The organism is Chitinophaga sp. RAB17, assembly GCF_052114225.1.
Lineage (GTDB): Bacteria > Bacteroidota > Bacteroidia > Chitinophagales > Chitinophagaceae > Chitinophaga.
Window position 1 is genome coordinate 1,268,497 of record NZ_JBFREI010000002.1, and the last position, 57,671, is coordinate 1,326,167.

48 protein-coding genes (2 of these 48 only partly in view) are annotated in these 57,671 nt (G+C 44.0%); 26 read left to right on the top strand and 22 right to left on the bottom strand.

Annotation, left to right across the window (positions count from 1 at the left end; all coding sequences use genetic code 11):
• The 3 genes from AB4Z08_RS11145 to AB4Z08_RS11155 all read left to right on the top strand — a co-directional run.
• Positions 1-394 carry the 3' portion of a hypothetical protein gene (locus tag AB4Z08_RS11145; protein ID WP_441573804.1) on the top strand. Its footprint begins 368 nt before the window's first position, so 394 of the gene's 762 nt are visible here — the last part of the coding sequence; the start codon falls outside the window, past its left edge; its stop codon occupies positions 392-394.
• Between the two features lie 94 nt (positions 395-488).
• The gene (locus tag AB4Z08_RS11150; protein ID WP_441573805.1) at positions 489-1,772 is read left to right on the top strand and encodes an HAD-IB family phosphatase; all 1,284 of its coding nucleotides are present in this window, start codon (positions 489-491) and stop codon (positions 1,770-1,772) included.
• A 200-nt stretch (positions 1,773-1,972) separates the two neighbouring features.
• A complete protein-coding gene (locus AB4Z08_RS11155; protein ID WP_441573806.1) occupies positions 1,973-2,932 on the top strand; it encodes a quinone oxidoreductase family protein in 960 nt (319 codons plus the stop codon).
• Positions 2,933-3,055: 123 nt separating this feature from the next.
• On the opposite strand, the gene AB4Z08_RS11160 is transcribed toward AB4Z08_RS11155, so the two are convergent.
• The 4 genes from AB4Z08_RS11160 to AB4Z08_RS11175 all read right to left on the bottom strand — a co-directional run bounded on the left by AB4Z08_RS11160 (position 3,056) and on the right by AB4Z08_RS11175 (position 7,937).
• Complete coding sequence (locus tag AB4Z08_RS11160) at positions 3,056-3,604, bottom strand: carboxymuconolactone decarboxylase family protein (protein ID WP_441573807.1); 549 nt, start codon at positions 3,602-3,604, stop codon at positions 3,056-3,058.
• A 111-nt stretch (positions 3,605-3,715) separates the two neighbouring features.
• A complete protein-coding gene (locus AB4Z08_RS11165) occupies positions 3,716-6,280 on the bottom strand; it encodes a TonB-dependent receptor domain-containing protein (protein WP_441573808.1) in 2,565 nt (854 codons plus the stop codon).
• 131 nt (positions 6,281-6,411) lie between these two features.
• Positions 6,412-6,801: an HYC_CC_PP family protein gene (locus AB4Z08_RS11170; protein ID WP_441573809.1), complete on the bottom strand. Its 390-nt coding sequence runs from the start codon at positions 6,799-6,801 to the stop codon at positions 6,412-6,414.
• A 74-nt stretch (positions 6,802-6,875) separates the two neighbouring features.
• The gene (locus tag AB4Z08_RS11175; protein WP_441573810.1) at positions 6,876-7,937 is read right to left on the bottom strand and encodes an ArsO family NAD(P)H-dependent flavin-containing monooxygenase; all 1,062 of its coding nucleotides are present in this window, start codon (positions 7,935-7,937) and stop codon (positions 6,876-6,878) included.
• 119 nt (positions 7,938-8,056) lie between these two features.
• On the opposite strand from AB4Z08_RS11175, the gene AB4Z08_RS11180 reads away from it, so the two are divergent.
• Together AB4Z08_RS11180 and AB4Z08_RS11185 are read left to right on the top strand one after the other, a co-directional pair.
• The gene (locus tag AB4Z08_RS11180; RefSeq protein ID WP_441573811.1) at positions 8,057-8,224 is read left to right on the top strand and encodes a hypothetical protein; all 168 of its coding nucleotides are present in this window, start codon (positions 8,057-8,059) and stop codon (positions 8,222-8,224) included.
• A 152-nt stretch (positions 8,225-8,376) separates the two neighbouring features.
• Entirely contained in the window at positions 8,377-8,919 is a 543-nt protein-coding gene (locus tag AB4Z08_RS11185) for a hypothetical protein (protein ID WP_441573812.1), read from the top strand.
• 25 nt (positions 8,920-8,944) lie between these two features.
• Here the strand turns inward: AB4Z08_RS11185 and AB4Z08_RS11190 are convergent, their stop codons facing one another.
• Positions 8,945-9,391 carry a DUF1569 domain-containing protein gene (locus tag AB4Z08_RS11190; protein ID WP_441573813.1) on the bottom strand — a complete coding sequence of 149 codons (447 nt, stop codon included), beginning with the start codon at positions 9,389-9,391 and terminating at the stop codon, positions 8,945-8,947.
• 249 nt (positions 9,392-9,640) lie between these two features.
• Between AB4Z08_RS11190 and AB4Z08_RS11195 the strand changes: the two genes are divergently transcribed.
• The 5 genes from AB4Z08_RS11195 (at position 9,641) to AB4Z08_RS11215 (ending at position 17,145) form a co-directional block, all read left to right on the top strand.
• On the top strand, positions 9,641-10,552 hold the full coding sequence (locus tag AB4Z08_RS11195) for a FecR family protein (RefSeq protein WP_441573814.1): 912 nt from the start codon (positions 9,641-9,643) through the stop codon (positions 10,550-10,552).
• Between the two features lie 78 nt (positions 10,553-10,630).
• Positions 10,631-13,858: a TonB-dependent receptor domain-containing protein gene (locus AB4Z08_RS11200; protein WP_441573815.1), complete on the top strand. Its 3,228-nt coding sequence runs from the start codon at positions 10,631-10,633 to the stop codon at positions 13,856-13,858.
• A 123-nt stretch (positions 13,859-13,981) separates the two neighbouring features.
• Positions 13,982-15,382: a hypothetical protein gene (locus AB4Z08_RS11205; protein WP_441573816.1), complete on the top strand. Its 1,401-nt coding sequence runs from the start codon at positions 13,982-13,984 to the stop codon at positions 15,380-15,382.
• Positions 15,383-15,675: 293 nt separating this feature from the next.
• Positions 15,676-16,434 (top strand): hypothetical protein, encoded by a 759-nt coding sequence (locus AB4Z08_RS11210; RefSeq protein WP_441573817.1) that lies wholly within the window; start codon positions 15,676-15,678, stop codon positions 16,432-16,434.
• A 6-nt stretch (positions 16,435-16,440) separates the two neighbouring features.
• On the top strand, positions 16,441-17,145 hold the full coding sequence (locus AB4Z08_RS11215; protein ID WP_441573818.1) for a hypothetical protein: 705 nt from the start codon (positions 16,441-16,443) through the stop codon (positions 17,143-17,145).
• A gap of 76 nt (positions 17,146-17,221) precedes the next feature.
• On the opposite strand, the gene AB4Z08_RS11220 is transcribed toward AB4Z08_RS11215, so the two are convergent.
• Together AB4Z08_RS11220 and AB4Z08_RS11225 are read right to left on the bottom strand one after the other, a co-directional pair.
• Entirely contained in the window at positions 17,222-18,601 is a 1,380-nt protein-coding gene (locus tag AB4Z08_RS11220) for a S41 family peptidase (protein WP_441573819.1), read from the bottom strand.
• Positions 18,602-18,646: 45 nt separating this feature from the next.
• Positions 18,647-19,183, bottom strand: coding sequence for an RNA polymerase sigma factor (locus AB4Z08_RS11225; RefSeq protein WP_441573820.1), 537 nt, complete (start codon positions 19,181-19,183; stop codon positions 18,647-18,649).
• Between the two features lie 682 nt (positions 19,184-19,865).
• Here AB4Z08_RS11225 and AB4Z08_RS11230 point away from each other — a divergent pair.
• The 4 genes from AB4Z08_RS11230 (at position 19,866) to AB4Z08_RS11245 (ending at position 27,617) form a co-directional block, all read left to right on the top strand.
• Positions 19,866-23,087, top strand: coding sequence for a SusC/RagA family TonB-linked outer membrane protein (locus tag AB4Z08_RS11230; protein ID WP_441573821.1), 3,222 nt, complete (start codon positions 19,866-19,868; stop codon positions 23,085-23,087).
• 18 nt (positions 23,088-23,105) lie between these two features.
• Positions 23,106-25,016, top strand: a complete 1,911-nt coding sequence (locus AB4Z08_RS11235; RefSeq protein WP_441573822.1) for a RagB/SusD family nutrient uptake outer membrane protein — start codon at positions 23,106-23,108, stop codon at positions 25,014-25,016.
• A gap of 50 nt (positions 25,017-25,066) precedes the next feature.
• Positions 25,067-26,320: a DUF4959 domain-containing protein gene (locus AB4Z08_RS11240; protein ID WP_441573823.1), complete on the top strand. Its 1,254-nt coding sequence runs from the start codon at positions 25,067-25,069 to the stop codon at positions 26,318-26,320.
• Positions 26,321-26,387: 67 nt separating this feature from the next.
• Positions 26,388-27,617 carry a DUF4998 domain-containing protein gene (locus AB4Z08_RS11245; protein WP_441573824.1) on the top strand — a complete coding sequence of 410 codons (1,230 nt, stop codon included), beginning with the start codon at positions 26,388-26,390 and terminating at the stop codon, positions 27,615-27,617.
• A gap of 37 nt (positions 27,618-27,654) precedes the next feature.
• Here the strand turns inward: AB4Z08_RS11245 and AB4Z08_RS11250 are convergent, their stop codons facing one another.
• From AB4Z08_RS11250 to AB4Z08_RS11265, 4 genes are read right to left on the bottom strand one after another with little or no spacing between them, the layout of a single operon-like run.
• Positions 27,655-28,626, bottom strand: a complete 972-nt coding sequence (locus AB4Z08_RS11250; protein ID WP_441573825.1) for a hypothetical protein — start codon at positions 28,624-28,626, stop codon at positions 27,655-27,657.
• A gap of 36 nt (positions 28,627-28,662) precedes the next feature.
• Positions 28,663-29,316 carry a hypothetical protein gene (locus tag AB4Z08_RS11255; RefSeq protein WP_441573826.1) on the bottom strand — a complete coding sequence of 218 codons (654 nt, stop codon included), beginning with the start codon at positions 29,314-29,316 and terminating at the stop codon, positions 28,663-28,665.
• Positions 29,317-29,352: 36 nt separating this feature from the next.
• A complete protein-coding gene (locus AB4Z08_RS11260) occupies positions 29,353-30,876 on the bottom strand; it encodes a RagB/SusD family nutrient uptake outer membrane protein (protein ID WP_441573827.1) in 1,524 nt (507 codons plus the stop codon).
• Positions 30,877-30,921: 45 nt separating this feature from the next.
• Positions 30,922-34,116: a SusC/RagA family TonB-linked outer membrane protein gene (locus AB4Z08_RS11265; protein ID WP_441573828.1), complete on the bottom strand. Its 3,195-nt coding sequence runs from the start codon at positions 34,114-34,116 to the stop codon at positions 30,922-30,924.
• A gap of 326 nt (positions 34,117-34,442) precedes the next feature.
• On the opposite strand from AB4Z08_RS11265, the gene AB4Z08_RS11270 reads away from it, so the two are divergent.
• Positions 34,443-34,895 carry a hypothetical protein gene (locus AB4Z08_RS11270; RefSeq protein WP_441573829.1) on the top strand — a complete coding sequence of 151 codons (453 nt, stop codon included), beginning with the start codon at positions 34,443-34,445 and terminating at the stop codon, positions 34,893-34,895.
• 59 nt (positions 34,896-34,954) lie between these two features.
• Positions 34,955-35,614, top strand: a complete 660-nt coding sequence (locus AB4Z08_RS11275) for a suppressor of fused domain protein (RefSeq protein ID WP_441573830.1) — start codon at positions 34,955-34,957, stop codon at positions 35,612-35,614.
• On the opposite strand, the gene AB4Z08_RS11280 is transcribed toward AB4Z08_RS11275, so the two are convergent.
• On the bottom strand, positions 35,611-36,555 hold the full coding sequence (locus AB4Z08_RS11280; RefSeq protein ID WP_441573831.1) for a zinc-dependent alcohol dehydrogenase family protein: 945 nt from the start codon (positions 36,553-36,555) through the stop codon (positions 35,611-35,613). The two genes, AB4Z08_RS11275 and AB4Z08_RS11280, sit on opposite strands and share 4 nt — an antisense overlap.
• A 96-nt stretch (positions 36,556-36,651) precedes the next feature.
• Positions 36,652-37,068 (bottom strand): carboxymuconolactone decarboxylase family protein, encoded by a 417-nt coding sequence (locus tag AB4Z08_RS11285; RefSeq protein ID WP_441573832.1) that lies wholly within the window; start codon positions 37,066-37,068, stop codon positions 36,652-36,654.
• Positions 37,069-37,192: 124 nt separating this feature from the next.
• Between AB4Z08_RS11285 and AB4Z08_RS11290 the strand changes: the two genes are divergently transcribed.
• Positions 37,193-38,029 (top strand): AraC family transcriptional regulator, encoded by an 837-nt coding sequence (locus tag AB4Z08_RS11290; RefSeq protein WP_441573833.1) that lies wholly within the window; start codon positions 37,193-37,195, stop codon positions 38,027-38,029.
• On the opposite strand, the gene AB4Z08_RS11295 is transcribed toward AB4Z08_RS11290, so the two are convergent.
• Positions 38,024-38,701, bottom strand: coding sequence for a LytR/AlgR family response regulator transcription factor (locus AB4Z08_RS11295; RefSeq protein ID WP_441573834.1), 678 nt, complete (start codon positions 38,699-38,701; stop codon positions 38,024-38,026). The two genes, AB4Z08_RS11290 and AB4Z08_RS11295, sit on opposite strands and share 6 nt — an antisense overlap.
• Positions 38,694-39,731 (bottom strand): sensor histidine kinase, encoded by a 1,038-nt coding sequence (locus tag AB4Z08_RS11300; RefSeq protein ID WP_441573835.1) that lies wholly within the window; start codon positions 39,729-39,731, stop codon positions 38,694-38,696. Before AB4Z08_RS11300 ends, AB4Z08_RS11295 begins: the two co-directional genes overlap by 8 nt.
• Before the next feature lie 196 nt (positions 39,732-39,927).
• Between AB4Z08_RS11300 and AB4Z08_RS11305 the strand changes: the two genes are divergently transcribed.
• The 9 genes from AB4Z08_RS11305 to AB4Z08_RS11345 all read left to right on the top strand — a co-directional run bounded on the left by AB4Z08_RS11305 (position 39,928) and on the right by AB4Z08_RS11345 (position 47,144).
• Entirely contained in the window at positions 39,928-40,590 is a 663-nt protein-coding gene (locus AB4Z08_RS11305) for a DUF4395 domain-containing protein (protein WP_441573836.1), read from the top strand.
• A gap of 2 nt (positions 40,591-40,592) precedes the next feature.
• On the top strand, positions 40,593-42,110 hold the full coding sequence (locus AB4Z08_RS11310) for an aminotransferase class V-fold PLP-dependent enzyme (RefSeq protein WP_441573837.1): 1,518 nt from the start codon (positions 40,593-40,595) through the stop codon (positions 42,108-42,110).
• 150 nt (positions 42,111-42,260) lie between these two features.
• Positions 42,261-43,280 carry a retroviral-like aspartic protease family protein gene (locus AB4Z08_RS11315; protein ID WP_441573838.1) on the top strand — a complete coding sequence of 340 codons (1,020 nt, stop codon included), beginning with the start codon at positions 42,261-42,263 and terminating at the stop codon, positions 43,278-43,280.
• A gap of 100 nt (positions 43,281-43,380) precedes the next feature.
• The gene (locus AB4Z08_RS11320) at positions 43,381-43,977 is read left to right on the top strand and encodes a Crp/Fnr family transcriptional regulator (protein ID WP_441573839.1); all 597 of its coding nucleotides are present in this window, start codon (positions 43,381-43,383) and stop codon (positions 43,975-43,977) included.
• A 55-nt stretch (positions 43,978-44,032) separates the two neighbouring features.
• Positions 44,033-44,482: a DMT family transporter gene (locus AB4Z08_RS11325; protein WP_441573840.1), complete on the top strand. Its 450-nt coding sequence runs from the start codon at positions 44,033-44,035 to the stop codon at positions 44,480-44,482.
• Between the two features lie 29 nt (positions 44,483-44,511).
• Positions 44,512-45,141 (top strand): NAD(P)H-dependent oxidoreductase, encoded by a 630-nt coding sequence (locus AB4Z08_RS11330; protein WP_441573841.1) that lies wholly within the window; start codon positions 44,512-44,514, stop codon positions 45,139-45,141.
• Positions 45,142-45,163: 22 nt separating this feature from the next.
• Complete coding sequence (locus AB4Z08_RS11335) at positions 45,164-46,051, top strand: dienelactone hydrolase family protein (RefSeq protein ID WP_441573842.1); 888 nt, start codon at positions 45,164-45,166, stop codon at positions 46,049-46,051.
• Positions 46,052-46,482: 431 nt separating this feature from the next.
• Complete coding sequence (locus tag AB4Z08_RS11340; protein ID WP_441573843.1) at positions 46,483-46,725, top strand: hypothetical protein; 243 nt, start codon at positions 46,483-46,485, stop codon at positions 46,723-46,725.
• Positions 46,726-46,733: 8 nt separating this feature from the next.
• A complete protein-coding gene (locus AB4Z08_RS11345) occupies positions 46,734-47,144 on the top strand; it encodes a hypothetical protein (RefSeq protein ID WP_441573844.1) in 411 nt (136 codons plus the stop codon).
• 122 nt (positions 47,145-47,266) lie between these two features.
• Here the strand turns inward: AB4Z08_RS11345 and AB4Z08_RS11350 are convergent, their stop codons facing one another.
• From AB4Z08_RS11350 to AB4Z08_RS11380, 7 genes are all read right to left on the bottom strand, one after another.
• On the bottom strand, positions 47,267-47,620 hold the full coding sequence (locus AB4Z08_RS11350; protein ID WP_441573845.1) for a cupin domain-containing protein: 354 nt from the start codon (positions 47,618-47,620) through the stop codon (positions 47,267-47,269).
• Positions 47,621-47,638: 18 nt separating this feature from the next.
• On the bottom strand, positions 47,639-48,055 hold the full coding sequence (locus AB4Z08_RS11355) for a TQO small subunit DoxD (RefSeq protein ID WP_441573846.1): 417 nt from the start codon (positions 48,053-48,055) through the stop codon (positions 47,639-47,641).
• A gap of 98 nt (positions 48,056-48,153) precedes the next feature.
• On the bottom strand, positions 48,154-48,942 hold the full coding sequence (locus AB4Z08_RS11360; RefSeq protein WP_441573847.1) for a helix-turn-helix domain-containing protein: 789 nt from the start codon (positions 48,940-48,942) through the stop codon (positions 48,154-48,156).
• Positions 48,943-49,200: 258 nt separating this feature from the next.
• The gene (locus AB4Z08_RS11365) at positions 49,201-51,945 is read right to left on the bottom strand and encodes a T9SS type A sorting domain-containing protein (protein WP_441573848.1); all 2,745 of its coding nucleotides are present in this window, start codon (positions 51,943-51,945) and stop codon (positions 49,201-49,203) included.
• A gap of 364 nt (positions 51,946-52,309) precedes the next feature.
• A complete protein-coding gene (locus AB4Z08_RS11370; RefSeq protein ID WP_441573849.1) occupies positions 52,310-53,503 on the bottom strand; it encodes a Ca2+-dependent phosphoinositide-specific phospholipase C in 1,194 nt (397 codons plus the stop codon).
• A gap of 16 nt (positions 53,504-53,519) precedes the next feature.
• Positions 53,520-56,318 (bottom strand): TonB-dependent receptor, encoded by a 2,799-nt coding sequence (locus AB4Z08_RS11375; protein ID WP_441573850.1) that lies wholly within the window; start codon positions 56,316-56,318, stop codon positions 53,520-53,522.
• Positions 56,319-56,473: 155 nt separating this feature from the next.
• Positions 56,474-57,671: the 3' portion of a helix-turn-helix domain-containing protein gene (locus tag AB4Z08_RS11380; RefSeq protein ID WP_441573851.1), read on the bottom strand. 11 nt of this gene lie beyond the right edge of the window; 1,198 of the gene's 1,209 nt are visible here — the last part of the coding sequence; its start codon lies off the right edge, out of view — the gene reads right to left on this strand; the stop codon is at positions 56,474-56,476.

The following is a 57,671-nucleotide window of genomic DNA, read 5'->3' on the forward strand; positions in this document are numbered from 1 at the left end:
TCGTATTTTAATCAACTACAAAGAAGTTAAATATCTTCCGAAAACAGCCTCCTATATATTTAAAACCTGGGAAGTGTACCTTCTGCAATCCTTTGGGGTAAAGCGTCTGGTGAATCCAAAAGGAGATAATATTAGTGTGCAACCGCTGAAAACAGCGCCGGACGAGGCCGCAGATACTTTGTCTGTACCAGCCGGACAGGAGCTGTTTTGTCCGGTACAATTGCAGGGAGACTGGCTACAGGTAAAGTACGACTGCTTTTACAATGAAGCCGACAACCCGCATGAAGGCATGCCTTGTCAGGAGTACATTTCCCAATGTAAAACGCCGCTTACTGGCTGGCTGAGATGGCGTAAAGAACAGCACCTGCTCATTGATATTTTCCTGATGCCATAAGTCGGGAAAAAGAAAGATTGTCTTTTAAATCCTATTTAAACTTATATTTTTGTGCTCCAATTAGCGCAACAGCAGGCTATTTAAAAACAAATCCGTGAGTAAAAAATATTATATTATTGATTTCGACAGCACCTTTACGCAGGTGGAAGCATTAGATGAACTGGCGCGCATTTCATTGCAGGAGCACCCTGACAGGGAGCAGATCTATAAAAAAATAGAAGACCTGACCAATCAGGCGATGGATGGTAAATTGTCTTTCAGGGAAAGTCTGGCGGCAAGAGTGCAGTTACTGGAAGCCAACAAAGATCACCTGAAGCAACTGGTGAAACATTTAAAGAAGCAGGTATCTACGTCTTTTTCAAGAAATAAGAACTTTTTCAAACATCATGCAGATGATGTGTTGATTGTGTCTGGTGGATTCAAAGAGTTTATTACACCGGTGGTGTTGCCCTTTCATATTAAAAAGGAAAATATCTACGCCAATACTTTTGTGTTTAATGCCGAAGGGAAAATAGTAGGGTATGATGAAAGCAATCCACTGTCGAATGAAGGCGGCAAAGTGAAACTGCTGAAGGAGCTGCAATTACAGGGCGAAATACATGGTATCGGTGATGGATATTCCGATTTCCAGCTGAAGGAATTTGGAATGATCAAGAAATTTTATGCCTTTACAGAGAATATAGAACGCAAATCGGTTACCGAAAAGGCAGATCATATTACGCCCAGTCTGGATGAATTCCTGTATGTGAATAACCTCCCTTCGGCTATTTCCTACCCGAAAAACCGTATTCATTGCCTCGTGATTGGTGACGTGCCGGATATTGCCGTGAAGTACCTGAAGAAAGATGGCTTTGCCGTGAAGCATGCTACCACGCTGGAAGATAAGCAACTGAAAGATGCCGGGATTATTTTGCTGGGTAATAAAGAATCTGTTTCAGCGGAAAAACTCAGCAAGGCTACCAAGTTAAAAGTCATTGGCTACCTGGGTAACAGTAAAAAACATATTCCGCAGGATGCCTGTACGGATATGGGCGTTGTGATTTTCGACAATATCAAAAAGCCTGAATCTGTTGCCAAAAGAATCGCTAAGTTTATTAACAGCGGAGATGCCTTCAGGAGCAGCAATTTCCCCAATATTCAGTTACCTGAAGTAAAGAACGGACATCGCTTTGTTCATATCCACCGCAATGTGCCGGGGATTATGGCAAGGGTAAACCACGTGCTGGCAGATCGTGAAATTAATATAGTATCACAATTCCTGATGACGAATGAGCGGATTGGCTATGTGATTACCGACATTAGCGTGGATTACGATAAAAAGGTGTTAAAGGACCTGAAACATATTAAGGACACGATTAGTTTCCGCGTGTTGTATTGAGGATATTTTTGATTTATCATAAAAAGGCTTGCTCGCAGAGCAGGCCTTTTTTATGATAAATTATTTTGGATAGTTAGTTCATCTATCTAAGGCTGTTATTTATTGCCAGATTTAGGCGTAAATCTGTTACTGCCTTCCGGTAGTTGACATTGTTTGGATATATTTGACTATCGCATTCGCCGGATAAAAATAATAAGCATATGAAAGCATTAACCTTTTCGAGCTTTGGCACTTCAGACGTATTGGAATATAAAGAAGTGGCTGACCCGGTTTTACGGCCGGGAGAGTTGCTCGTAGAAATGAAAGCTATCGGGCTGAATTTTGCGGATATCTACCGTAGAAAAGGAACTTATCATTTAAAAGGCGAACCGCCATATATTGCCGGTTATGAAGGAGCAGGTATCGTAGCTGACAACAACGATTTACCAGGCTTTAAGAAGGGCGACCGGGTGGCTTTTGCCGATGTTCCTTTTGCCAATGCCACATTGGTGGCAGTGCCGGTTACACATGCCATTCCATTACCGGAAGATATTAGCTTTGATACCGCCGCGGCGGTATTATTACAAGGTTTAACTGCGCATTACCTGGCGACAGACAGTCATAAAACACAACCAGGAGAAACTGTGTTGATACATGCCGCTGCCGGCGGGGTGGGGCAGTTATTGACACAAATATGTAAACTGCTCGGGGCGTATGTGATTGGGTTAACTTCTTCCGCCATCAAAAAAGAGATCGCGCTTTTACAAGGTGCTGATATTGTACTTTTATATGGAGAAGACTGGAAACAGGCCGTTATGGACCGCTGCCCTGCGGGGGTAGATGTGGTATATGATAGTGTAGGCAGCACGCTGGAAGAGAGTTTTAGTGTAACAAAAATTTGCGGACAGGTGGTGTTTTTTGGAATGTCTGGTGGTAATCCACCACTGGTGGATCCGGCGATGCTGATGGATACCTCTAAAACGATTACTGGTGGCGATTTGTGGAACTATTTAATTTCCGGTGAAGAAAGAATAAAGAGGGCACATCAACTGTTTGAATGGATCCGGACAAAGCAGTTACAGGTGGCTACGCCTGCCACGTTTAAATTATCGGATGGAAAAGCCGCGCATGATTTTTTAGAAAGCCGGAAGAGTACCGGCAAAATATTATTGATTCCCTAGTTTATTTTTTTATCACCGGTCGCGGCAGGCGCTTCAGGGTTTGTTTTGCAGCATAGCAGGGCATTTTCCAGCTAATGGAAAAGCCCCCACGGTTTCCGTGAGGGCTGAAAACAAATGGGACAACTATCTTTTGCTGATATCACATAGCATATCAGAATGGATGTTTAATCCAATGTTGGTTAAATTATAGAGGTGCTCACTGCCCACCAGGAATATGATCTCACAGATTTCCCGCTCAGAAAAATAACGGGCCATCCGGGCAAATGTATCGGGGTCTGCTTTTTTTTCTTTTGTCAGCACCGTCACATAGTCCAGTACTGCCCGTTCTGCCTCTGTGAAAAGGGGGCTGCTGTTATAGTGCTGTAGTGCATCAAATTTGGCTTCATTCATAGATGCTTTGATCGCAGTCAAACGGGCAGCATCTATGCAGAAAAGACAAATGTTTAAGCGGGCTACCTGTTCGCGTATCAGCATAGCGGTTTCCTTGGGCAGCATCAGCTTCTTATCCAGCTGGGAAACCTTCCCGTAGAACATCCCAAAGGCGGCAGGCAGCCGGGCGGAATGCACTTTCAGTGGCATCAGCACTTTACCAAACTGTTTGCGGGTAAAGAAATATGCAATTTTCATCATCAGCCCTGCGGGCTTTTCTATGGGAGAAAGAAAAGTATCCATTGTATGGTGTTTTAAGTTGTTATACACCCTTATAAGGACTGACCTGTTAAAAATAGGACAGGTCCCGGAAAAAAAATTTCGGGACCTGGGTCATTACCTTTTATATCTGTATTATTTAATCTTATACCGCCATCCTGCATAGAACATCCGCCCAGTAACCGGCCCCCATACCAGTGAGGCATCGAAATAAGGACTGAAAGGCTGGTTAGCTGCGATGATGGCGTCCGGTTGTATGAAGTTGGAGAGATTCTCACCCCCAACATAAAAATCCATCGGATGTTTCCTGCCAACCGTTTTCGTGATCTGTGCATTCATCAGTACATAATCGCTGGAATAGGATGGTCTTTGATAGGCCACCGGATTTTCGCCGGTACCAGGGAGCCTTTTTCTGCCATTGTAGTTAACGGTATAGTCAAACTTCCAGCCACTGATGGCATAGGCTACATTGGCAAAAGCGCGGTGACTGCTGGTAAACGGCTTTTCCATCAGTTGCCCGCTATAGGTGGTTTTTACATCAAAGTAACGGTAGGCCAATCGGACGTCTAATTTTTTGAACGGCTCCATGGTTACTTCTGCCTGTAAACTGTTGGAATAAGATTTTCCATCCAGGTTGTAGAACTTTACCTGTCTGGGGTTTTCCAGGTCTACTACTACCTGGTTACTGAAGTCGTTCCGGAAAAAGTCAACGCTCAGGAGGGCATCGCGTTGGAATAATTTAAATTTCTGGTCTACACTTATACCTTTATTCCAGGCTACTTCCGGATTAAGTCCATATGCTTTGCCAGCTGCGGCGCCTATAATATTTACTTGCCTGGCGCTGACAAATACGCTGGTATTTTCTGCAAAAATATTGGCGGTTCGTTGTCCTCTGCCGGCACTCAGGCGGATGGTAGTTCCGGTAACCGGCTCATAACGTACATTCAGACGGGGTGTTACAAAAAATCCGAATAAATTATTATGATCACCGCGGATACCCGCCACAATGCCTATTTTCCCGGAAGGACTGTAAGTATATTCGAAGAACGCTCCCGGTACAATTTCTGTTCTTTTGTAAATATCCAGTTTAAAATCTTCTTTATAATTATCATACAAAAAGCTAAACCCAGTTCTGAACTGATGGGTAGTGTTGTTGATTATAGACTGGTAAATCAGGTTACCGTAGAAGTTCTGTTGTTTTGCATGATAGGTAGTGGTGCCGAAGTAAGCATCCTGTGAATGACTGATACCGGATAATTGCAGGCCAATGCTTTTATATTTCTTTTGAGGAAACACATACCCGATTTTTCCGAAGGCCTCATATCTTTCTGTGTTCATGCCCAATCCATAGTAGGAGGTTCCGTATTTATCTGTAGATGGATTGAAATCTGTTTGTCCGCCGGTACGTTTATCAATTAATGCTTTTACACCAAATTGTGCGAGGAAGCCTTTTGAATCATCGTATTTCCAGCGGTTGATGGCGCTGAACTGATTGCCGGTAGGGATATCCCGGAAACCATCTTTATTGGCATCCAGTTTTTTATTATTGATAAAATCATCATGCAGCAGTAAACCGGTGGACCATTTCTTCCCGATTTTTTGTGAAAGGTTCAGGTTGAGGTCTGTCTTACCAAAATCATTTACATACACATTGGCAAAGAGCTGTTCACTATTTTCCGGCTTTTTCAATTCTACATTGATCTGTCCGGCAATGCTCTCATAGCCATTTGCAACAGATCCCATGCCTTTGGTCAATTGAATGGATTCTATCCAGGGGCCGGCAATAGCGTTTAAGCCCAGTGGGGTAGCGAGGCCCCTGGGACCCGGAAGATTTTCTACCGTTAGCTGGGTATAAGTACCCGATAATCCCAGTAACTGAATTTGTTTGGAACCGGTTAGTGCATCGTTGTAAGCTACATCTACGGAAGGATTGGTTTCAAAGCTTTCACTCAGATTACAACAGGCAGCTTTGAATAATTCTTTGTCTGTCATTACCTGTGTGCGGATAGGATTGAGAGACGAGATATAGGTAGAATACTGCCGGTCGGTGATTTTCACTTCTGCTAAACGAATCCCGGAGGCGAGTATGATTTTCAGTTCTTCTTTGTTGGTAACGGTAATGGTATCAGGGCGATAGCCGGTATAGGTAACAACCAGGCGGCTGCTGTTACCATCGTGTTTAATATGGAACACGCCAGTAGCATCGGTAACTGTGCCCCGGCTGGTGCCCTGCCAAACAACGCTTGCTCCGGGCAGTGGCGTAAAGCCACCTTTCCTGTCTTCTTCCATCACCACACCTTTGATGGTGACGTCTTTACTTAAAGTTTGGAGGGTATCCTGTCTGGCTTCGTGTATCATTTGTTCCATTTCACGATAGTGGCAGCAGGCGGGCAATTCATTATACACATCTGTTTTTGCCTGTTGGTGATCCAGGTCGTGGCCTACCCCGAGGATGCGATGCTGAATTTTATCCAGGGATGTTTTGGCAGTATTGTAACGCAGCGTTAACAGCTTTGTGTCCACATCCCATACGGCATTGATGACACCTTTTCCCTGCACGGCGGTTTCTATGCGGTGTTTGCATTGTTCGCAGGCGCCAGCTACCTTGAAAGTAATGGTGGTATCTGCGTTTACCTGGGCATAGGAAGAAGCAGTAGTAAAAAGTAATAACAGGGAGATGATAAATCCGGATGCTTTCATGTCAGTTATATTAATGACGATCCTGATCCTGATGGGGATCGGCATTCATTTTTCGTAAATAATTTTATGAGAAGATTACCTGGAACAGGTAGGTGCTGATACGAGAGGAGTACCAGTTATGCAGAAAAGCATCAGATAAGGAAAATGCAATGACGGAGATAGAGCGGACACGGCGTAAGTATGGGCGGTGCATGCGTTTGCGGCTGCATGTTCACGATCATCTGTACCGGCTGCCGGTATCCGTTGCCTGACTGCGGAGGGAGCATTGCTAATACCGACAGGGTATGAAATATGCTATCGGAAGGTTGTTGGTCGTTGGTGATTTTAAATGTTTTGTGTTCGTCTTTACAGCATTTTTTTCCAGAAGACTTTTCAATGCCGCAGTTATCGCAATGCTTTTTATTCTCATGTCCCCATCCCCAGTTGCTAACTTTGCCCATGCAGTAATGGACATGCACTGTAGCCCCGGTAGATACACCAAGATAGAGGAATAGTAATATGAGCGTAACGAATTTTTTCATGTTGACAATGTAAAACTAGGCTGTTTTTTCAATTGCATTGTTACATAATTATGAGATCATTTATATAATTCCGGTTATTCGAAAAAGGTGGTTAATTCGGTTACGGTTTGTTTGGCTGTTCTGCCAACGCCAATGAGTGTAGCAGAAGCAAAGCCCGTCCATGAGCCATAACCCATGAGCCATAAGCCACTGATAGCTGTTGCCCGCGTACCCTGCGTGTTAATTCTGCCATCCGGCTGTATAATACCCAGTGGTTTCAAATGGTCAAGAGCGGGTTTATAGCCGGTACAGAAAATGACGGCATCGGCAGGCTCCTTCCAGCCACTGTTCCAGCCGAGCCCTTCCTCATAAAAATGATCGAATGGAGGGAGTGCATTTTCGTAAACACCTCTTTCGCGTGCTTCTTTTACAGCGGGGACTACTACTATCTTGCCAATGGAAAGCCTTTGATAATCTTTGCCTTGTTTCTGGGCTTCATACTGTTGTGTGGCAGCATCAAAGAGGTATTTACCATCTATGTCATYAGGCAGGAATTCCGGCGGTTTCCGGGTCACCCATACCGTGTCGGCAACTTTAGATACTTCAGCCAGAATCTGTGCCCCGGAGTTACCTTCTCCTACGATGGCTATGCGTTGGCCGGAGAAAGGCTCGGGTTCATTGTATTGTGCTGCATGTATCAGTGTACCGCGGAAGGTATCTCTGCCGGGAATATCCGGTGTAAAAGGATTTGTGTAAATGCCCGTAGCACTGATAACTGTTTTCGAAAAATAATCTCCGGCAGTAGTTGTCAGTACAAAGAGGTCTTCCTGTTTTGTTACTGCCAGTACTTTTACGGGTCTTACCACGGGGAATTTGTACCGGGCTTCATATTCCTGCAGGTAGCTAATCGTTTCCAAACGGGAGGGATAATAATGCTGACCACCGGGCATTAAAACGCCCGGCAGGGAACTCCATAGTGCAGGTGAGAATAGGGTGAGTGATTTCCAGGTGTGTTGCCAGGCGCCACCGGGATTGATTTCATTATCGAGGAGGAGGTAATTAAGGTGGGTTCTGCGAAGAAAGTAAGCTGCTGAAAGGGCTGCCTGTCCTCCGCCAATGATGATCACATCGTATATAGTGCTGTTTGCTGCTATCATATCGCTGATGTATTATATCTGCGATGAAGATATAAAGCTTTCTCGGAATGTGCTAAAATTGATCATCCTGAGTCTTGTTTTTTTTGAGTGAGTTGTACCTTTGTTGTAAATATATTTTTATGAGCGAAAAAGACTATAATGCTTTAATGGAGTTGGCCGAGCGAAAACTGAAAGAAAAGGTTTCTGTTGAAGAGGCCCTGCAGTCACTTGTTCGGGCAGGGATTCTTGATGAAAATGGTAATTACACCAAACCATATGAGTGCCTCAAAGTAACTTCTATCTCTTAAGTTAGCAATCAATTTTATGTATGATGTTAAGCCCAATTTAATCATTGGATTTCATGGTTGTGATGTGGCCGTGAGAGATGCGCTTTTGCAAAATCCGAATGATTATAAGATCAGTCAAAAGCCATTTGACTGGTTAGGACATGGTTTGTATTTTGGGAAATAACTACGACCGCGCATTGCAATGGGCTAATGACAAAAAGAGACGTGGTGATATTAAAAATCCCGCTGTTGTTGGTGCTGTTCTTTATTTAGGATATTGCTGCGATTTTCTTGATACCAGATACATAAATTTGCTTGCCAGTTATTTCAAGATGATGGAAGAAAGACATAAGATGTTGGGTAAGATATTACCACAAAATAAAGATCTTTCTTACGATCGTCATAAGGATAAAATCCTGAGACATCTGGATTGTGCTGTTATTGAATTTATGCATGCTGAAATATATGACCAGATTAAGGCTGATATGACTGCGGGAAGATTTTCACAGCTAAAAATATTCGATTCCACCCGCGGTGTGTTTACTGAAGGAGGACCTGCATTTGCGGGTGCCGGATTATTTGAAAAAAGTCATATCCAGATTTGCATCCGAAATCCTAATGTCATTCAGGGCTTTTTTATGCCGAGAAAGGAAGTGGATTTCGTGCGGAGGATGGAAGTACAGGAGCTGCCTAAAACAATGAAAACCACTTGGTGAAGCCGCTTAGTTCGTTTCACTTCCCCTAACTATTAAACTGCCTGAGATGGTGATCCGAATGTTTATACGCCAAATACCCAATCTGCTCTTTCGTCATCTTTCCAAAAAAAGGATGTATGAAACCCAGGTTTGAAAAGCGTGCATGTCCTTCCATCAGGGAGATCCATTTCTTCTTTTCTGTTGAGAAGTCTCCACTGGTTTCTGTTACAATCACTTCCGGGCTGGCTGGTGCCTTTTTCATCATAGGGTGGTCATCTTTCACTGAATTTTTCAGTGCCAGCCGGCCAAATATGCGACCAATGAAAGCGCGTTTACAGATGATGTCACCATTTATCATTTCTTCCCACATCCGGCAATGTTTTACCATCTGGTAAACATTCATTTTCCCCCATTGTGCTACATTGTTTTCATTCAGGGAGTTGATCCTGTTTATTAATTCATCCCTGGTAGCCTGTTCAAATATCGTTTTCATGTTGCGGATGTTTTGGTACAAAGAACCGCTATGAACAGGACTTTCATTTCTCCAAAATTGCTGTTTTACGGAAATAATGCAGGGAAATGCCGGATGAAGATCATATAACTGGCATTAACGGCCCCCAACAGCGCCTCATTTCCTCCCGTGGGGCCCATCTCATTATTACCAAATTGTTAACCCCGAAATCTGACTAGGAATATCTTCTTCCCGGAACGTACTCTCTCTGTAAACACCCAAAGCAGGGATATGGATAAACAACTACTTGAAAAGTATTTTAAAGGAGATTGCACAGAACAGGAAGTCGTAGCTGTTGAAGCATGGCTTTCCGGGGCTGACACTCCCCTGCTGGACGAGTTTATGATGGAGAAGTGGGCGGAGGCAAATGAACCAGTAGTGATGAAGCCTAAAGTGCATCGGCTCTGGTATGCGGCGGCAGCCGCTGTATTGGGTGCTATCGCTATGGTCACCTTTTTCTGGCAGCATCATCCTCCTCAACGCCCGGTGGCAGTGAAATGGGATACGCTCCGTAACAAAACCAATAATATACAATTGTTCACCATGGCAGATGGGAGTGAGGTATGGTTGAATACGCATTCTTCGCTCATTTGTCAGCAGGACTATAATAAAACCCGTCGGGAGCTGTGGCTGAACGGAGAAGCCTATTTCAAAGTAGCAAAAGATGATCAGCGTCCATTCCTGGTACATACCGGAAATCTTACTACTACCGTGTTGGGAACTGTTTTTAACATCGCTACCGCTAATAAGGCGGATGGCAGTATACAGGTAAGCTTATTGGAAGGAAAGGTGGCCGTTAGTACGCAAGACAATTTCAACAAAATATTGTTACCCGGACAGATGTTACAGTATGTAGATGGAAAAGATCCGCAGCTGCTGTCTTTCGTAAGTAATGAAGTGCTGGATTGGAAGAAAGGAAAAATTCATTTCGACAACACCATGCTGGCCGATGCATTGGCAAAGTTACAACAGCGCTATGGTTGCAACATTGTACTGGAAGAAACGCAATTAGGAAAAAAGAAGATTTCCGGGGAATTCAGCCGGGACATGTCATTGGAAAGAATATTATCAACACTGGAATATGTGCATAACATTTCGTTTACCCGGGTGGATGATAGTACGTTCCACGTACGTAGGAAATAGTTAACAATGACATTTTTTTCACGGGCCTGCGGGATAGGTTCTATCATTTAAATCAACATAAAAATAAAGTACAGCCTTATGCAAAAATCTACAAATGGATTTTGTACAGGAAGAAGTGTGTCTTGTCATGTGACCTTTCTGTTAGTTTTATTCACAAGCTTGTCGCCATTGATAGCTATGGCGCAGTCTTATAAATCTCTTACCGATAAAGTACAGTTACAATTAAGCAGAACGAATGCGGAGAAAGTAGTGAAGTCGTTACAACAACAAACCCATTATACATTCATCTATGACCCGGAATACCTGCAGCAGTGCGAGTTGAATGACGTTAGATTTTCCGGAACCCCATTGGGTGAAGTATTAAACTACATAGATAATAATGCACCGATTGATATTGAGCTGACGAAAGACAATGCAATTACCTTACGTAAAGGAAGCAGCCCGAAAGCTGCCGGCAGAAGTGGCGGACGCATCACCGGAAAAGTGGTAGACAATAAGAATGAACCATTACCAGGTGTCACTGTAGCGGTTCTTGGAGGACAAGGCGCAGTGACCAATGTAGATGGTACTTATGATATCGCCTTGCCAGCAGGAGTTTATAGTCTTACGTTCAGTTATGTTTCTTTTGAAACACGTAAAGTCACAGAAATTGCCGTTAAAGATAATGGCGCAACACCGCTGAATATAGTATTGAAAAGCAATAGTTCCAGGCTAAAAGAAGTAACTGTAACCGGCAATTATCGTAAAGCATCTATAGAAGGATTGTACGCTATACAAAAGAACAATGCGGCCATTACCGATGGCATCAGTGCCGAGCAGATTGCACGTACACCAGATAAAAATATTGGAGAAGTATTAAAGCGGGTGAGTGGACTTTCTACTATTGATAACAAGTATGTGGTAGTACGTGGTCTTAGCGAACGTTATAACCAGGCGGTGCTGAATGGCCAGGTAATGCCCAGCACGGAGTTGAACAGGAAGAATTTCAGCTTTGATATTATTCCTTCCAATATCGTAGAGAACATCACGGTGGTGAAAACAATCACACCGGATCGTAGTGCGGAGTTTGGAGGTGGTCTGGTAGAAGTGAATACGCTGGATATTCCAACAAACAATTTTCTGAATGTAGCCGTAGGCGCCAGTTATAATGATAAAACAGTAGGAAAGGATTTTTTGTCTTTGCCCCTGAGTGGGAATGAGTATCGTGGTAGTGTGAGTGACCATCGGAATTTGATGGGGTCTCTGGACTGGAAAGACAGGGATGATGTAGTTAAAAAATATGAATTGGTGGGTAAGGAAGGATCAGCATTCTCTAACAACTGGGGCGTTACTAAATTTAAAGCACCGATTTCTCCTAATTTCCAGACATCTTTTGGACATGTATTCCGTGTAGGTAATGGCCAGCAATGGGGAGTAGTAGCCTCTGCCAGTTACAGGAATACATTGGCCACACAGGATGCGTTATTGGGCCGGGATGGATTTAAGGAGGCGCTGACTGATAGCGATCCCCAGCAGTTTAAGGGGCAACGTTACGGATTTGCCACTAATATAGCAGCCTTACTGGGGCTAGGTTATAGAAACGAAAGGAATCGGATTGGCTTTCAATCTATGTATCTGCGTACACTGGATCAGCAGCTGATTTTCGGAAGAGGACAGAATGGGAAATTCGGTTCGGATAATACACTGGCGCTGTTTGATCTTGCGATGCAAACAACATTATGGCAAAATCAGCTGAAAGGTGAACATTCGCTTGGACGCAACGGGGTTAAGTTAAAATGGTCCGGTAGTTACCTAAAACTGGACAGGCAAAAGCCTGATAACCACCAGATGTTCGCTGACTATAAGCAACCAGAAGGCGCAGGTTTAAATGAATATAATATTTCTAACGCAGGAAGCAGTGCTGCTGAAGGAGCTTTGCGCTGGTGGAGCCGTGCACTGGAGAATAATTTAAACTGGGATGTGGCTGTGTCAGTACCGTTTAAATTTAGTGCAGGTAATGTAGGGCTGGATAATACCTTTAAAGGTGGCTATGCAGGCTGGAACAAAGACAGGTTATTTTTTGTGGTGAATACCAATTCGAAGTTTGAGAACAAGGAAGAAAATTATTTCCCACTTGCCAGCGCGTTCACACCAGAACACAACACAACGGTAGCAATGAGTAATTTCGGTGATAACTTTAAACGGAGATCGGCTTCTTTGCATGCCTTATTCGCTATGATGGATAACAAGATTGGCAATAAATTGAGATTGGTTTGGGGCGTAAGGGCGGAGTATTACAACTTAAATAAGGTAAATGATAACCTGGATTCTATATTCTCCAGTTTCAAACGAGAGCCAGGAAAAGAATATGATTATTCCGCACTATTAAACAGAGAGCCTAACTGGAGATTTTTTCCTTCAGCAAATTTAACCTATTCACTGACGCCTACCATGAATCTGCGGGTGGCTTACTCAGAAAGTATTATACGGCCAGATTTACGTGAGTTATCAGTATTCCGGGAGTATGACTTTGAACTAGGTGGAGAGTATTTCGCACAAATTGTAAGATCTACTACTATCAAACATATTGACCTGCGTTATGAATGGTATCCTGGTCCTGGTGAAATCATATCTGCATCGTTGTTCTACAAAGATCTTTCGTATCCTATGGAGATATACCAGATGGATTTGAATAACAGTTTTGAGTTGAAGAATAGTAAGTCGGCGAAGAATTACGGCGTTGAGCTGGAAGTGAGAAAATCACTGGCTTTTACAAATGTACCGGTAGTGCGTAACATCACGTTGTATGGAAACTTCACTTACCTGGATGCGAGGGTAAAAAAGATGAACAGCAACATCGGCATCTTTGATCCGGCTAACCCTTTAAAAGTATCGCTGCAAGAAACAGTGGGAGATGAAGAGAAACGTCCACAAATGGGCGCCAGTAATGTCATGCTCAATGCAGGAGTGTATTATGACAGCAAACCGTTTTCAGTAAGCCTTGCCTATAACCGTGTTACCAATCGTGTTTTTATACCCAACCTCGTTTACTATAATGCTTTAATGGAAAAGCCGTTGGAGGCATTGGATATGCAGGTAGGAGTGAAATTGTTAAAAGATAAGGCAGCCGTGAAATTGAATGTCAGCAATCTATTGAACAGTTTTTCTGTCATCTATCGCAACGCATTTTCCGCAGAAGAAAGCAAGGAATTACAAGGTGGGAAAGCACCTACTATGTCTCAATTGAATTATCAGTCAGGAGATTTGTTGAACTACAGATTAACTCCGGGCCGTACTTATAGCGCTACCATCAGTTATCAGTTTTAATGAAACGATGACGGGTAACGTCCGCACAAGAATTTTTTACGCGTAACCGAAAAATATATCCTGATCAGGTATTCTATCCATTATTAACTAGTGATTTGTTTAAACTTAAAAAAGTAAAATCCCATGAACAAGAAGCCCTTAGCGGTAACCCTCGTATCGGCAGCAGCATTGCTGGGTATGATGTTAGGCACTTCCTGCAAAAAAGAAAACAACGGTGTACAAAATGATCGTACAGTAGTAGCTGGTGGCCCTTCAGGTGCATCTGGTACTTGCGGCGACAGTACTATTACTGGTGTAATTACCAGCAACATTACACTGAAAAGCTGTAAAATTTACAAACTCAGTGGCTTGGTTTATGTGGCCAACAATGCAACTGTAACCGTTGAAGCCGGTACAGTGATCAAAGGTATTAAAGGTGCTGTAGGTACTGCAGGTGGTGGTTTGATCGTTACACGCGGTTCAAAACTGAATGCTGTTGGTACTGTTACTGATCCTATTATCTTTACCTCCAATGAAGCAATACCAGCTTCTGGTGACTGGGGTGGTGTGGTATTGTTAGGTAAAGCACCTACCAACCATGCTGCAGCAGTAACAGTTGAAGGTATCACTGGTACTCCTCCTGCTGATGCAACTTATGGTGGACCAACTAATAACATTCCAGGCGACAACTCTGGTTCCCTGAAATATGTGAGAATTGAGTATGCTGGTTTTGAGCTGGCTACAGACAATGAACTGAATGGTCTTACCCTGGCTGGTGTTGGTAGCGGGACTTTAATTGATTTTGTAGAAGTTTACAAATCAAAAGATGATGCTTTCGAATTCTTTGGTGGTACAGTAAATGCTTCTCACCTGGTTGCGATCGACGCACTGGATGATATGTTTGATACTGACAATGGTTATTCTGGTACTATCTCTTATGCACTGGGTGTTTCTGATCCTAACCGTGCTGATAAGAGCCAGTCTAATGGTTTTGAAAGTGACAACAACGCTACAGGCGCTGCTGTAACTCCAAACACGCATCCTACTTACAATAACATCACTATCATTGGTCAGCCTACTGCTGCTGCGGCTTCCATTACTAATGGTCAGCCTTCAGGTACTGGTAAGTATGGTCGTGCTGCTCACCTGAGAAGAAATGCTGAATTTGCTATCAATAGCTCTATCTTCCTTGGTTTCAACTATGGTATTTCTCAGGATACTGCATTGCCTAAAGGTCTGACTCCTAACACTTTGTCAAAGTATATTGCTGGTACCTCTACCCTGAGTACCAACCATGTACATGCTTACATTTATGCTTTTGCTACAGAGTCCAATTTTACTACATTCAACGCTATCACTCCACTTGGTACTACCAACGTAGGATATGTGAATGCTGATCCAAATCTTGGTATCAAACTGGCTGCTCCATTCAGTGCAACCCGTGCTATCAGCAACTACATTCCACAGGCATTTTCTCCTGCCAAAGCCGTTGGTGCTTTCCCTACCGGAAACACTACATGGGCTAACAGCTGGACTATTCTGTAATATTTATTACCTGATAACGTATAGGGGAATTTCCCCTATACGTTATTACCGTTTTTACTTTAAAGTAGTATCCAATGTATAACAGATCCTTTACTTGCTTCTTACCTATTGTTCTAGTAGGAATGATATTGAGTGTTTCCTGTAATCTCCTGCACTGATTGCTGGCGCGTTTCCTGCAGGCAATACTACATGGGCTGACGGCTGGACAGTGCTGTAACATTTATTATTGACGAGACATGGCCTATTGGGTTTTATAATTTACATCTATTTAATTTTTTATAAACAGCGTACACGTGAATAAAATGTCATTTCTTGCTATCAAACGCCTTTCTCTTTTTCTATTTGTGTTAATGGCAGTCTCCTGCCGGAAAGGCGATCTTCCGGAAGAAAGTTATTTCGGAAAAGTATATGTTTCCTTAATGAATCTTCCCAATACGCCCACTGTAATGATGTACTTCGATGGTAAACCACTGGATACCATCAAAGTGATTGGAGGAAGTTCGTATATTGTTCCTGCCGGAAAAAAAGGGAAGTTAGCTGCCTTTGATGCTGCAAGTAAAGAGTTGCTGGCTGATACACTTATTAGCATTCCGCCAAATGGTAAGCAGCAATTTAAATTTGCCTATAGCCCTGAGTTTGGATTAAAAGGCTTTATCGCTGAAGGAAGTAGTGCCAATGTTCCAGCTGACTCTTTTGATGTACGCCTCTTTAATAATCTAAGTGCTACTTTTTATCCTAAAGAGAAGTATGACCTTTCATTTATTTTTCTTGATCCGGTATCCGGTGAGGTTGTTACCTCCAACGTGGTGGTAAAAGGCTGGGAACGAAAGAAGTTATCTTCAACCCTGAGATTCAGGGTAGTAACGGATGACGGTAAGCCTTATTTCTATGCCGCACAATTGATTGACCCTGAAACAGGCGCAGTAGTATTACAGCCCAATCAGAATGACCTCTTTGTTTTTCTCGGTGATAATGTTGCCGGAAAGTCAAAAATAACTACCGTAGCAGATGATAACAACGGTGTTATTTATATCAATGAAATAGATCTCTGATAACCCATGCGCCCTGCTAAAAAACATATAACCCGCCTGTTTCCATACCTCTTGTATGGGATCAGCAGCTTATCCGTTATAGCGGCAGGCTGCAAAAAAAACGATGAAGTAACACTCGCCGCTTCACCGGACATTAAAATGGAAATGATCCCTGTTTCTGATACTATCCGGCATGTGATCGCCTCCCATACTTTACTGACAGCTAATCATCCCTGGTATATTGATGGTTGGGTGTATGTAACCAATGAGGCCACACTGCGTCTGGAAGCAGGTACTATTATAAACGTGCTGCCTTCGGCAGTTAATAAGAAAGATGGCAGCCACAGTGGAGGCCTGATTATTACCCGCGGTGCACATCTTATTGCAGCGGGAACGGAAGTATTGCCAATACAGGTAAATGTGGCGGCAACCAATAATAACGGCGCTTCCGGCATCATCGTATTGGGGAAAGCTGCTGTTGAAAAAAGAAATAGTTTACTGGATAATCCGGATGGACCGTCACTCAATCACCTGAGTTATGGTGGAAAAGTACCGGATGATAGTTCCGGCGTTATACAACATCTGCATATTAACTACTACCGTATTGCCGGTACGGGGTTCCTGGGGGGATTATTACTGCTGGGAACCGGAAGCCGGACTGCTGTTGAGGATATCACTTTGCACCCATTACCCATGAAGAAGTCTGCGCTGAAAGCCGACAGACTACATTAAGCTACTTGAAGTAATGAGGAAAGCCCTGTTTGAATTTCTACGCATATACCATTGTTGTTAACCCTTTCCCTTTCCTTTATTTTGGGAAGATGACTACACTGTTCATCGCCGCTCTTTCCCGGGCATCATAAATATGTTTTCGTGCAGGTATATTATTTTCAGGAGTCGCTCTCACGTTGCCGTTGATGATGGCCAGGGCTTTTGCCAGCAAAGGATCATCTGTATTGCCTAATGGAAGCAATGGCTGCCGGCTCATTTCATCGATCGGATATTGAGGGGAGATGCCTGCGGTATAATTTCCCGCTCCACTCGCATTACTAAGCCGGTAGGTGAGGGGATGCATGATCCAGGGAATACGTTGCGGTGTACGCATATCATATACAATCACCGCACCTTTATCCTTACCCACTGTGGTTTGACCAATCTGTATTACCTGTGTATAGGGCTTCAGGTTATTAATAAGCAGTTCTGCTGCAGATACCGTTTGCCGGCCACTGAGAATAAATACGCGGGGGAGTTTCAGCTGTCCGGTGGACAAACTGCTGAAAAGAATGGGGCCGCCGGTTTCAGGAACAGACATTGTAGTCGCGAAATCCAGGGTGCGGGTGCCCATATTACCATTGCCACTGTATTTTACAAAAATGCTTTTTTCTGTGAGGTCGGGAGCAATCATGGAGGTCATCATAGCAGCGGCGGCGAGACTCCCGCCCACATTATAGCGAAGGTCAATCACCAGGTCATTAATCGCTTTGTTCCTGAAATCCTGGAAAGCTGCCAGCAGATAGTTATTGTAGCCGTCAGTAAAAGCATTATAAAAAAGATAGCCCACTTTTTTTGAGCCACTGTTGATAACGATGGCTTTATACACCGGGTTTTCTGTTGTTTTACCAGGGCGCAACTGAACAAGCGGGCTTTCTGTAATTACATTGTCTTTTATAATCGCGGGGGTGAGAGTGCCACCTTCCGCTGCTGCGCGCAGTTGTTCCGGGAGTGTGGTGCTGTTCGTTGTGGTTAATACCGTTTCATTGATGCGGGTAAAATAATCGCCTCTTTTTAATCCGTCTGCAGCAGCATATGAACCAGGTACCACCAGCTTTATTACACCAATTACCCCGCCAGCAGCGGATGGCCAGTCAATGATGCTAAAGTCGATGCCGTATTTATACAGCATATCACTTTTGATGGTAGCCGGATCTTTGGGGTTATAGATGACGGAGAATTTATCTTCTCTGCTTTTGATGCTGTTAAAAAATGCCTGGGTTTCCATAGAATTATTAGCCTGGCCTGGGAGCTCATCATTCCAGAGATAGAATAGATGCATGCTATCGAGTATCCATTGGTTAATTTCCTGCTGGGTAACAGGCCCGGTAGGAACAACGGGCGCATCATCCTTTTTACGGCAGGCTGCCAACCCTATCAGCACGCAAAGGGTGAACAAGGAAATTGTATATCGCATAAAGATTTTTTTGTTGATTTCAGTACGGTGGACTCCGGGAGATAATTATTTTCTTCTTTCCATATCTACTAAAAAATGGCTGGTCAGCTCTTTCCGGATATATTGTAAGGCGGCAGTGAGGTGATTTTTAACAGTTGCGGGAGAAATAGACAGGTGCTGGCCTATTTGCTTATGACTAAAGCCATAGTCACGGCTCAGGGTATATACATTGCGGCGCTGCTCCGGCATTCTTTCTACCAGCTTATGCAGTTGGGAACTGAATTCTTTTTGAAGAAATACTTTTTCACCGCTGTCAGAAATATCTTTCTGTTCCCGGGCAGCCAGGGAAAGTGCTTTCTTTTCGCGGTACAATTTGCGGCTTTCATCTATCACTAAATGTCTTACGTACACAAACAGCAACGGGAAAACATCCTGCCCTTTTTTCACCTGGTCTATGTTTTCCCATAAACGAACAAAACATAACTGTGTGATTTCCTGAGCTCTGGAAGCATCGTTGGTTAACTTGAATGCAAACCGGTACACTTTTGCATTGTTCTCCTCAAATATTTTTTCAAAAAGTTCCTTCGGAGGGCTGTCAGACATAGTTCGAGGTTGTAACATGATCCGGATATAAATATAAGCCGGCTATGTTACACCAATGTTAAGGAGGGTTTTTTGTGCACAAAAATTTCGGGAGAAAGTACCTGTGATTTGAATATAAATTAAAAAGTATCATCTCCGGGGTTCGTTTTGAAAAAAACAGCTTTTATTATCCTTTCGCTAATGCTCTTTTCTCCCAACCTGATTGCTATTTAACCCTCGACTGCTTTTTTTGCGACATTGTAAAAAATAATTCCTCATTTCTTTTGGCAGGCATAAAAAAAATATATATTTGCTATAGGATAGTATAGTATAGGATAGTGTCGATTTCACACAAAATAGCTGTCTACCAATAATGGTTCCGGCATATAACTGGAATGAATCAGCCAAAATGAAGATGATAAAAGAGATTCCCGTAGATGAATGGAATGCTTCAGCCAAATAACGATCATAAGAGATTCCCGTAAAAGAAAAACATCAATCAAATAAATGCCGATAGACTAGCAGATTCCCGGTTATGAATGGAATGAATGACGTAAACGTTATGAAATAAAACTTTTTCTCCTTTTTTAATAATTGCCACGAACACTTATGATGCCCGTTTGTCCGGCCGGATAATCGGTAAGCATCGCTATGCTTTAATGCACGTTATGATTTGTTTATTCTTCCAATAATTGATCTTAATATGTTCAGGAAATTTACTTGCTACAAAAAGCGATTTACTGTCGGGTTGCCGGTGGTATTATCAGCTCCTCCGCTCTACCTGTTGCTCCTGCTATTAATGCTGGCAGGTGGCGTTTATGCGCAAACTCCGGTGAAGATGACTATAACCGGATCGGTGACTGACACCACCGGCAGGTCGCTGGAAGGGGCTACCATCTCTGTAAACGGAAAAAGTTCCAGTGGAACGGCCACTGACCGGAATGGGAGATTCATACTGGACGTTACAGTGGGATCTACCATCCAGGTAACATTTGTTGGCTTTGTTGAACACCGTTTTGTGGTGAATGCCACGCAAAAGGATTACCCGATCCGGTTAAAAAGTGTAGTGGCTTCTGTAGATGAAGTAGTGGTTACTGCATTTGGTCGTAAACAAAGAAAGGAGGCGGTAGTAGGCTCGGTGACGAGCATCAACCCCGGCGACCTGAAAATTCCAACCAGTAATCTAACGAATGCATTGGCCGGTCAAATGGCCGGTGTGATTGCGTTTCAGCGTGGTGGCCAGCCGGGAGCAGATAACTCCCAGTTTTTTATCCGTGGGGTAACTACCCTGGGATATAGTGCCAGTCCCCTGATCCTGGTAGATAATGTGGAGTTGGGGGCCAGCGACCTTGCCCGTTTGCAGGTAGATGACATCGCCAGTTTTTCTATCCTGAAAGATGCCAGCGCAGCAGCCCTATATGGTGCCAGAGGCGCCAATGGCGTGATCCTCGTTACTACCAAAGAAGGTAAGCCGGGTAAAGCCAGAGTAGCCGTGCGGTTGGAAGATGCCATTTCAACACCTACGCAAAACCTGAAGCTGGCAGATCCTATTACTTTCATGAATCAATACAACGAAGCTATTACCACCCGGAATCCCCTGAATAAGCCGCTTTATACACCGAATACCATACTGGCTACCCAGGCTACAATCAATAAAGCACCAGGCAGTAATCCATTCGTTTATCCGGCAGTTGACTGGATGAAGACATTGTTCAAAGAACAAACCACTACTAAGCGTGCTAACTTCAGTGTGCAGGGTGGATCAGATGTAACTAAATATTACATCGCCGGCTCTTACTCCCGTGACAACGGTATTTTACAGGTAAACCCGGTGAATAATTTTAACTCCGGGATGAAGTTTGAAAACTACCAGCTTCGCTCCAACGTGAACGTGAAAATTACTAAAACAACAGAAGCGGTAGTACGGCTGTGGGGTAACTTCAACGACTATACGGGACCCATCACCAGTGATGCCTCCGGTATCGCCACAGATTTATATTCCAAAGTACTTCATACCAGCCCGGTGGCCTTCCCCGCATTTTATGAACCGGATGCTGCCAACGCCAATACCAAACATATTTTGTTTGGCAGCGCTTTGGGTCCGGATGGTAGCCTGTTAAATAATCCCTACGCGAATCTGATGTATGGATATAAAAATTTTTCCGAATCCAGGATGTCGGCACAGTTTGAGCTGAACCAGGATTTTGGCTTCATTACAGAAGGCCTCACCTTCAAAGGTATTTTCAGTACCAACCGCTATTCCTATTTTGATCTGAGTCGTTCCTATGCTCCTTTCTTTTATGGTTTGGGTAGCTATGACCAGGACAATAATACGTATGTGCTGAACTGGCTGAACAGCTCTCCCGGACAGGCACGGGAATTCCTGGACTATAAGGAGAATGCCAAAAACATTTACAGCTATATCTACTTACAGGGCGCACTGAATTATGATCGTGATTTCGGGAAAAGTAATGTGAGCAGCACATTGATAGGTACCCGGCAGCAAACCCTTTATGGCAACGCCGGCAGCCTGTTGGGATCATTGCCTTACAGAAACCTCGGTTTTTCCGGAAGGGCTACCTATTCATTTGACAGAAAATATTTTCTCGAATTCAACTTTGGCTACAACGGTTCAGAAAGATTTGCACCGCAACATCGCTGGGGCTTCTTTCCCACCATTGGTGCTGCCTGGGTGGTATCCAACGAAGCATTCTGGGAGGGCGGTATTGCCCACATTATTTCCCGTCTGAAGTTCAGGGGTAGCTATGGTCTGGTGGGTAATGATAATATTGGTAGTCAGCGTTTTTTCTACCTCTCCAATGTAACGCCGGATGATAAAGATGGCCCGGGTGCTTACTTTGGAACAAACAACAGCTTTGGGCTCAAAGGTACTACCATACAGGCATATCCCAATCCGGATGTTACCTGGGAAACTTCTAAAAAGAGTAACCTGGCCGTGGAAATGACGATTGCCGATAAACTGAATGTAACGGCAGAAGTTTATCACGAAAACCGATACAACATTCTCATCAAGCGTGGCTACATTCCTGTTACCGCTGGTATTGAAGGCTCTGCCTCCAACAACCTGCAGGCGAATCTCGGAAAAGTAGATTCAAAAGGCTTTGATCTGCACCTGGATTATAAGCAGGTTTTGTCAAAAGATATGTGGTTAAACGTGATGGGAAACCTCACCGTAACTGATAATAAAATCCGTGTGCAGGAAGAGCCGGAGTATAAATATGCTTACCGTTTTGCTGCAGGTAACCCGGTTAATCAGCAGTTTGGATATGTCGCAGAACGTCTTTTTGTAGATGATAAAGAAGCGGCTAATTCACCGGTGCAGAATTTCGGTGAACTCCCCAAAGGCGGTGATATCAAATATCGGGACGTCAATGGCGATGGTATTATTAACCAGGATGACCAGGTGCCTATCGGTCTGCCTACCACTCCGCAGATCATTTACGGTTTCGGTTTTTCATTCGGGTATAAAAGCTTTGATGTGAGCGCGTTTTTCCAGGGGCTGGCCAGAGAATCTTTCTTCATCGATCCTAAAGCTACTGCACCATTTGCCGATAATGCCCAGTTGCTGCAGGCATACGCCGATAATCACTGGTCCGCAGAAAATCAGAACCTGTACGCTTTGTGGCCGCGTCTTTCTACTTCACATGTTGCCAATAATGAGCAAACCAGTACCTGGTGGATGCGGGATGGTAGTTTCATGAGATTAAAGTCTGTAGAAATGGGTTACTCATTACCAAAGCGATGGATAGCTCCGTTGCGTCTGACCAATTTCCGTGTGTATTTCAGTGGTCTGAATTTGCTCACCTTCAGCAGCTTTAAACTATGGGATCCGGAGCAGGCAGGTAATGGTTTTGCATACCCGATTCAGAAAGTATTTAACCTGGGTGTAAACATTAATTTCTAAGTATAAAAAATATAGACAATGAGATTTCTTAAAAGAACATTGTTAGTGGTATTGCCGGTCATTTTATCAGTATCCTGTAAAAAATACTTAGATATTACTCCGGACAATGTGGCTACGCTGAACAGTTCATTTGCCAATGCAAATGAAACACAGGCTTATCTGTTTGGTTGTTACTCCAGTATGCAGAATCTGGCCGATGTAAGGCGCAATGCAGGTTTTACCAGTTCCGGAGAAGTGATCTTCCCTATAGACCTGCTGGATAAAAAAACATTAGGGGGTGAGGGCGGCGATAATGGTTTTAATGTCATGCGTGGTTTGCAGAATAGTCCCAACCCGTTATTAAATTACTGGGATGGGTATAACATGGGATTGAACCTGTGGCAATCTATCCGCATGTGCAATACATTCCTGGACAATGTGCATCAGCCACTGGACCTGACAGCATATCAGCGTAAAAGATGGGTAGCGGAAGCTAAATTTCTGAAAGCCTATTATCATTACTGGCTGATCAGGATGTATGGTCCTATTCCTATTGCAGATGTGGCCTTACCTATCAATATACCTTCTGCTGAAGCACGGCTCAAACAGCAGTCTGTGGATTCCTGTTTTGGCTATGTGGTAGCCCTGTTGGATCAGGCCATGCCTGATTTGCCGGATGTGATACAAAATGCAGGTGCAGAAGCCGGCCGTATTACTTCTGTGATTGCAAAAGCTGTAAAAGCAGAAGTGCTGGCTACACAGGCGAGCCCGTTGTTTAACGGCAACCCGGATTACGCCGCTATCAAAGGAAAGGAAGGAGAAAGTTTGTTCCCGGCAGCATATGATGCTACCAAATGGCAACGTGCGGCTGTTGCCAGCAAAGCAGCCATTGATGCCGCTGTTTCAACAGGAGCTGCCCTGTACCAGTTCCGGGCAAGCGGAGGCATTGTACATATGTCAGACGCCACCAAACAGCTGCTTACATTGCAGGGCGCCCTCACCGATCCATGGAACACCGAACAGATATGGACCCTCAACCCACAGTTTGGATGGCAGTATATGGCTTCTCCACGGGTGACAGCGGATGCCGCTTCCAATGGGTTTGCCGTGTACTCCAATTTCTCCGTTCCGATGGCAGAATCAGAATTGTTTTATACACAAAACGGTGTACCTATCAGTGAAGACAGAACCTGGGATTATGCTAACCGCTATAAACTGCAGACCGGCGATGATGAACACCGGTATTATATCCGGAAAGGATACACCACTGCCCGCGGTAATTTTTACAGAGAAGCCCGGTATTATGCAGATGTAGCCTTTGACGGCGGTATCTGGTTTGGCTCTGCCAACACGGACGATAACAATGCCAACTACGTAAACGCCGTAAATGGTTTTGCTGCGTATACCCCTACCCGTTATAATGTTACCGGCTACTGGCCCAAGAAACTGGTACCATGGCAAACCGCCTTCGGACAAACTTCCGTACAAACAAATTACTCATGGCCATTTATGCGCTTACCCGCTTTATGGTTGTTATATGCCGAGTGTTTAAACGAAGCCAATGGTCCCGGCGCCGAAGTATATAGCTATATCGATAAGGTGAGGGAAAGGGCCGGCTTACCCGGAGTGGTACAGGCATGGTCCAACTTCTCCCGTAATCCTTCTAAATACGCCTCAAAAGACGGTTTAAGGACCATTATCCACCAGGAGAGGAGAATAGAACTGGCATTTGAAGGACAGGCAGGATGGGATCTCAGAAGATGGAAAGAACTGCAGGCAGTACTCAACGGACCTTTCCAGGGTTGGAATTTCAGACAGCGTACGACGCAGGGATTTTATCAGCTGAGCAATGTATACCAGCCGGTATTCGGGTTGAGAGATTACCTGTTTCCCATCCAGGACTACGACTTGCTCACCAATCCTAACCTGATACAAACACCTTATTGGTGATAACAGGAGGGTAAGCATAAAATCATTTCAAACCAGTTTTAATTTTTTGTATGGACGCTATATATAAAATAAGCCGCGTGTTAATACCGCTGATGGCATTAGGCCTGCTACAGTTGGGCTGTAAGAAAAGCGAGGGATACAATGATGTCATTTCCAATGATAAGACAAAGCCGCAGCCGGTTTCCAACGTTAAAGTGATCAACAGGAATGGGGGCGCCTATATTACCTATACGTTGCCTGATTCCAAAAATGTATTGTATGTACAGGCGGAGTACCTGATCAATGATACTAAAAGCAGGCAAACCAAAGCCTCCTTTTACACCGATACCATTACGGTAGGTGGCTTTGCCAAAAGCCAGGATTATACCGTGAAACTGTATGCGGTTTCACGGGCAGATGTAAAGTCGGATCCGGTGAATGTGACCGTACATCCGGGCACACCTACCTATCTGCAGGCGCTGCCTACGGTTGTTATGCAGGCCGACTTTGGCGGGGTGAACATCAGTGTGACCAATACCGCAAAAGATAACATCGGTATCATCACTATTACAGAAGATGCCACCACACGTAAAATGGAAATCAAAAATCAGAACTATACGAACCAGGAAAATATCTCCTATAGTATCAGGGGCTATGATACCATTCCACGGAAATTTGGAATCTACCTGGCCGATGAGTTTGGAAACATCTCTGATACGGTGTATGCCACCGTTAAACCGCTTTACGAAACCATGATGGATAAGTCGAAGTTCAATGTGTACAAGCTGAATTCTGACGATGGTTTTAGCTTTGGATGGGAACTGCGTTACATGTGGGATGGTAACCTGGGAAGGCCCGGCTATCACTCTACTTATCCTACTACGGCGCCATTACCTAAATGGGTCACTTTTGATATGGGGCAGGTAGCCAAGCTAAGCCGCTTTACAATGTGGGGGCGCGGATTGGATGACGGTACCTATCTCTGGGGATACGGTAATCCGGATACCTGGGTGATGTGGGGGCGTGCGGATCAGCCGGTGGATGAAATATTACCGGATACTACTAATCTGCCTCCATTAGGCCAGGCCACACCGGGCGGTTGGATCAACATGGGTGTTTACCATTTGCCTGCCCAACCATCCGGACTGGTATCTCCGGCATATAACAACGCTGATCTGGCTTTCTGGAACGCAGGTTTTGGATATAACTTTTCACTGAGCCTGCCTAAAGTACGATACATGCGGTTTGAATGTGTTACCAATGCGGCACATAGCAATGAATTCTTTCACATAATGGAACTCAGCATATGGGGGGATAACAGGTAGCACGTTATCGCTGCATCTCCTTTACCCGCATTCTTTTAAAAGTTATTTTATTAAAAAATATTATGAGATGAGAAAGTATCATTTAGTTACAAAACTCCTCTTGCCACTTTGTGGTTTGTTCCTCTTCATAGCGTGCAGCCGGAAAGCTACTGATTTCAGGGATTTCCTGGGCAATAAGGAAATCCAGTATCCCGGTACGGTATCCGGCATTACCATTTATCCTGGTAACGGCCGGCTGGCCATCGGCTGGAAACCCAGCTCGGATCCCAGTATCAGCAAGTATGTGCTGTACTGGAATAACCGGCAGGATTCTGTTGTTATTACTGCCACTTCTCATAAGCCCACCGATACAGTGCGTTGCCTGATTCCGGGATTAAGCGAGTACGCCTATACGTTTTTTCTGTATTCCTTTGATGCGGCCGGAAACAGGTCTATTGTAACAGAAATAGATAACGCACATGCGTATGGCAACATTTACCGGAGTACACTTCATAACCGTTTGCCTGATGCCACCAAACCCTATGAAATACGTGAGGATGGTACTGTTACGTTGTTTTTCAGCATACCGGATACGATTAATATTGCCACCAACATCAAATACACCAATGCTGCCGGTGTAGAGGCAATGGCTACAATTCCGGGCACCGCAGACTCCATTAATTTACCCAGCTATAAAGCAGGTAAGCCGGTTACTTATCAGTCTTCCTACATTCCCGGAAAAGGAGCACTGGATACTTTTTATACCAACAATTACGATACCTTCCCGGACATCTTTAAACTGGTGGCCTGCGATAAAAGTTTATTCCAGGAGCATGACCTGCCAAATGATATGGGTATCTATCAGTCAGATACCCGTGTGAGCAAATTGTGGGATGGTAGCGTAGGACCGCAGGGTTATCCTAATATTTTCCACAGTGATGATCAGGGATCGAACACACCGCTGCCACGCACCCTCACTTTTGATATGGGCAAAATATACAACCTGGGGCGGATCGAAGAAACAGGCAGGAACTGCTGTAATAATCCGGCTGAATTTGAGGTATGGGGTATTGCAGATGTTACCAATGCGGCTACCTCCCTGAAAAGTACTGATCCGGGATGGGCTGCTGAAATGAGCAGCAAAGGATGGACATTGCTCACTACTGCTATCAGGGGAGATGATGGTAATGCCGCCATGAAGTTTGATTTCATCCCACAGGCGCCACCGGCACGTTATATACGTATCAGGGTAGTACGTACGGTGAATAATTCCAATTCTGTGAATATAAGTGAGGTGACCATGTTTAGTAAACAATAAAAATAAAATGAGTGGAAGCAATTTGCTTCCACTCATTTTATTTTTTCCTCACCACGTTGTTGAGATAATAAGTAATCGTATAAGTTCCTTTGGTAACATAGTATTTGATAGAAGACACTGTGTTCACATGTAACCCGATGTCTGTATACTTCATATCCACCCGATAGTAACAAATACCATTGTCGAAACCAATAGCCGTTGACGGAAATGCCGGCAGCTCCGGAATTCCCTGTGGATATTCATATTCGATGGCTGTAGTTGTTTTAACTTCCGGATAATAGGGATCCCAGTGTTTAAAACTGGGACGTTGATCGCGGCCGTACACTTCTCCCGCTGCCGGATTAAAAAAATCACCGTTTTTATCTTTCCATTGAAAAATGATCCTGTTTGGTCCTTGGCCATTGTGGGTGATATCCATCTGTAAGTTATCCGGAAGAGAATAGAAGTTTCCTGCTGCATCAGCCGTAGTCCAGCTTTTATAGAGTAGGGTATCGATGGTAGTCATCGGTGTAACGATGATATTACACGCGTCCCGCAGCGTCTTTTCTCCTTTCACATTGGATACGGCTACATCTATGCTGTAGGACCCCGGATCAATAAACAAAGAGGTTTGAGTGAATTGCAAACGCCCTCCGATAGGGTTGATACTAAAAGGTGCTACGAGGCTATCTCTCAATTTGGCTTTCAATCTGGCCAGTGTAGAATCTTCATAAGTAACTGCATCTGTATAAGTACTCATCATCTGAGGGGTGATGAACATGCTGTCTGCTTTTGCGTTGTTCTTTTTATTACGAACGCCTGCCAGCACTACTCTTAGTGGACTGGTGGAACCATCTGCCACCAATGTGGAAGAAGTAGCAGTGATACCCTGCTGAATAGTAAAAGGATTTTCAATATAGTAGATGCTGTCACTCAAAAATCCTTTCTCCACTTTTTCGCAGCTATAAATTCCCAGGATGGCCAGTAGCAGGCAGGTGGGTGTTAGTCGGTTTATTTTATTGCTAAGCATATATGAGGCTGGTTTAGGCATGAATAATCTGAACAATTATCTTTTGGTGAGCTGTGCATTGTTGGCCAGTACATGCAGCGTAGTGCCTGTAGACGTTTTTATGCCTGTAGTTTGACAGGTAATTGCGATATCTACAGGATCTCCTTCCGGTGCACCGGGAGAGCCATCCAACGCGCCATTGACCTTTATATACTGCAGGGAATAATAGCTGAATATAGGTGCAGATCCGGAAAGCCATACCGCGTAAGAGCCGGTGATGGTTTTTACCGCACAGGGAGCTGTTACGCCCGCCCAGTTGCTTTTGGATACCGGGGTACTGCTGACATTATCCAGGCTGATGTTATCTCCGAATAAATACTGGGTAATCAGCCTGGAACTAATACTGTCGTACAGCTGATCAAGACTGGTCACATTCAGGTTCGTCATCATCAGCTTTACAGAGAAGTTGGTAAAGGCGAAAAAGGTAGCCGATTTATTGACGGAATCTTTCAGGTTGAAATGATCGATGAGCAGTATGGTGGTATCAAAATAATGGGCGCTGTGTTGCTTTAAATAATCATAGGTACTCAGTGGTGTATTAACACTGTGCTTTCCCCCATCTGTCAGGTAGCCGTCCTTTTTGCAGGAAATGATCCCTATTGCTATGATAGCCACGATCGCAGTTTTCCAGTTTTTATGTAACGTTTTCATGGTTTGTTTTTTTTAAGTTGAAATATGACCGCTACTTTATTTAAGTTTTCCTTGCCAGAAAGGCGTTTGTACTAACTTTGAATTGGTGAGAAATAAGCTGGGATCCAGTGGCCAGTAATATTTGCCGGCAGCAAACTCACCTGTTGAAATAAAAGGAAATTTCACTACGCCGGTGTTCCTGGCGAGTCTTACCAGGTCGTAAAACCGGTGACCTTCCAGGAATAGCTCCCGTCCACGTTCTGCGGTGATGGTATCTAACAATGGGCGGCCGGTAATACCTGTGAGCGGTTTGGTGAGTCCAGCACGGGATCTTATTTCATTTACAATAGAAAGTGCCCCTCCAAAATCAGGGTTTGTTCCTGCGGCCATGGCCTCGGCTTTCAACAGTTTAATATCTGCAAGGCGGAAGATGATAATATTGTTTTGCGCCACGGTAAACTGCGGTTGTTTACTGGGGTCGATGTATTGTATATTGGAATATTTGATACAGGATATAAAGCTGGTAGTACCGGTAGCAATGGTGACAAATGATTTTTTAAACCGGATATCGGTAGTGTCATAGAACAGGGTGTTAACTACTCCTGTATTCAGCTGCCATAGCGGAACGGTGATATTGTTGATATAAGGCGATGCCAGGGTTTGCCCGGATATGCTCTGCGCAGCTACCAGGCTTTCTTTCAGCTGGTTGTTGGATATTTCGAAAATACCTTCGGGTGATTGTCCTTTATAGATAGAAAGATAATCACTGGCAGGCACCAGCGAATAACTACCTGAACTGATGACGGAGTCGCAAGCCATGCGACAGCTATCATAGCTGCTTTTCCAGGCGTAGATATGTGCCATCAGGGCAAATACATTGCCTTTGTCTCCTCTTACAATTTTGTCGGCGGAGTTATTATCTTTCCAGGGAAGGTATTGTTTGGCCAATGTGAGGTCGGCGACACATTGGGCGAGTATATCTTTCTGAGGTGACCGGGCTACCTGTGGTGCGGTGGCCACATCGGGATAGTAGCTGGTCACCAGAGGGACATCTCCCCATACCCTTGACATATAAAAATACGCGAACGCCCGTACGAAATAAGCTTCTCCGATGTATTGATTTTTCTTTGCCTGTTGCGCTGCGGCATCACTACCGGCAAATACAGCGGCCGGCATGAGATTCAGGAAATGCAGGCAGCGGTTGGCTTGTGCGATCGTTGTATAGAAGTTGGAATAGACCCTTAATTTGAGCAGTTCCACATAACTGTTGGCAGGAGGTACACTTCCTTCCCATTGCATGCCGGCTACTTTTTTGAAGGAGTTATCTGCGCCGCCTGTAACAAATTCACTATTGAATTCATCGGTGGGCAAATCACCATAAGCATAATGCGTGATGGAAGCATTGAGTGCACTTCTCAGCAACGAGTAACACGCTGCTACGGATGAATTAGCATCTCCTTCAGATTTCCAGGTGGTCTGGTCGGTAGCCTGACTATCAGGATCCTGGTCCAGGAATTTCTTACAGGAAGTAAAGACCAGGGTAGATATCGTAAACAGAATAAGCCAGTTTATTGGTTTCATTGCTGATGTTTAAAAGTTAGAATGGAAGATTTTGAACAACCGGAATTATAGTTCCGCTCTGATGCCAATCGTAAATTTCCTGACAGCAGGATAAGCCATGTTGGAAGAGCCTGTGGTAGGATCTACGAGTTCCGGATCAGGTATAGTAGGACTTCTTTTGAATGTCAGGAGGTTGTCTGCCATACCAAAAACATTGAAGGAGCGTATGCGCATGGACTGTACCCAGCGGGCCGGGAAGTTGTAGGACAACGATACCTGTTTTACGCGGAGAAAGCTGCCGTCTTCCACAAAATAGGAGCTGGCAATATTATAGCGATCGCTCGCACCATCAGAAGACACCAGGGTAGGGTATTTACTCATATCTCCGGGATGTTGCCAGAACTGATTTAACACATTCGTTAATACGGCTGGTCCTGCATTCGTTCCCCACCAGGAGTAGGATCTGCTACCATTTAACGCATCAGACAGGTAGCCGTTGAAAATTTTTCGGCCGGTCAGGAAAGAGCAGAAAATATTTAAGCTGATGCCTTTGTAACTAAAGCTGTTGCCGAATCCACCGGTTACTTTGGGCAGTGGGTTGCCGGCAATTACTTTATCATCATAATCGATATTATAATCACCGTTCATGTCCTGGTAGCTGGGATCACCGGCATGCAGCGTTTTGCCGAGGTAGGTGAGTTTTTTGCCTGTCATAGGATCTGTTGGTACACTGGCTTCTGTAGGGAAGGCGCCATTGATCTGGTATACTTTGTAGTTGTATAAAGGCTCGCCCATAGTAAGAGATTGCTGGAACCAGGATTCACCAAACAGAAAGTCCCGGTTGTTGTTAGGGAGTCTGGTAACATAGTTTTTATTGAAAGAGATATTGAAGTTGGTATTCCATTGGAAGGCTGCACGGGGATTTAAGTTGTGCGTATTAATGGCCAGTTCTATTCCCTCGTTCCGTACATTCGCAAAGTTCCCTGCATAGAAGCGGTAGCCGGTAGTAGTCTGGGCCGGTACCTGGTAAAAATATTTATCCTTTGCATCTTTGCGGTACCAGTCTGCAGTAATGCCTATTCTATCATTGAACAATGACATATCGATTCCAATATCCGGTTGGATAAATCTTTCCCATCTCACACTATTACTGGCACTGATTCCCTGTGAGGAGAAGCCATTGTAATAAGGGTAGGGAGATATGACGGGCGTGCCATTATAGGTAGAAGGTGTTCCACCTGCAATAGGAAAGGTGCCGTTAGGGACAATAATTCCGGTGCTGCCACCCAGGAAAGAACCGTCATTATAGAGGCCCTGGTATTTGGCGTAGAAGGAACCGGGATCATTACCGGTAACTCCCCAGCTGGCTCTTACTTTAAGGAAGTTCACCACATTTTTTACGGGTTGAAAGAAATGCTCATCAGACACAATCCATCCGGCTGAGAATGCAGGGAAAGTTCCCCATCGGTATTCCGGGCTGTAGATAGAGCTGGCATCTCTTCTGAAAGAGGCGGTCAGCATATATTTGCCTTCGTAGTCGTAGGATAGACGGGCATAGTACGACAACGTTGTTTTTTTCTGCTGGCTACTGGTCACACTCAGGGAGGAGCCGGGAGGAATTGTTTGCAATGTATGTATGCCGGTAACAGAGATGCCTTGTGCCTGTGCCCAGGTACTGTAATTTTTCACCGCATAGGCAGAGGCGCCTGCTACCAGGTTAATATGATGTTTGTTGATCAGGGTGTTATATTCCGCGTAATTTTCAAACGACCAGGAAGGGTTGCTGGACGTGATATCGAATGCCATATTGGAAATACCATTCAATTCTTTTGGGGAGAAGTAAGCCCATTTGTCGATATAATTATTAGCGGCGTAAGTACTGTGGAAAACAACATTTTTCACCAGGGTATCTACTACACCGATGGAGCCGTTGTAAGCAAAAATATTATTGTCATCGAATGGGTTGGCTTGTCCGTTGAATAAGGCAATCTGTTGTGGGGTAAGCTGTGCAAAGGAGGTAGGGAAATTCCAGGAAGCAAAAAGTTGCCCGGAGCCACCGCCGGTTCCGTGATTACGTTTTTCGGAAGTAATCATCAGGTTGGTATTTACCTGTAGCCCTTTCCTGGGGCTTACGGATAAGCTCAGATTAGGAGACAGCCGGTCTATAGAGAATCCTTTTAATAATCCCTGTTCATTATAATGATTTAAGGAAACGCGGTAGTTGGCGCTGCCAAGGAAGCCTGCAATGGCTACATCCTGGTTGTTGACCAGTGCCTGGTCTCTTACCATCATCGACTGCCAGTCTACATTGTTGTTAAAGGCCGGATTGAGGCTGTCTGTCAGTTGAACGGGGATAAATCCATCCCTGATTTCAGCATAAGGAGCGAGGCGGGTGATCAGGTCCATTTTCAATCTTCTTTCCGCTGCGCCGGTGGTTACATTTCGCAGTGCGGGTTGAGTGGTGGCGCCCAAATATCCTGATACGGATACCTGTGGTCGTCCTCTTTTAGCGCTTTTTGTTTTAACGATAATCACCCCGTTTCCGCCGCGTGCGCCATATATAGCGGATGCAGAGGCATCTTTGAGCACATCGATGGATTCCACATCATTGGGATTGATTAAGCTGAGGGGGTTGGTACCACTGTAAGAGCTACCGATGGTATTAATGTCGAAGATAACGCCATCTATTACATATAGTGGGCCGGTATTTCCTCCGTTGGCGTTGCCATAGTCAACGTTGGTGGCGCCGCGGATCACGATATTGGAGCGTTGTCCGGGTTCCGCGGTGCTGGACAATACGCTTACGCCGGCAAGGCGTCCCTGTAGCATCTGATCGAAGCTGGCTTGTGGCATATCCTGGATATCCTTGCCACTCATAGAGGAAACGGCGGCCGTCACATTTCTTCTTTTCACACTTTGATAACCAATGACCACTACATCATTCAGTGCTTTCTGGGAAGGTTTCAATGTAATCTGCAATTTACCGCTACCTGCTTTGATGGTGCCGGTTTCAAAGCCGATATAACTGATGGAAAGAAAATTATTTTCCCGCATCAGGCGCAACGTAAAATTTCCGTTTGGATCTGTCATGACCGCGTTGGCAGGGAGGCCTTTTTCAACAACGCTGGCACCTGGCAAGGGTGTTCCATCGTTGCTCTTTACAGTACCGGATACCATGACCGGCTGTTGCGCTTTTACTTCATGCAGGGATGCTATTATGATACAACATAATAGCAATGGGAGGCGAAGGCATTCTCTCATATTAAATCATTTGATTTTGGTTAATATTTATTGGCCTAAGTAAGCAGAGCACGATTGGTTTAAACAGACAGCCGATCACAATAATCTAAACAGCAGGGGGAAAAGGGATAGCCTTCAATAACGTTGTGAATCACCAGGTGCTAAATTAATTAGTGTCAATCTGACATTAAAATTAGAATTTAATTATTCTATTAATATGCAGAATTTAACTTCTTGTAATTGCATTTTGTTAAGTTGTGGTTAAGTATGGCTGGCTGAGTATTTTTGCCGGGGAGGGGACAGGAAGATAAAAAGTATACTTTTGCAGGAAGTTAAATGATCAGAATTTGAGTATTCAGCACACAAAATGCCCAGGTTGTGGCGCAACAGTATTTTCGCAGCCCGCAATGTCCGGCAGCAATCGGCCGGAATCAACGATCCAGTGCGAATATTGTGGTTCGCAGTTCAGGGTGAGCAATCCCAATTACCGTCCCGACCCGGTGGTGCATACCACCATCAACACCTATACCACTACCTATAGAAATGTACCTGATAGTCGCCCCGCCCGATCTTCGGGATGGAGCAATGCCAGTGACAGGGAGCATAAGGTAGCCCGGATACTTGGCTATATAATTGGCTGGCTGATGTCGCCTTTTGTGCTCGGTCTGTGGATAGCTGCCTTTATGAAAGTGGATGATTTTCCGATCATGATACCGGCTATGTTTACAGGAATAATGTTGTTCTTCTTTTTTATAGCCAGCAGGAGTGGGAGAGAGCTGAGGCGTAGACGGGGAGTCTAACCGGGGTGGCATTTTTTAATAAATAATATTATATTAGAGATAGATATCCCAATTTTCCCATGACACCAGAAGCATATAAACAACGATATAAAGCGGAAGATGCAGTTGGCTGGCTTTCAATAGACAATGCCCTGGAAGGCGTTTATGGTAAAACAGAACCTCGCCATTACGGGCCGCTCTGCGGCATTCACTTTGCAGTAGGTGGTACCGATCCTATAGATGGCGTTAGCATTTATGATTCCGCTAAACAGGAACCGCATCGTCATATTATCAGCTATGGCATGTCCGAGCTCTATTATGATCATGAAAAGGCGGGCGGTGAATTCAGTAAATGGGGTTTTGAATTTACCTTCCGGCTGAAGCCATTTGCAAAAGATAAAGAAGATCCAATTTGGGCGGTGCACGTAATGAATAACCTTGCGCGATATGTGTTTAAAAGCGGAAAGTGGTTTGAGGAAAATCATTTTATACCTGCGAAAGGCCCCATAAGATTGGATACTGATACCGAAATAACGGGTTTTGTAATAGCCCTTGATCCTGAACTCGGAAGAATGGAAACCCCACATGGCGAAGTGTCTTTCCTGCAACTGGTGGGGGTAACAAACGCTGAACTGGAAAGGGTAATGCAGCACCCTACTACTAATACGGTGGCTGCATTGATCAGTGAATTAAAAAGAGATAACCCTTTGCTGATAACAGACCTGAACAGGAAGTCTTAAGGAACTGTAATAACAATCTTTCCAAAATACTTCCCCCGCTCCAATAGTTGGTAGGCATCACGCACCTGTTCCATGGTAAACACGCTATCAATAACCGGATGTATATCCGCTACTTCGATGGCCCGGTTTAAGGCAGTAAAGCTTTCCGCGCTGCCAACCGCCAATCCCTGAATCCTCAGAAACGACATATTGATTTTATGTGCGTGTATATCCAGGGGAAGAGAGGTGCCGGTAATGAAGCCTGCAGTACCTACAAAGCCGTTTTCTTTTACAGACAGTAAGGATTGTCCTATTGTTGCCGTGCCGGCAATATCTAAGGTGATATCCACACCTTCTCCATTTGTCAGCGTAAGTACCTGCTGATGCCAGTCGGGATAATTATTATAATTAATCACGGCGGTGGCGCCAAGTTGTTTCAATCTTGCTGCTTTTTCATCGCTGCTGGTGGTGGCAATTACCCGGGCACCTGCTGCCTGGGCTATTTGAAGCGCAAAAAGGGAAACCCCGCCGGTACCCTGGGTGAGCACCGTTTGTCCCAATTGTAAATGAGCCTGGTTGATTAAAGCATGCCAGGCGGTTACTGCTGCGATGGGAAGTGTGGCAGCTTCTTCGAAGCTGAGGTTGCCCGGTGATTTTACCAGTCCATACTCAGGAATGCATACATATTCTGCCATCACGCCAGGCGTTTGCCAGGCCACCCTTATTGAATTACTTTCTTTCGTGATAGCGCCTTTTGTCCATTTTTGTACATATTGTATGGCCACATGATCTCCGATTTTCCACTGGGTAACGTCTGGTCCGATTTCCGCTACAATACCGCTGCCATCTGATGCGGGGATATAAGGAAATTCAAGTTTGTCGTTGAAGCTTCCATTTGCCACTATGCCGTCCAGGTAGTTTAAAGATACTGCTTTGATTTTCACCAGAACCTCATTGCGCATAGGTTTCGGGGTTTTAATTTCCCGGATATTGAAATGGTCAATTCCAAATTTTTCTAATACAACAGCTTTCATATAATTATAATGCTTTGATGTTAATTAATCTTTTTCTCCCAGTGTGATGCGAAGCCGGTTGAGTGCATTCATGAGGGAAATGCTGGCAGTCAGCTCCACCACTTCCTTTGGGGTAAATTGTTTGTCCAGCATTTCGCGTAGTGAGGATAAATCTTCCTGCATCAATGTGATGGCCTCTGCCCATTGCAACACCAATTCCTGTTGATGATCAAAGGCTTTAGAATGCTTCCAGCCGGGCAATCTGTCGAGTACTTCCTGGTGAAGTCCCATGTCCCTTAGCTCCTGGTTATGAAAACTGCAGCAATATGCGCAGCCGTTTAATTGAGATACCCGCAATTCTGCCAGGGCAATCAATTTGTTGTCCAGTCCGGATTTCCGGATGCTGGCATGTGCCTGATAGAGGAATCCAATCGTTTCTTTTGAGATGGTTTTGTAATCCATGATTCGTTTATTGTAGGGCAAAATTGGATCTCTTACCGTTAAATTAACGGTAATAACCTCTGAGAAAACAGTAACGTGATTGGAAAGCGATATTTAACCGGATCAACCTTCGTACTTTTGCTATATGGATTACCTGCACGACACATTTGCTATTGAGATCGCTGAATACCACGAGTGGAGCGAGAGGAACAGGAAAAATAATTTCTTTGAACTGGTATATATTCTTCGGGGAGAAGGTCTGCAAAGCGTAAATTATATCAAACGAAAATATGCGGAAAACGGTATCTTTCTACTGCCGGCTGCTAAATGCCACATGTATATCATAGAAAAGCCCACGTTGTTTCTGTTCATTCGTTTTACCGGAAGTTATTTTATGTCCAGGGAAAAAGATCAACTGGACTATAGCTCCTGGTTTAGCCGGCTCAACTTTATTTTAGGCAACCATGATCGTGATCCCGGAGAGATCATCAATGACCCGGAAGACAAAAGCCAGGTGAAAAGACTGCTCGATGTGGTACTCTTTGAATATGAGCGAAAAGATATTTGCTCCGCTTTTATTATCCAGAATACATTGGTATCTATCCTGGGTATTTTGTCGCGTAACATACAGAAAAAGGTATTACAGGGGCGTACATTCAAAGACAGGAAGTTTATCGATTTATGGAATTTTATCTCCTTCAATATTTTAGATCCGGAGAAAATATCAGTACCTTATCTGGCTGCTAAATTTAATATTGCTGAGAGTTATTTCAGTGAATATTTTCAGCGGAATGCTGCAGAACGATTTCAGGACTTTGTGCTGAAATCACGTTTGCAAATTGCTGAATCCCGTGCTATTTATACGACTACTCCTTTAGCGGAAATCGCGTGGGAATTAGGATTTACTGATAGCAGCCATTTGAATAAGATGATGAAGAAATATTTTGGTAAAGGGATGAGGGAGATCAGAAAGGGGTTATAGTTTATCTATTACATCTTTATATCCTCTTCCAATAGGTATCGATATGCCATTCAGCTCCACCATCTCTGCCGTGTAGGATTCTATTTTGTTGACAGAAACAATGAAAGACCGGTGTATGCGTTTGAAAATGAACGTTGGCAGCAGCTCTTCTATCTCACTGGTACTCATCTTGGAGATATACTCATTCCTGGTGGTAACAATTTTAATGTATTCACGCTGACTTTCAATATACAATATCTCTGAAAAAAGAATCTTGACTTTCCGCTTTTGTATATTCACAAAGATAAAGTCCCTGTTCTCATTTGATCCTTTCTTTTGTTCTGTATTGACCTTATTTACTGCCGTTAGAAATCGTGCAAACTCAAAGGGTTTTAGCAGGTAGTCCGTTACATTCAGGTTAAACCCTTCTACGGCATATTGATGATAGGCTGTGGTAACAATAACAGCAGGCGGGTTGGCCAATGTTTTCAGGAAATCCATGCCTTTTAGTTTAGGTAGATGGATGTCCAGAAAGATAAGATCTACCTCGTTATGCAACAGGAATTCAGCGGCGAGGATAGCATCTTTAAATACTTTCTGCAATTCCAGGAAGGGCACTTCGGAAATATAATCGCTTAGTACTTTCACCGCCAGCGGCTCGTCTTCTATGATGATACACTTTATTTTAGGCATGGCTTGCAAGGTTTATTTTTAAGGTAGCGGTAAATACAAAGTCCCCTTGTTGTACGTCCAGTTGATAGTCGGTGTAAAGCAATTCCAGTTGCCGCCGCAGATTGGAAAGACCTATATTTTCTTTTGCTTTGGTTTCACCGGAAGGATCACCGGTAGAATTTTTTACTATAAAAAGTAGCTGCCTGTTTTTTACAGACAGATGAATATCTACAAATGGGAGCTCCCTCGTTTCGGATACGCCGTGCTTGAAAGCATTTTCAACCAGCGGGATCAGCAGTAGAGGAGGCAACGACTGTTTCATATCTTCCAGGTCATAATTGAAGTTGACGCGCAGGGAATCATCGTAGCGTAGTTGCTCCAATGCGATGTAGTCATCGATGATTTTAAGATCCTGTTCAATAGCAATGTATGGCCCGCTGGTTTCATACAACATGTACCGGAGTATCTTCGACAAACGAAGAATGGATTCAGGCGCCAGGTCAGACTTATCTCTTGCCAGCGAATAGATATTATTCAGGGTGTTGAATAAAAAATGTGGATTGGTTTGAGACTTAAGATAGTTCAACTCTGCCTGCTGACTGGCAATGCGTAACTGTTGCGCCGACTGTTTCAGCCGGATATAATTGTAGATATGTCTGACGATACCAAAAAATAAAACCGATCCTATACTATAGCCTGTCAGGGCGCCGATTCTTTTTTCAATGGTGATAGGCTTGCCCAGCGTGGTGTAGATATGCAATGTTACGCCCAGCGTCCGCCAGAGATAGAACCCCAGCGAAAAAATAAAACAGTATAACAATACCCGAAAAAACGAAGAGATAAATCTTTTCAGGCTTAGCTTCGGCAAGGTGTATTCAAACAATGAGTAATTCGCTATCGATAAATAACCTGCTAACCAGATTTCGTTAAAAATTATCGCGGGGAAGTTGCCGGGATTATCAATTGCATCACCAAGCAGGTTTAGCAACAGAAAAGCGGGTACCAGCCACACGTACAACTCAAATAGCTTTATGTCAGATAGTTTTTTCATGTTGATGTTTGGTAGGATAAATGTCGGCAAATATTTTTCTTTCTCCTAATGCCCTCCGATGATTGACGCCACTTTGCCGTTTGTTTACCATAACCCGTTGTTCGTTGACAGCTCATCATGCAAACAGGAGGGATTCGCTATCCTTGTATCGTCAACAACCAAACAACCTAATATTCAAACTCAATTTAAACAAAACATGAACAAGCTAATGCAGTTTGGCGAAATAGTAGACGGATATGATATCCCTGTCCTGAATGAGAGAGAAATCAGGGCCTCCGCAGGTATACTATTTCTGGCCACCTATACTTCCCTGATGTTTATTCTCTTTGCGGGCAATTTTGTACTGGTAAAATATGTCATCTCTTGTTTCCTGCTCGATTTACTGATACGGGTATTCATCAACCCGAAATTTTCTCCGGTATTGATTCTCGGGCGTTTGATGGTTCGTAACCAGGTGCCTGAATATGTGGGTGCACCGCAAAAGAGATTTGCCTGGAGCATTGGGATTGTCTTATCTGCCATCATGTTTTATTTCCTCGTCATTGTAAATGCATATAGCCCGATAACAGGCATCATTTGTCTCATTTGCCTGATATTCCTGTTCTTTGAAGCAGCCTTTGGTATTTGTCTGGGTTGTTTGTTCTATCCCCTTTTTTATAAAAATAAAGTACAGCATTGCCCCGGAGAAGTATGCGACATCAAATCCAGGCAGGATATTCAAAAAGTTTCATTGGTACAAGTGATCATGCTCCTGTTGTTTATCGTTTCCGTTTTCTTTGCCACCAGGCTGCTCCAGGAGCAGTTTAGCAAGAGGCCCCATGATTTGTTCAAATCTTCCACCACGGTTAAATCCAGATAAATATGCTACCGCAACTGATGCCGCCTGAAAGTGGATTAGAAGAATACTTTGCTGTTTACCGGGACAATATCATCGGCCATCAACAAACCTTTACCTCCCCTTTTGGAGAAAAGAAAATCATTTATGCCGATTGGACTGCCAGCGGCAGGGCTTACGGGCCTATTGAAAAATATATACAGCAGAACATACTTCCTTTTGTCGGCAATACGCATACGGAAACGACAGTTACCGGTACCTATATGTCTAAGGCTTATGAAGAAGCGAAGCGCATTGTGAAATCACATGTCAATGCCAGCGAAGCGGATGTATTGCTTTTTTGCGGCAGCGGCATGACGAGTGCCGTCAACAAGTTGCAAAGAATATTAGGGCTGAGATTACCAGAGCGTTTCACTGATTACATTCATGCCCGGGAACTCCCGTCCTGTGATGAAGTACTGAAACCGGTTGTTTTTGTAACGCATATGGAGCATCATAGTAATCACCTTAGCTGGTTGGAAACTATTGCCACCGTGGAGATCATCGGATGCGATGAAAATGGCAATGTTGATATTGCACATTTCAGCGCTTTGCTGGAGCATTTCAAGCACCGGCCCAATAAGATAGCCGCAATAACGGGATGTTCCAATGTTACCGGGATCCAAACGTCTTATCACGATATTGCAAAACTCATTCATCAATATGGTGGGTTATGCTTTGTAGATTTTGCCTGTTCTGCCGCTTACTGTGATATCAATATGCATCCGGAGGAGGGTGATGCCCATTTAGATGCCATTTATTTTTCAGCGCATAAATTTCTAGGTGGACCAGGCACACCAGGGGTATTGATTTTTAATAAAAAGCTTTACAGGAATGCAGTGCCGGATCAACCGGGTGGAGGAACAGTAAAGTACAGTAATCCCTGGAAGGTGCATGAATACGCTACAGATATAGAACAACGGGAAGATGGGGGAACGCCTCCGTTTTTACAGGGTATTAAAGCGGCCATGTGTATCCGGTTAAAAGAACAGATGGGGGTAACAAATATCCTGCGGCGGGAAGAAGAACTGCTGGCCATCATTTTTTCCAGGTTATCAAAGATAAAGCGCATAGATATACTGGAAGCCGAGGTGACAAAAAGGCTCGGTGTCGTTTCTTTCATTGTAGCGGGAGTGCCTTATAATTTAGTGGTTAAACTACTGAACGATAGGTTTGGCATTCAAATGAGGGGAGGATGTTCCTGTGCTGGTACCTATGGGCATATGCTGCTGAATGTGGATAAGCCACAATCTTACGCTATACTGGATTCTATCCGATCAGGAGATTTATCGTGTAAGCCGGGTTGGATACGGTTATCTATACATCCCACTATGACCAATGCAGAAATTACCTTCATCATGGATGCTATTGAAACAACCGTATTCAACATACCCGAGTGGGGAAAAGATTATTACTGTGATCCTCACTCAAATGAATATTTCTTTAAGGGGGTAGCGGTAACAGAACAAGTGAAAGTGCCTGATTGGTTTGATGTGTGGCGGTAGAATAATTTATCTTGTGCGGGAATATCCGGGAATGGGATTTGCCAGCTTTCAGGACTTTTAATTAACTTACCAGCTTTATGATGAAGACCTGGAAATGAAGGGACCGAATGGGATATCATCGCTTGTATTTTAAACTGATAGCAGCTGTTTATGCGTTTTCTTATTTTAATTTTATTGTTTATCAGCACGGGGGTGTCCGCCCAGTTTGCAGATGTTGATCAATTTATCCGTTCCAAAGAGGGAACCAGGGTGTGGAAGCGAAATACAATGATATGGCGTTGTATAAAGGGGATGAAAGCAGATGCCAGCAATAAAGAAGCTGTTCAGATCTGCACCTGTCAGGCCGATTTAATTGACCGGCATTTTCCCATAAAGCGGATAAAAGAATATGACCGGTTATATTCCGGTGAGGCATTGTCTAAACTGATTGCAGAAGATACCGCTTTGCAGGCACGTATTGAGCAATGTTATAAAGATATTTCGGAAACCAACCTTTTCTTCTCCCCCGGGCAAATTATTGGCTATCGCGATTCTATGGCAGCCTATATTCGCGCTAATAAAAAAGAGCCACTGGAAGAAAGCCGGATAAACAGTTATTGTGATTGCGCGGTAGCTATTATGGCGAAGCGGAAAATAAATGCGCAAACCATTAAAGATATGAATGATCCCAATTCTATGCTGTTTAATGAAATTGCTTATCGTTGTGGTGGGTATCCCTATAAAAAAATATCTCCTACCACCGGCTGGAAAATATCCGACAGTCTTGATGTAATCGGTAACAAAAGGATTGATTCCATTGATGTTATCACCGTTAGTGGCATGACCAAGCTGAAAGTAAAAATAGGACCGGTTGTAAACATCTGGATGCTGGATTGCGGTGCTACCGATATGCTGGTGTCAGATACGATGATCAATAAATTACTTCAGTTGAAACTGGTCTCGAGGAATGATTTCCTTGGACAACAAACATATACACTCGCCAGTGGCAAAGATATTTTGTGTGACGTATACCGGATCAATAATGTCCAGGTGGGAAAGTTTACCGTTAACAACCTCGTGATCGGCGCCTCCAAAGAAGCTAATACCTTTCTGCTGGGAAAAACATTACTCAATAAATTTCGGCGCTGGTCTATTGATAACCAACGTGACCAACTGATTTTAGAGAAATGATATCCTTGACGAAGCGTTGTATAGCGACTGTTTAAAGGTAACAGAAGAGAAGACCACCATCGCCTGTTACGGAATTTTGTACCATGGTATAATGAAAGAGATGATAGAAGAAGATAAATATTTAATTGAGTTTAAAGAAAAGATCCTGACATATTACCCGGTTTCGGACAATGCTTTTGAACTGTTTAAAAACATTATCAGCTTTCATCAGCTGGATAAAGGGGAGATACTCTTAAATATTGGGCAAGTTTCCAAACATCTTAACTTTATCTGCAAGGGAGCTGTGATCGCCTACTTTACAGATAACGAAGGGAGAACCTATAATAAGAATATCTTTTTAGAAAGACAGTTTGCAGGATCTACCGTTTCAGCACTTTTAAAAACGCCATCAGAATTTACCCTGCAGGCGATTGAAGACACCACCATTATCAGGATGAGTTATAGCCAGTATAAAGAGGTGATCTACAGGAATGATGAACTTAAAAGCTTTTATATCGCTTATCTGGAAAAGAACTGGATAATAGATAAAGAGCAAAGAGAAATTTCTTTGGTCATGGAAAATGCTACTATTAGATATCAGAAACTTCTGGCAGAATATCCGAACATAGATAAGAGAATTCCGTTACAGCACATTGCATCGCATCTGGCTGTTACCCCCACGCAATTGAGCCGGATCCGAAAGGATTTAAAAAAATAGTCCCCTCTCAACATATGTAAAGAACAATGAAGATGCTTAGGGATAATTTTGCCCTATGAATCAATATTTTTTCTCTATAGTAGCTTTTGTTGGAGGTGTTTGTTTGGCTGTACAAGCCGGTTTTAATACACAATTGGGGATTTTACTTAAGAAGCCAATTCTAGCCTCCATTTCACAATCCGTCAGCAGTTTTATATTCGCATCTGTTTTCCTGTTGCTTTTTTCAAAGGAGTTACCCAGCCTTCAAATTGCCAGGCAAATCCCCTGGTATCTCTGGTTTATAGGCGGCCTGTTTAGTGTAACTGGCATCACGTTATACTATTTCACCATACCCAAATTGGGAATTTCGAAAATGATTGCTTTAGGGTTATGTGGACAGCTTGTACTTTCCGCCGTTGCAGGGCATTTTGGTTGGCTGAACTTACCTGTTGAGCCCATTACATGGAAGAAGATCATCGGAATTGCAGCCATGATGGCAGGAATAATTATCATCAGTTCAAAGTGACCAACTACCCATTAAAATAGATCAACACCATGGATTTCATTAAGAACCTGGAATGGCGGTATGCCACCAAAAGGTTTGACACGACCCGAAAAATTTCCAGAGAAGAGCTGGAGCTTTTAAAAAGAAGTATTCAATTAACACCATCGCCATACGGGCTACAGCTTTACAAAGTGATCATCATTTCCAGGCCGGAACTGAAGGAGATGCTGAAGCCGGTTTCCTGGCATCAGCATCAGATTACAGATTGTTCGCATCTTTTTGTATTCTGTAACTATGCAACAGTGAAGGATGAATACATTGATGAATATATTCACACAAGATCAGGAATACTACATATAGATAGCGGGCAATCAGCAACGAGAGGAGCATTTATGAAAGGGAAGATTGCAGAAAAAACGCCGGAACAAAAGACGAATTGGTTGAAAAATCAGACTTACCTTGCTCTTGGCAATTTATTGGCAGCCTGCGCCGATTTAAAGATCGATGCCTGCCCGATGGAGGGATTTGAACCGGAAAATTATAATCGCATATTAGGGTTGGAGGAAAGCGGCTTAAATGCCTGTGTGATTGCTGCAACCGGTTACAGAAGCACCGAAGATCAAACGCAGCATCATCTGAAAGTAAGAAAGTCCACCGAGTTACTATTTGAAGAAAGATAGACACCATTTAAAATATATGGTTATGAATAAGCTCAATAAAGAAAATATCCAACCAGTCGTTTTTGAATTATACAACGATTATGCACACAATCGGTTAAGCAAGGAGGCATTTACAGAAAAGTTGTCCGCTTATGCTGTTGATGGATGGACTGTTGCTTCACTGATGGCCTTCCTGACGCCTGATTATAAAGATGCCATACAGGTTCGGGCAGATGATCCTGGAATTACTACAACATATATCAGCTATCCATCTCCCAAAGGAGGCGGCACCATAAAAGCACTGTTGTGTATGCCCAGGGGCAATCAAAAGAAGCTACCTGGAATAGTGGTAGTGCACGAAAACAGGGGCTTGAATCCACATATTGAAGATGTGGCCAGGCGTACCGCTTTGGCAGGATTTGTTGCCCTGGCTCCTGATGCATTGAGTCCCTTAGGCGGTTATCCCGGAAATGATGATGATGGACGGGCCCTGCACAATAAAAGAGAGCCGAAAGAAATGCTGGAAGACTTCATCGCAGCATTCGGGTACCTGAAACAATATGAGTATTGCAATGGAAAGGTGGGGGTAGTAGGATTTTGCTTTGGAGGATGGATTTCCAATATGATGGCGGCGAGAGTACCCGATTTGCTGGCTGCAGTTCCTTTTTACGGGGGCCAGGCCCCTTTGGATGAAGTCCCCAATATTAAGGCAGCGCTTCAGTTGCATTATGCCGAAACAGATGCGGGTATCAACAGCGGTTGGGAAGCCTATGAAAAGGCATTGACAGATAACAATAAAGAATATACCGTTTACCATTATCCGGGCACAAATCACGGCTTTCACAATGATACTACTCCACGTTATGACAAGGAGGCAGCAGTGTTGGCATGGAACCGGACTATTGATTTCTTTTCGGGAAAGTTGGTGTAAATAATGTATATAGATTCTTTGCGGATCTCGTAGTCGCTGAAATTTTTTAAGCGACTATGAGATCTTTGTTTTGATATATGTTGCGTGTTATAACATGAATGGCAAGCAGATAGCTACAAAAGTATTTGGTGGATTCTCATGAGATTCTCTTAAATTTGTCATAGAGAGCCTACAATAATCTGCGACCCCAATTGATATTTTATCACCCCAAAAAAATACTCATATGGCTACATAGCAATTTAACGGAATACTGTCTCATGAAATAGGATGGAGAATGACGCTTAAATTGATTTAATTACAACCCCGAATAATAAATATTTCTCTCAAATAGCTGTACTGGTACTACATGAGACCTGTTCTCACCTCAAATCCTCTGTAATAACCTCATTACTCTCCCGCACCCATTTACACGGTGCACTAATCAATTTATTATGAAAGAAAACAAATTTGTTGTAGATCTTGGTGATCTCAAGCTTACTGACGAGCAACGTCATAAGATTAACAGCGCTATTCAAAAAGCAGTGACAGGCGAACTCGCTGGAATTAGTGCGGGTAATGTGGCCCGCAATGTATTGATTCCTGTTAGTCACTGGCCTCATTCTCCCATTATCTGGGGCTTTATACTAAGGGATTTTGATAAAGTAATTATAAAGGATTCTATCAGGTTTGAATAACTGTTTTTATGAAAGATCAGGAGAAATTTTTATGCCCGTCAGCGAGGTGTAAAACAGGATCCGAGCTGCTGGGGATGAGGCAGGAGGATGGCACGGTTGCCATTCTGCCTCAGACTTTGCCGGTCGATGAAACATTTATTCAGAAAGTAAATGAAAGCCAGGTTACAGCAGAGCAGGCATTCAGATTTACCAATAAATGCGTTGAAGGCGCCTGTTCGCAATGGACTGGTAAATCCTGTGGGGTAATAGAGAAATTGGTTACCTACCTGGATAGTGTTCCCGCAAAGGAAGACTTGCCTCGTTGCCCCATCCGGAAAAGTTGCAGATGGTTTCATCAACAAGGTAATGGTGCCTGTAAGATCTGCGTGTTTGTAATAACGGAAGTCACGGAACAAGACATGACGACGGTACAAGCATAGCGGGCATCCTGCACACACATGTAATCGTGATTTGATCCGTCAGCAGACGGAATTACAGCAGCCGGAAACAATTGTTCCGGCTGCTTATGTATCGTTACCCTTTTTTTTCGTTCCTCATTCAATTATAAAATTTCTACTTCTTCCGGGATAACAAACAACATGGTACATCCCGTTTTCGTAGTGACAGCGTGTTTGAAATTCGGAGGAGTATATAGGTAGTCTCCTTGTAAAAGTGTGGCCCCTTCCAATATTACGTCACCGCTTAATACAAATATTTCTTCACCGGCAGGATGATTGTGATAGGGGTATGTTGCACCTGGCTCAAATTTCAGCAGGATAGTAGTAGAACGCTGCATTGTTTCGTCATAGCGAAGAGAAATGACAGATATGCCATGATAATGAATTCCTTTTTCAATTAGTGGCTGCCACTCTTTTTGATTATTTCGCACGATGTAGTGATGAATGTCTGTGTTCATATTTGTTGTTTTATACGATTAGTTGATTAATAATTGATCGATGCTCCATTTGTAGGAGGGCATGGTGGCTAAAAGGAAGGCGCCTGCACAGAAGGCAAATACAGAGTAGTCCATCGGCTCTTTTATACCAAATGACCAGGTCATGGCCAGTGCAAATACGAATGAAAGCAGGGCGGCGCCATAGGCGGCATAATTTGTTTTAAAGCCAACGAGCAACAACATTCCCAATGTGGTTTCCAAAATGGTGCTGCTTATCGCAATAGCTGGAATAATGCTTTTAGGAGCAAATGAATTTACCTGTGCGGTATAGTTTAAGAAATTGGTCCAGCCGGATGACTGGCTTCCCCATAAGCTAAGCCGACTCGCTACGGCAGATAAAAATCCTGATGCCAGTGCCAATCGTAACAGCAGGGTGGCTATGTCTGTAACTTTCATGTACTGATTTTTTAAAATTGCAGATAATTAATCAGACACAAAGATGGCTTACAAAGCCCCCTTAAAGAATAGAGAATGTTGAGAAAAGCATGTAATATTTATGCTGTCAGCCTTTCTTTATATTGTTTGGGGGAAGATTTTGTTTGTTTCTTAAAGAAGTTGGAGAAATAGAACGGGTCGTTAAAGCCAAGCTGATAAGCGACCTCTTTTACAGAGAGGTTGCCATAGGTGAGCAGTCTTTTGGCTTCAGAGGTCACCAGCCCATAGATCACATTTTGGGCTGTTTTCCCCGTATGTAGTTTCGCCAGCTCATTTAATTTTAGTTCGGTAGTGCCAAGCAATTCAGCAAACTGACTAAGCGGATAATTGTGCTCGAAATTATTTCTTACTGCTTCCAGGAATTTAAGGAATAATGCATCGGGTTTCCATATTTCATCTCCCCTGGTAACTTTAGCCCGGTTAATTGCCACCAGTATCAATTCTATCCTGCTATGAACGGAGATAAGGTATTGATATGGTTTATTAAGCAATTCCTCCTCAATCGATTTTAGCTGGGCTTCAACAACCGCTTTATCAACAGATATCACTTCGTTCATGGCGAAATGACAAAACAATCCGTTGTGGAAAATCAATTCAATGTCTGTATCATCTTTGCAAAAGAAATCTAATGTAAATTCAAGTATATAACCTTTCGCTTTTGGAGGCCTGCTCAGGCTGTGAATTTGCCCGGAGGTGATGGTGATGACCTGTCCTGCGGCAACATGAAATTCTCTTTCGTCAATAGTCATAGATAGTTTGCCTGAAACGCAGTAAACCAATACGTATTTCATAATGCGCCGTGGTTGGTCCAGGCCGGCAATATTTTCTACATCGTTTATTGTTATCATCTGTTACTATGGATATGAGACTGTTAGGAATTCGGGCTGACGATTTTGGTTGTTGCGACTATCGTACGGGCTTCTTATGGGCCGATTTCAAATTTAGTAATGTTCTTTTAGATTTTTGGAATTATTCTGAATTTTCGTTGTTGTTATTAGTTGGGCGCGAATCCCTGCCTTCGCTGTTTCAAAGCATTTAAAAGAAAAAGGAACAGACTTACGCCTGTTCCTTGAAGCACTTTCAGGTTGTATGGTAAGATGAGTTTTTTAATGCTTAACAAACTTATAAGTATGATTTATCTCTTCTGAGCTGACTTTTAGGAAATACGTACCGGGTGTTAGTTCCGCAATGTTTATAGCTGTTCCTGATGCCCGCTTCATACGTTGACCATTGTTGTCATACACCTCGAGCGTAGCGATATTATTTAGTCCACGAATATAGAGTTTGGTGCCAACTGGATTAGGATACAGCGAGATGCCTTTCGGCTGATTGGTGGTCTTCCCTTCTTTTGGGATTTTCGGGTCTGTCATAACATTGATACGCGCATTATTCAGACTGGATGATGGTTGGCCAAACAGTTCGATCTCCGCCAGCTGGAGTATTGTTCCACTGTTATTGGAGATGTTGAATCTATAGAATGTATATGCCGTGTTATTGTTAGTGTTGAACACCCTGTTTTGAAAACGATAGGGGAAGTCTTCATTGGAACGGCTGTCAATAGTGTTCCAGGTAGTGCCATTTGTGGATCCTTGTAGTGTCCAATTCATGGCATCCCGATCCGGTTCATCATTTGCTGATGTGATGGTATAATTTTTTACGACATAGCTGGAAGGTGCCTGATATTGTATCCAGGCGGAAGCATTAAATGTCAGGTATTTCGAGTTACGATTGTTGTCGATCAGGTTGGTATATTCTTCACCAGTTGGAGAACCCGTTTGATATTGAGCACTCAGTATGCCTCCCGGCAGGTCTGTAATATCTGTTCCCAGGCTATTGTCAGTATTAACAGCGGGAAGGCCATTTTTTTCACGCAGCAATTGAAAAAGATGATCAGGTCGCACCACAATATGATTGGAGTCGAGCGAATTCATGACGTTTTTAAAATTTGTGGGCTTCACATCCTGCCAGGGTTGCGCCTGGATAATGATGAACCTTGGTGATGCGCCATTCCATCCTGAAGAAGCGGATGCAATGGCATCTTTCATCGCTTGTTCTCCGGTGCAATAGTTGCAGGAGAGTGGCATCCCCGGAAGGACCTGGTTATATATGCTAAGCGGCCCACCTGTATTCTGAGCTGTTACCCCAAGTAGTGATGGCGCATATGTGGCAAAGCTCTCTCCAACATTTTGGTTGATGCCGCCTGTGATCGTGTTCCAGATGGTGACCACGCGAAACCCTGCCCGTTTGTTATAGTCTTCCGTTTTAGCAACAAATTGGTTTAAGGTATTCTGATTGGGGAAATTATTGGGATATATATAGCCGTATCCGGAAGGCCCCGAAATCAGGTTGTCATTATTAGTGGCGGTTTGATGATAGAAGTTTAATGCACCCGGCATTGCATCCAGCATGGCAGGAGACAAAGTCCATCCAATAGGCACGGAGCCACGATCGGGATTATTCCAAAGCTTGCGCATCAGGTGTTCAACAAATTGTAAGTTGTCTCCATCACTTAATATAAATGCAACATAAATTTTATTTTTCAGGACTGGTTTTGGCGGTATCGGTTTAACAACGACCGTTCTGGGCATACCACTGTGAACCGTTAAATTGGTGGCATAATCACTCGCAATGGTGGCTATGCCATAGCTGGATGCTCTTGTTACACCGGAGCCTTCTTCCGGCCACCAGCCCATGAAGTTTGCTCCGGCTGGCATAGAAGATAGAAAGCTGTTTAATAATTCACTTTCACCCGATACCCTTGGATCCAACCATATTACTGCGGCCCCCAATGCTGCGGCGTATTCCCGTAACGAACCCTGGTGCGCTTCCGGGCTTAACCCGATCAACAACCGGTGATCCAAGGTGGGCCAATAGGTGTTATACAACGTCTGGTACACCTGTAGATTACTGGTAAACTGGCCACGCAAATCAACCAATACAGGGAAATTATAGGGAGCAGCCGTTAACCGTGCTAATAGAGATGGAGAGGCAATGAGCGCCTTTTTGTTTTTTGCAAGCATGGTGGCGAGGTTCACAGTAGCTGTTTGTGCAGGATCATACACAATCAGTCCATCTATTTCGGTGCGATATTTAGTGATCAGTTCCCACCTGTCTGTATGTTCTGTCCAGGTTAAACCTAGAGACTGCATCCAGGTATAAGGCCCTTCTGCAAAGGCATCGCCTTCATAGGAGAAGAGACGTGGTTTTGTTTTGTTAACAACGCCTTTCAGCGAACTGAATAAATAAGTTTCGGCAGTGGCATTATCCTGCTGCACGCCCACCCAGTCTACTTTTATATAGGCTGCTCCCCGCCAGAATATCCGCAGCTCAATGTTGTGGTTGTCTGCTGGCATGGTGAAGGGCAATTTAATACTGGTGTAGTTGGCCGCTATAGGAAATTGCTGGCGGGTAATTGTCTTGAATGCCAGGGTGGCACCGGTAGTAGCATCTCTGACATCGATATCTACTACAGAATCATTGTTGGCAGTGTTGTTATCAATTTTCATTCTAAATTCAGCAATATTAAATCCTGCCGTAACGGTGTTGTCATAAGGTCCATAAATCATATGCTGATTTGCGGCATCGATTCCAACCTGGCAAAGCCAGCCATCGGTTTCCAGGCGCCCTGTTTTGTGACTAAGGGAGGAGCCTTCAGCTTCCCAGCGCCAGGATCTTTGCTCTGGCAGAGAGGTGCCATTGCTGTAAAATAAATCCAGCTGACTGGCTGTTGCCGGAAATGAGGGCAGCAATTGACCGGCAGGCCATGTTGTTTGAGCTGAAGAAGGTGTTATTATCAGCACCAATAAAAGAAGAAACAATGCGGTACGGATTAACGGGTATTTGTGGGTCATAGTCATTAGAATTTGGTTCATGGAATATGATATCGGAATACGATGGGTTTAAATAGTCGCGATCTGTTACGCCTGCGGTTTATCAAAGTATCTGAAATATAGGTAAGTCTGCCCGTTGCTGTTAACAGGGCATCAGTGTAGCACACATATAAAATAGGATAATTAAATTATATTTTTCGAATTTTTATGATTGGCGGTTTCAACTAAATCATTGCAGGAGACGACGCGGAAATGATTTTTATGAAGAAGTGGATTGGGTAGGATCTGAAGGTATAAGGTCGGCGCTTGTGTAGATATGGTTCGCCCAAAAATGAAGCGGAATAACCTCATAGAGATTATTCCGCTACCAAAAAATGTATAGTGACTATTTTCGTGTATTCACCGGGTTGGGCCTTGCTTCACCGCCACCAGGCAAGTTCACGAAATAAGGTGTTCCATATCCGTTTCCCGGCCGGAAAAAATCTGTGGATATGATCTGCGCCCCACTTTGAAAAGCTGCGTTAGCCCTGGTGTGGTCATTTACTTTCGCCTCATACGTTTCAATATCGGAGCGGGTTCTGACCAGGAATCCTTGTTGTATCGCCTGCTGTATTTCTTTCTGACGCATAATAGCGTTGTCCTGCAGCAGGAAGGCGGCATAGGTATCCTGCGGGAGCGATTGCATGAACATCACCCTGCCTTCCAGGTTAGGTCTGTTTTTAGCGTAGTCGGACACCAGGTTCATGCCTGCCATAGAAGGCAGCAACAGGAAAATGAATTTTCCTCTGGCAGTTTTTACGGTAGGCCAGTTTTGAGCCAGGACGGCATCGCGCAACGTTGGAAATTTTCCGTGTACGTCATCAGGCGTGATCAGCTTGTCTTTACCCAGTTGAGAAATAACTTCCTGATCGAGTGCATCAAAGGCTTTTTCGTCAAAAGGCAACACCTGTGCGGAACCGGGGAATAGAGGAATACCTTTGTCTTTGGCTTCTATCATCACATAAATCGGAAAATGGCCGGGATGAGCATCAGACCAGGAGCGCATAGCGGCCAGGGCATCTTTGAAGGTGGTATAATGGGTGCGGAAATCAATATCGGCCATGTGTAACACTTTGAAGCCTGGCTTGTCCAGATCTTTTGTATCAAAGGGTGCCAGGTGCGTAACACCTTTCTTCCGCAGCTCACGATATACAGCGGGGTCATTAAACCGGTTGCCGGTAGGGTCGTTATACACATCTATCTCGAGGCTCCGTACACCGGCATCTAGTTGCACGTCAAATGGAGGATGGTTGTAATGCAGGCCTTCACTCATTTTTACCGTGTTGGGATGAAACTCCTGAAACGCGGCCAGTTGCTCCTTCGGCATGCTTTTCATATATGCTTGCCCCATTTTTTCAAAAATAGGATCAATATAGGCCAGCACGGCGGAATCTACGGGCCGGGCATAACTGTTGTGCGTACCCAGTATCTGAACCTGGTTTATTTTAAGCGTATCCAGTTGTAAAGATTGTGCGTCACAAATGGTGGTTGCGCAGGCCATCAGCATTGTTCCCAATACCCTGGTAATAGTTGTCTGCATTGTTGTTTTTTTTTAGTTAGAAAATTTTAACGCTCACACCTACTTGTCCGCGAATGGAATACCATTCGGCCTGTTCTACCCGGTCAAAGGTGCCGTGATAATAGCGTACAGGTGTATTGGTGATATTATTTAATTCGAGGAATGTCCTGATTTTGGGCGTGATGGCATAAGAAGCAGAAAAATCGACTGTGAAGTTCTCCGCATACCAACGATAATGGTCGGGGCCTGCAGACTGACGGATCACATCGAGATACTTGCCTTTATAGTTGCCGGCGATGCGGGCCATGAACTTGCTGTACTCGTATTGCAGTGATATGTTGAAGATATGTTTGGCCTGCTTGGGGATCACGCTGTTGTCTTCTATCTTCTTGTTGTCGACAAAACGGGGGATTTTCACTTTCGAATCGGTGTAGGTATAGTTGGCATCTATTCCAAATCCTTTCCAGAAGCCCGGCAGCCCGGTAAATCTTTTTGCAAAACCAGCCTCAAAGCCTGCCAGCCAGGCACCTTGCAGGTTATCCGGTTCACTCACGGCATATTGCACGCCACCGATGGTTTCAGACCACTGATTGGTATAAACCAGGTCGGTTAGTTTTTTATAAAAAGCACCTGCGTTGACCATACCTATGCCACCGAAATAATGTTCGGCCATGAGGTCGAAGTTATTGGCAAACGTAGGTTTCAGACCGGCGTTGCCTCTAACGATTACCTTGTTGGCATCGTCCTGCGTGGTAGCGGGATTCAGGTTGTTGAAATCTGCACGGGCAAAGGTGCGCGTATAGGCTAAGCGGACAATGTCATTTTCAGTTACATTATATTTTACGTGCAGCATTGGCAGGAAGGCGTTGTAGCTGTTGTCCTGTGTGAGCGTGGTTACCTGCTTGCCACCGGCATTAGATACTACTTTGCTGCCGTTGAAGGTTACTTTATTGTATTCATTTCGAATGCCACCTGTGAGCATCAGTTTCTCCGACAATTTATATTCCCCCATTACGTATAGCGCATATACTTTTTCCACACCTGTAAAGTACCTGGTGGCGCCTGATGCATTGGTGGCGGAATCTACCTGGAAAGGATATAAGTGGTGCTGACTGATACCTTCCGGCGTGACCAGTGATTTCAACTGGCTCAGGGCCATCTGATCGATGATTACATTATTGTATGGTGAACCGATTTCAGACAGGAAGCCGCCGTTGTAAGGGAATCGCTCTGTACCCAGGCTGTTCATCGTGGGTGCTGCTCCCTGAATGCCGGCTACATATACGTTGTATGGCGATTGCACCACCTTGTCTTTATCAATGAACTTACCACCTAACTTCAGGGTGAGGGACCCTGCAGGTGTATATTTTAAATTGAAGCTGAAACGTTTGTTCTGTTCCCAGTTGGTGCTGCGCAACATAATCACCTGCGAAAGTTTCATGGCATCGGCGCTGATAGGGGTAGTGGACGATACATGTGGCAGTACAGCATCTATCACATCACCTTTTCCATCGGGAGCGTCCATGGCCAGGTATTTTTTTCCATCAGCAGCCAGGCCATCGTAAGTGACTGCCTGCTGGAAGATGGCCATAGGATAATAATCAGGATCTTTAAACCGAAACTTTGATTTGTCCATACTGGCGGCCCAATCGAGACTCAGTTTACCCGAGAAAACATTTTGTCCGCTTAATTCGCCGGAAGAAAGGTTGGTAAAGTAATTGGATGCCCTGTCGGTAATCGTTGCATTTTTGGCGTTGAAATAGAAGTAGGTTTCCCGCACGTTCTGCCCATCAAGAAAGGCGCTGTAGATACCTTTAAACTGTATTTTATGCCGGTCATTGAATTTGTATTCCAGACCAGCGTTCAGGCCAGTGGTTTTGCGGTGCGCGATATAGTCTCTTAACTGCAGATCCGTGATGGAATACGACTGTTTAACATTGGGATTGGAAAAATCATAGTTCATGTTATAACGGTCCTGGGCCGATGTACGATCCCAGATGACGCCGGAAACCACAAACCCCAGCTTGCCTTTCAATAGCCGGTCGCCGTACACAATAGAAGCATTGTAGGAGCCTTTGCGGGCCTGGTCGCCATATCCGCCGGCGGCATTGATCCGCAATATCTTCGACAGTGGTGCTGCCTTGGTGATGAAATTGATGGAACCGCCAATAGCATCCCCTTCTATATCCGGCGTGAGGGCTTTGGACAGCTGCACGTATTCTATCAGTTCCGAAGGAAAAATATCCATCTGTATGCGACGGTCGGTGTAGTCGAGACTGGCAGTGGGGAGGCGGTTGCCGTTTAACAGGGTGGCGCTCCATTGGATAGGCGTACCGCGCACAGACACATACCTTCCTTCTCCCTGGTCCCTTTCGATAGAAACACCCTGGATACGTTGCACCGCTTCTGCTGCGTTACGGTCGGGGAGTTTGCCGATAGCATCGGCAGCCAGCACCTCCATAATACCCGGGGCATTCTTTTTAATGCTGATGGCCCGAATCTGCGAACCGGCGGAAGCACCTTTTACTACTACTTCTCCGAGTACCCCGTTGGCTGGCTCCATCAGGATAGTGCCTAATTGGTTTAATCCCGGCCTGACATCTATTTCCACCGTTTTAACGGCAAATCCTACATAGTTGATTTTAAGCGTCACCTTCCCGGTTTTTCGGAGAGTGATATTAAAAACCCCTGAAAGATCTGTTTGTGTTCCGGTGCCATCAATGATGATAGTAGCGGAAGGTAAGGGCCCCTCTTTGGATAAAATGCTCCCCCTGATTTGTTGTGCCGTACAGAAAACAGGCAGGAACAAAAACATTAATAAAAGTCGGCTGCTCATGGGCAAAAAGAATTTTCTGCAAAGTTGAACCGACGGCAGGAGGAAGTCGTCCTTGTAGATAAATCCGTACGACTTTATAGATCGATGGAAACAAAGAAGGTTGCTATTCGCTAATAATCAACAAATTATGTAATGTTAGCTTATTGTTAAGCCAATTAAGTCAGGGCATTTTTGACCATTTCTTCCGGCATTATTATCATTACATTTTTACTTTTTAAATAGGCAGAAGGAGTATTGCCCGTTACTTTTTTGAAGTATTGGTTAAAAGAAGATTTGGAATGGAACCCTGCTTCAAAAGCCAGCGATAAGATATTGGGTGCATCTTTTTGTTGTCTGTGCTCATCAATCAGTTTGATCACTTCCCGGATTCTGTATTCGTTGATGAACTGATAAAAGGACTGGCCAATGTATTGATTGAGGACTTCTGAAAGATGATGCCTGGATATGTCCATGGTTGCAGCGAGTTTGTCCAGCGTGAGTTCCGGGTCTTTATACACTGCTTTTTCATGCATCCACTGTTTGAGCTGCCTGGCAATGGTGGCCTGTTGTGATTCTGTCAACAAAGATTTTCGGGGTAGCTGCGGAATATCAGGTGTTGTTTCCTTTTCCACTGTCTCCCCGGCGGAGGCAATAGCAGGGGCTATCTCAGGAGTAGTATAGTCCAACATTGGTAGTGATGTTCCTGTATCCATCAAAAATAAAATCCGTACTCTCCCGATAGCCAGACAGATACTCAGTAGTGATATATAAGTAAATATTCTCCCCCACAGATGTGTGTCGGCAATAAACCGGGAGGTGGCAGGTAAATGGTTATTGAACACCATTACCAGCATCCAGACTGTGGTAGACATAAACACCGCTGCCATAAAGCGGACCAGCCATATTTCCGATTGCCAGAAAGACGGGATAAAACGGGATTCCCGCAGGGCCAAAGCGCCATATAGCGGAAAAGAGATCATTGCAATATATCCTACCACCTGGTTATAATAAATGATCATTGCGGGTGTAGTACCGTCATGAAGGATAATGTAGCCTGCGATCGTAAAATAGACCACAGCGCCTGCCATTGCCGGCAGGAAGTGATAATAGTTTTTCCGTCCCGCCTGAAGATGCCGTCCGGAAAGCTGCCTGGCATATATCCACAGCAGCGGTGGATATATGAGTGTGATAAAAGTATAGAACTGCTTATGTATTTCCGCGTTGGGGAAGAGTGTATGCAGTGCAAAGCCACTTCCCAGGTGAACAAACACCAATATTAAAAACCAGCTTAATATATTATCCGAAGACTTTTTTTTATGGTCGATGATGAATATGCTAAATACAACCAACGCCTGGAAAGCTCCCAGTAAAATA

Excerpts from the sequence above, each read along its gene's own strand:
- AB4Z08_RS11360 (WP_441573847.1), bottom strand. The coding sequence starts at position 48,942 with ATGATAACAATAAACGATGTAGAAAATATTGCCGGCCTGGACCAACCA.
- AB4Z08_RS11345 (WP_441573844.1), top strand. The coding sequence starts at position 46,734 with ATGAAAGATCAGGAGAAATTTTTATGCCCGTCAGCGAGGTGTAAAACA.
- AB4Z08_RS11330 (WP_441573841.1), top strand. The coding sequence starts at position 44,512 with ATGGATTTCATTAAGAACCTGGAATGGCGGTATGCCACCAAAAGGTTT.
- AB4Z08_RS11155 (WP_441573806.1), top strand. The coding sequence starts at position 1,973 with ATGAAAGCATTAACCTTTTCGAGCTTTGGCACTTCAGACGTATTGGAA.
- AB4Z08_RS11160 (WP_441573807.1), bottom strand. The coding sequence starts at position 3,604 with ATGGATACTTTTCTTTCTCCCATAGAAAAGCCCGCAGGGCTGATGATG.
- AB4Z08_RS11180 (WP_441573811.1), top strand. The coding sequence starts at position 8,057 with ATGAGCGAAAAAGACTATAATGCTTTAATGGAGTTGGCCGAGCGAAAA.
- AB4Z08_RS11280 (WP_441573831.1), bottom strand. The coding sequence starts at position 36,555 with ATGCGCAATGAGGTTCTGGTGAAAATCAAAGCAGTATCTTTAAACTAC.
- AB4Z08_RS11170 (WP_441573809.1), bottom strand. The coding sequence starts at position 6,801 with ATGAAAAAATTCGTTACGCTCATATTACTATTCCTCTATCTTGGTGTA.
- AB4Z08_RS11225 (WP_441573820.1), bottom strand. The coding sequence starts at position 19,183 with ATGTCTGACAGCCCTCCGAAGGAACTTTTTGAAAAAATATTTGAGGAG.
- AB4Z08_RS11190 (WP_441573813.1), bottom strand. The coding sequence starts at position 9,391 with ATGAAAACGATATTTGAACAGGCTACCAGGGATGAATTAATAAACAGG.
- AB4Z08_RS11250 (WP_441573825.1), bottom strand. The coding sequence starts at position 28,626 with ATGCTTAGCAATAAAATAAACCGACTAACACCCACCTGCCTGCTACTG.
- AB4Z08_RS11315 (WP_441573838.1), top strand. The coding sequence starts at position 42,261 with ATGCGTTTTCTTATTTTAATTTTATTGTTTATCAGCACGGGGGTGTCC.
- AB4Z08_RS11285 (WP_441573832.1), bottom strand. The coding sequence starts at position 37,068 with ATGGATTACAAAACCATCTCAAAAGAAACGATTGGATTCCTCTATCAG.
- AB4Z08_RS11340 (WP_441573843.1), top strand. The coding sequence starts at position 46,483 with ATGAAAGAAAACAAATTTGTTGTAGATCTTGGTGATCTCAAGCTTACT.
- AB4Z08_RS11195 (WP_441573814.1), top strand. The coding sequence starts at position 9,641 with ATGGATAAACAACTACTTGAAAAGTATTTTAAAGGAGATTGCACAGAA.
- AB4Z08_RS11205 (WP_441573816.1), top strand. The coding sequence starts at position 13,982 with ATGAACAAGAAGCCCTTAGCGGTAACCCTCGTATCGGCAGCAGCATTG.
- AB4Z08_RS11235 (WP_441573822.1), top strand. The coding sequence starts at position 23,106 with ATGAGATTTCTTAAAAGAACATTGTTAGTGGTATTGCCGGTCATTTTA.
- AB4Z08_RS11325 (WP_441573840.1), top strand. The coding sequence starts at position 44,033 with ATGAATCAATATTTTTTCTCTATAGTAGCTTTTGTTGGAGGTGTTTGT.
- AB4Z08_RS11260 (WP_441573827.1), bottom strand. The coding sequence starts at position 30,876 with ATGAAACCAATAAACTGGCTTATTCTGTTTACGATATCTACCCTGGTC.
- AB4Z08_RS11165 (WP_441573808.1), bottom strand. The coding sequence starts at position 6,280 with ATGAAAGCATCCGGATTTATCATCTCCCTGTTATTACTTTTTACTACT.
- AB4Z08_RS11305 (WP_441573836.1), top strand. The coding sequence starts at position 39,928 with ATGAACAAGCTAATGCAGTTTGGCGAAATAGTAGACGGATATGATATC.
- AB4Z08_RS11230 (WP_441573821.1), top strand. The coding sequence starts at position 19,866 with ATGTTCAGGAAATTTACTTGCTACAAAAAGCGATTTACTGTCGGGTTG.
- AB4Z08_RS11310 (WP_441573837.1), top strand. The coding sequence starts at position 40,593 with ATGCTACCGCAACTGATGCCGCCTGAAAGTGGATTAGAAGAATACTTT.
- AB4Z08_RS11365 (WP_441573848.1), bottom strand. The coding sequence starts at position 51,945 with ATGACCCACAAATACCCGTTAATCCGTACCGCATTGTTTCTTCTTTTA.
- AB4Z08_RS11300 (WP_441573835.1), bottom strand. The coding sequence starts at position 39,731 with ATGAAAAAACTATCTGACATAAAGCTATTTGAGTTGTACGTGTGGCTG.
- AB4Z08_RS11320 (WP_441573839.1), top strand. The coding sequence starts at position 43,381 with ATGATAGAAGAAGATAAATATTTAATTGAGTTTAAAGAAAAGATCCTG.
- AB4Z08_RS11220 (WP_441573819.1), bottom strand. The coding sequence starts at position 18,601 with ATGCGATATACAATTTCCTTGTTCACCCTTTGCGTGCTGATAGGGTTG.
- AB4Z08_RS11240 (WP_441573823.1), top strand. The coding sequence starts at position 25,067 with ATGGACGCTATATATAAAATAAGCCGCGTGTTAATACCGCTGATGGCA.
- AB4Z08_RS11215 (WP_441573818.1), top strand. The coding sequence starts at position 16,441 with ATGCGCCCTGCTAAAAAACATATAACCCGCCTGTTTCCATACCTCTTG.
- AB4Z08_RS11370 (WP_441573849.1), bottom strand. The coding sequence starts at position 53,503 with ATGCAGACAACTATTACCAGGGTATTGGGAACAATGCTGATGGCCTGC.
- AB4Z08_RS11275 (WP_441573830.1), top strand. The coding sequence starts at position 34,955 with ATGACACCAGAAGCATATAAACAACGATATAAAGCGGAAGATGCAGTT.
- AB4Z08_RS11265 (WP_441573828.1), bottom strand. The coding sequence starts at position 34,116 with ATGAGAGAATGCCTTCGCCTCCCATTGCTATTATGTTGTATCATAATA.
- AB4Z08_RS11245 (WP_441573824.1), top strand. The coding sequence starts at position 26,388 with ATGAGAAAGTATCATTTAGTTACAAAACTCCTCTTGCCACTTTGTGGT.
- AB4Z08_RS11200 (WP_441573815.1), top strand. The coding sequence starts at position 10,631 with ATGCAAAAATCTACAAATGGATTTTGTACAGGAAGAAGTGTGTCTTGT.
- AB4Z08_RS11335 (WP_441573842.1), top strand. The coding sequence starts at position 45,164 with ATGAATAAGCTCAATAAAGAAAATATCCAACCAGTCGTTTTTGAATTA.
- AB4Z08_RS11255 (WP_441573826.1), bottom strand. The coding sequence starts at position 29,316 with ATGAAAACGTTACATAAAAACTGGAAAACTGCGATCGTGGCTATCATA.
- AB4Z08_RS11355 (WP_441573846.1), bottom strand. The coding sequence starts at position 48,055 with ATGAAAGTTACAGACATAGCCACCCTGCTGTTACGATTGGCACTGGCA.
- AB4Z08_RS11295 (WP_441573834.1), bottom strand. The coding sequence starts at position 38,701 with ATGCCTAAAATAAAGTGTATCATCATAGAAGACGAGCCGCTGGCGGTG.
- AB4Z08_RS11350 (WP_441573845.1), bottom strand. The coding sequence starts at position 47,620 with ATGAACACAGACATTCATCACTACATCGTGCGAAATAATCAAAAAGAG.
- AB4Z08_RS11375 (WP_441573850.1), bottom strand. The coding sequence starts at position 56,318 with ATGAGCAGCCGACTTTTATTAATGTTTTTGTTCCTGCCTGTTTTCTGT.
- AB4Z08_RS11290 (WP_441573833.1), top strand. The coding sequence starts at position 37,193 with ATGGATTACCTGCACGACACATTTGCTATTGAGATCGCTGAATACCAC.